The sequence below is a fragment of the Salmonella sp. SAL04157 genome (genome assembly GCF_046551635.1).
GTDB lineage: Bacteria > Pseudomonadota > Gammaproteobacteria > Enterobacterales > Enterobacteriaceae > Salmonella > Salmonella enterica.
Genome location: NZ_JBGDVS010000001.1, coordinates 1 through 56710, shown reverse-complemented (window position 1 = coordinate 56710; position 56710 = coordinate 1). Strand labels below are relative to the sequence as shown.

At 53.2% G+C, this 56710-nt stretch carries 57 protein-coding genes and 1 other RNA gene (1 of these 58 cut by a window edge); 43 read left to right on the top strand and 15 right to left on the bottom strand.

The features are described 5' to 3' along the window. From ACLJRE_RS00290 to ACLJRE_RS00280, 3 genes are all read right to left on the bottom strand, one after another. A protein-coding gene (locus tag ACLJRE_RS00290) for an integrase domain-containing protein (RefSeq protein ID WP_023209741.1) crosses the window boundary here: on the bottom strand, positions 1–273 show its 5' end (the start). Its footprint begins 915 nt before the window's first position; 273 of the gene's 1188 nt are visible here — the first part of the coding sequence; it begins with the start codon at positions 271–273; the stop codon falls past the left edge of the window. A 345-nt stretch (positions 274–618) separates the two neighbouring features. After that, positions 619–1644: a site-specific integrase gene (locus ACLJRE_RS00285; RefSeq protein WP_060634075.1), complete on the bottom strand. Its 1026-nt coding sequence runs from the start codon at positions 1642–1644 to the stop codon at positions 619–621. Between the two features lie 3 nt (positions 1645–1647). Continuing rightward, positions 1648–2280: a phage repressor protein CI gene (locus ACLJRE_RS00280; protein WP_023214647.1), complete on the bottom strand. Its 633-nt coding sequence runs from the start codon at positions 2278–2280 to the stop codon at positions 1648–1650. A gap of 119 nt (positions 2281–2399) precedes the next feature. Between ACLJRE_RS00280 and ACLJRE_RS00275 the strand changes: the two genes are divergently transcribed. From ACLJRE_RS00275 to ACLJRE_RS00210, 14 genes are all read left to right on the top strand, one after another. Further along, on the top strand, positions 2400–2642 hold the full coding sequence (locus ACLJRE_RS00275; protein WP_000102106.1) for a Rha family transcriptional regulator: 243 nt from the start codon (positions 2400–2402) through the stop codon (positions 2640–2642). 32 nt (positions 2643–2674) lie between these two features. After that, positions 2675–3184: a phage regulatory CII family protein gene (locus ACLJRE_RS00270; protein ID WP_061872887.1), complete on the top strand. Its 510-nt coding sequence runs from the start codon at positions 2675–2677 to the stop codon at positions 3182–3184. Positions 3185–3191: 7 nt separating this feature from the next. Further along, on the top strand, positions 3192–3392 hold the full coding sequence (locus tag ACLJRE_RS00265; protein WP_000956168.1) for a phage filamentation protein Fil family protein: 201 nt from the start codon (positions 3192–3194) through the stop codon (positions 3390–3392). After that, on the top strand, positions 3356–3697 hold the full coding sequence (locus tag ACLJRE_RS00260; protein WP_000963480.1) for a DUF5347 family protein: 342 nt from the start codon (positions 3356–3358) through the stop codon (positions 3695–3697). The genes ACLJRE_RS00265 and ACLJRE_RS00260 overlap by 37 nt, the downstream gene beginning before the upstream one ends. 67 nt (positions 3698–3764) lie before the next feature. After that, positions 3765–3998: a DUF2732 family protein gene (locus ACLJRE_RS00255; protein WP_001244238.1), complete on the top strand. Its 234-nt coding sequence runs from the start codon at positions 3765–3767 to the stop codon at positions 3996–3998. Beyond that, entirely contained in the window at positions 3998–4225 is a 228-nt protein-coding gene (locus ACLJRE_RS00250; protein WP_095508404.1) for a TraR/DksA family transcriptional regulator, read from the top strand. The genes ACLJRE_RS00255 and ACLJRE_RS00250 overlap by 1 nt, the downstream gene beginning before the upstream one ends. Further along, on the top strand, positions 4222–5067 hold the full coding sequence (locus ACLJRE_RS00245) for a DNA adenine methylase (protein WP_410957286.1): 846 nt from the start codon (positions 4222–4224) through the stop codon (positions 5065–5067). Before ACLJRE_RS00250 ends, ACLJRE_RS00245 begins: the two co-directional genes overlap by 4 nt. Beyond that, on the top strand, positions 5064–6074 hold the full coding sequence (locus ACLJRE_RS00240) for a phosphoadenosine phosphosulfate reductase family protein (protein WP_410957285.1): 1011 nt from the start codon (positions 5064–5066) through the stop codon (positions 6072–6074). Before ACLJRE_RS00245 ends, ACLJRE_RS00240 begins: the two co-directional genes overlap by 4 nt. Before the next feature lie 89 nt (positions 6075–6163). Then, positions 6164–8512 (top strand): replication endonuclease, encoded by a 2349-nt coding sequence (locus ACLJRE_RS00235; protein ID WP_410957309.1) that lies wholly within the window; start codon positions 6164–6166, stop codon positions 8510–8512. Positions 8513–8664: 152 nt separating this feature from the next. Beyond that, entirely contained in the window at positions 8665–8853 is a 189-nt protein-coding gene (locus ACLJRE_RS00230; protein WP_001154434.1) for a hypothetical protein, read from the top strand. 10 nt (positions 8854–8863) lie between these two features. Further along, positions 8864–9097, top strand: a complete 234-nt coding sequence (locus ACLJRE_RS00225; protein WP_001217566.1) for a DinI family protein — start codon at positions 8864–8866, stop codon at positions 9095–9097. 73 nt (positions 9098–9170) lie between these two features. Continuing rightward, positions 9171–9431: a hypothetical protein gene (locus ACLJRE_RS00220; protein ID WP_058657309.1), complete on the top strand. Its 261-nt coding sequence runs from the start codon at positions 9171–9173 to the stop codon at positions 9429–9431. A 48-nt stretch (positions 9432–9479) separates the two neighbouring features. Further along, positions 9480–10091: a hypothetical protein gene (locus ACLJRE_RS00215; RefSeq protein ID WP_058657308.1), complete on the top strand. Its 612-nt coding sequence runs from the start codon at positions 9480–9482 to the stop codon at positions 10089–10091. Between the two features lie 426 nt (positions 10092–10517). Then, positions 10518–12275, top strand: coding sequence for a retron Ec67 family RNA-directed DNA polymerase/endonuclease (locus ACLJRE_RS00210; RefSeq protein WP_058657307.1), 1758 nt, complete (start codon positions 10518–10520; stop codon positions 12273–12275). Positions 12276–12324: 49 nt separating this feature from the next. Here the strand turns inward: ACLJRE_RS00210 and ACLJRE_RS00205 are convergent, their stop codons facing one another. Together ACLJRE_RS00205 and ACLJRE_RS00200 are read right to left on the bottom strand one after the other, a co-directional pair. After that, positions 12325–13356, bottom strand: a complete 1032-nt coding sequence (locus tag ACLJRE_RS00205) for a phage portal protein (RefSeq protein ID WP_058657306.1) — start codon at positions 13354–13356, stop codon at positions 12325–12327. Further along, positions 13356–15122: a terminase ATPase subunit family protein gene (locus ACLJRE_RS00200; RefSeq protein WP_058657305.1), complete on the bottom strand. Its 1767-nt coding sequence runs from the start codon at positions 15120–15122 to the stop codon at positions 13356–13358. Before ACLJRE_RS00200 ends, ACLJRE_RS00205 begins: the two co-directional genes overlap by 1 nt. 142 nt (positions 15123–15264) lie before the next feature. On the opposite strand from ACLJRE_RS00200, the gene ACLJRE_RS00195 reads away from it, so the two are divergent. The 12 genes from ACLJRE_RS00195 to ACLJRE_RS00140 all read left to right on the top strand — a co-directional run bounded on the left by ACLJRE_RS00195 (position 15265) and on the right by ACLJRE_RS00140 (position 21072). Further along, entirely contained in the window at positions 15265–16098 is an 834-nt protein-coding gene (locus tag ACLJRE_RS00195; RefSeq protein ID WP_058657304.1) for a GPO family capsid scaffolding protein, read from the top strand. Between the two features lie 16 nt (positions 16099–16114). Then, positions 16115–17173: a phage major capsid protein, P2 family gene (locus ACLJRE_RS00190; protein WP_079983412.1), complete on the top strand. Its 1059-nt coding sequence runs from the start codon at positions 16115–16117 to the stop codon at positions 17171–17173. A 3-nt stretch (positions 17174–17176) separates the two neighbouring features. Next, positions 17177–17827 (top strand): terminase endonuclease subunit, encoded by a 651-nt coding sequence (locus ACLJRE_RS00185; RefSeq protein ID WP_058657302.1) that lies wholly within the window; start codon positions 17177–17179, stop codon positions 17825–17827. Positions 17828–17922: 95 nt separating this feature from the next. Further along, on the top strand, positions 17923–18387 hold the full coding sequence (locus ACLJRE_RS00180; protein ID WP_000673520.1) for a head completion/stabilization protein: 465 nt from the start codon (positions 17923–17925) through the stop codon (positions 18385–18387). Then, positions 18387–18590 carry a tail protein X gene (locus ACLJRE_RS00175; protein WP_000868175.1) on the top strand — a complete coding sequence of 68 codons (204 nt, stop codon included), beginning with the start codon at positions 18387–18389 and terminating at the stop codon, positions 18588–18590. Before ACLJRE_RS00180 ends, ACLJRE_RS00175 begins: the two co-directional genes overlap by 1 nt. Before the next feature lie 3 nt (positions 18591–18593). Then, positions 18594–18809, top strand: coding sequence for an HP1 family phage holin (locus tag ACLJRE_RS00170; RefSeq protein ID WP_000171568.1), 216 nt, complete (start codon positions 18594–18596; stop codon positions 18807–18809). Next, positions 18790–19302, top strand: a complete 513-nt coding sequence (locus ACLJRE_RS00165; RefSeq protein WP_170976059.1) for a lysozyme — start codon at positions 18790–18792, stop codon at positions 19300–19302. The genes ACLJRE_RS00170 and ACLJRE_RS00165 overlap by 20 nt, the downstream gene beginning before the upstream one ends. A gap of 1 nt (position 19303) precedes the next feature. Further along, positions 19304–19681: a DNZ54_00345 family protein gene (locus ACLJRE_RS00160; protein WP_000727849.1), complete on the top strand. Its 378-nt coding sequence runs from the start codon at positions 19304–19306 to the stop codon at positions 19679–19681. Then, positions 19678–20106 carry an Rz-like lysis system protein LysB gene (lysB, locus tag ACLJRE_RS00155; protein WP_001574811.1) on the top strand — a complete coding sequence of 143 codons (429 nt, stop codon included), beginning with the start codon at positions 19678–19680 and terminating at the stop codon, positions 20104–20106. Before ACLJRE_RS00160 ends, lysB begins: the two co-directional genes overlap by 4 nt. Next, positions 19991–20239 (top strand): Rz1-like lysis system protein LysC, encoded by a 249-nt coding sequence (gene lysC / locus ACLJRE_RS00150; RefSeq protein WP_214292207.1) that lies wholly within the window; start codon positions 19991–19993, stop codon positions 20237–20239. The genes lysB and lysC overlap by 116 nt, the downstream gene beginning before the upstream one ends. Then, on the top strand, positions 20202–20633 hold the full coding sequence (locus ACLJRE_RS00145) for a phage tail protein (RefSeq protein ID WP_001039937.1): 432 nt from the start codon (positions 20202–20204) through the stop codon (positions 20631–20633). The genes lysC and ACLJRE_RS00145 overlap by 38 nt, the downstream gene beginning before the upstream one ends. Further along, positions 20626–21072, top strand: a complete 447-nt coding sequence (locus tag ACLJRE_RS00140; RefSeq protein WP_000829151.1) for a phage virion morphogenesis protein — start codon at positions 20626–20628, stop codon at positions 21070–21072. Before ACLJRE_RS00145 ends, ACLJRE_RS00140 begins: the two co-directional genes overlap by 8 nt. Before the next feature lie 26 nt (positions 21073–21098). On the opposite strand, the gene ACLJRE_RS00135 is transcribed toward ACLJRE_RS00140, so the two are convergent. Then, a complete protein-coding gene (locus ACLJRE_RS00135) occupies positions 21099–21965 on the bottom strand; it encodes a hypothetical protein (RefSeq protein WP_000192047.1) in 867 nt (288 codons plus the stop codon). Between the two features lie 95 nt (positions 21966–22060). Here ACLJRE_RS00135 and ACLJRE_RS00130 point away from each other — a divergent pair, with 95 nt between their 5' ends. The 14 genes from ACLJRE_RS00130 (at position 22061) to ACLJRE_RS00065 (ending at position 33766) form a co-directional block, all read left to right on the top strand. Next, positions 22061–22639: a phage baseplate assembly protein V gene (locus tag ACLJRE_RS00130; protein ID WP_000993756.1), complete on the top strand. Its 579-nt coding sequence runs from the start codon at positions 22061–22063 to the stop codon at positions 22637–22639. Continuing rightward, positions 22636–22995 (top strand): GPW/gp25 family protein, encoded by a 360-nt coding sequence (locus ACLJRE_RS00125; protein WP_000177484.1) that lies wholly within the window; start codon positions 22636–22638, stop codon positions 22993–22995. Before ACLJRE_RS00130 ends, ACLJRE_RS00125 begins: the two co-directional genes overlap by 4 nt. Continuing rightward, positions 22982–23890: a baseplate assembly protein gene (locus tag ACLJRE_RS00120; protein WP_058657300.1), complete on the top strand. Its 909-nt coding sequence runs from the start codon at positions 22982–22984 to the stop codon at positions 23888–23890. Before ACLJRE_RS00125 ends, ACLJRE_RS00120 begins: the two co-directional genes overlap by 14 nt. Further along, entirely contained in the window at positions 23883–24488 is a 606-nt protein-coding gene (locus ACLJRE_RS00115; protein WP_001086804.1) for a phage tail protein I, read from the top strand. Before ACLJRE_RS00120 ends, ACLJRE_RS00115 begins: the two co-directional genes overlap by 8 nt. Continuing rightward, the gene (locus ACLJRE_RS00110; protein ID WP_023226824.1) at positions 24485–26251 is read left to right on the top strand and encodes a phage tail protein; all 1767 of its coding nucleotides are present in this window, start codon (positions 24485–24487) and stop codon (positions 26249–26251) included. Before ACLJRE_RS00115 ends, ACLJRE_RS00110 begins: the two co-directional genes overlap by 4 nt. Before the next feature lie 2 nt (positions 26252–26253). Next, the gene (locus ACLJRE_RS00105) at positions 26254–26781 is read left to right on the top strand and encodes a tail fiber assembly protein (RefSeq protein WP_000680167.1); all 528 of its coding nucleotides are present in this window, start codon (positions 26254–26256) and stop codon (positions 26779–26781) included. Positions 26782–26911: 130 nt separating this feature from the next. Continuing rightward, complete coding sequence (locus ACLJRE_RS00100) at positions 26912–28084, top strand: phage tail sheath protein (RefSeq protein WP_006781073.1); 1173 nt, start codon at positions 26912–26914, stop codon at positions 28082–28084. A 9-nt stretch (positions 28085–28093) separates the two neighbouring features. Beyond that, positions 28094–28609: a phage major tail tube protein gene (locus tag ACLJRE_RS00095; protein ID WP_001207653.1), complete on the top strand. Its 516-nt coding sequence runs from the start codon at positions 28094–28096 to the stop codon at positions 28607–28609. 54 nt (positions 28610–28663) lie between these two features. After that, a complete protein-coding gene (locus ACLJRE_RS00090; RefSeq protein WP_001280967.1) occupies positions 28664–28966 on the top strand; it encodes a phage tail assembly protein in 303 nt (100 codons plus the stop codon). Between the two features lie 14 nt (positions 28967–28980). Further along, a complete protein-coding gene (locus ACLJRE_RS00085) occupies positions 28981–29100 on the top strand; it encodes a GpE family phage tail protein (RefSeq protein WP_000763317.1) in 120 nt (39 codons plus the stop codon). Beyond that, positions 29093–31900 carry a phage tail tape measure protein gene (locus tag ACLJRE_RS00080; RefSeq protein ID WP_410957281.1) on the top strand — a complete coding sequence of 936 codons (2808 nt, stop codon included), beginning with the start codon at positions 29093–29095 and terminating at the stop codon, positions 31898–31900. The genes ACLJRE_RS00085 and ACLJRE_RS00080 overlap by 8 nt, the downstream gene beginning before the upstream one ends. After that, positions 31897–32382 (top strand): phage tail protein, encoded by a 486-nt coding sequence (locus tag ACLJRE_RS00075; protein WP_000980409.1) that lies wholly within the window; start codon positions 31897–31899, stop codon positions 32380–32382. Before ACLJRE_RS00080 ends, ACLJRE_RS00075 begins: the two co-directional genes overlap by 4 nt. Next, complete coding sequence (locus ACLJRE_RS00070; protein ID WP_006781078.1) at positions 32379–33479, top strand: phage late control D family protein; 1101 nt, start codon at positions 32379–32381, stop codon at positions 33477–33479. Before ACLJRE_RS00075 ends, ACLJRE_RS00070 begins: the two co-directional genes overlap by 4 nt. Before the next feature lie 68 nt (positions 33480–33547). After that, complete coding sequence (locus ACLJRE_RS00065) at positions 33548–33766, top strand: ogr/Delta-like zinc finger family protein (protein ID WP_000980498.1); 219 nt, start codon at positions 33548–33550, stop codon at positions 33764–33766. A gap of 117 nt (positions 33767–33883) precedes the next feature. On the opposite strand, the gene ssrA is transcribed toward ACLJRE_RS00065, so the two are convergent. From ssrA to smpB, 6 genes are all read right to left on the bottom strand, one after another. Then, positions 33884–34246, bottom strand: a transfer-messenger RNA (tmRNA) gene (gene ssrA, locus ACLJRE_RS00060). Between the two features lie 70 nt (positions 34247–34316). Continuing rightward, positions 34317–35480: an HlyD family type I secretion periplasmic adaptor subunit gene (locus tag ACLJRE_RS00055; protein ID WP_072101449.1), complete on the bottom strand. Its 1164-nt coding sequence runs from the start codon at positions 35478–35480 to the stop codon at positions 34317–34319. 7 nt (positions 35481–35487) lie between these two features. Further along, positions 35488–37668: a type I secretion system permease/ATPase gene (locus ACLJRE_RS00050; protein WP_000196150.1), complete on the bottom strand. Its 2181-nt coding sequence runs from the start codon at positions 37666–37668 to the stop codon at positions 35488–35490. Then, the gene (locus tag ACLJRE_RS00045; protein WP_000533869.1) at positions 37665–39074 is read right to left on the bottom strand and encodes a TolC family outer membrane protein; all 1410 of its coding nucleotides are present in this window, start codon (positions 39072–39074) and stop codon (positions 37665–37667) included. Before ACLJRE_RS00045 ends, ACLJRE_RS00050 begins: the two co-directional genes overlap by 4 nt. A 64-nt stretch (positions 39075–39138) precedes the next feature. Then, positions 39139–50613: a biofilm-associated protein BapA gene (gene bapA, locus ACLJRE_RS00040; RefSeq protein ID WP_410957279.1), complete on the bottom strand. Its 11475-nt coding sequence runs from the start codon at positions 50611–50613 to the stop codon at positions 39139–39141. 614 nt (positions 50614–51227) lie between these two features. After that, on the bottom strand, positions 51228–51710 hold the full coding sequence (gene smpB / locus ACLJRE_RS00035; RefSeq protein WP_001518569.1) for an SsrA-binding protein SmpB: 483 nt from the start codon (positions 51708–51710) through the stop codon (positions 51228–51230). 188 nt (positions 51711–51898) lie between these two features. Between smpB and ACLJRE_RS00030 the strand changes: the two genes are divergently transcribed. Both ACLJRE_RS00030 and ACLJRE_RS00025 read left to right on the top strand, forming a co-directional pair. Next, the gene (locus ACLJRE_RS00030; RefSeq protein ID WP_001543334.1) at positions 51899–52336 is read left to right on the top strand and encodes a type II toxin-antitoxin system RatA family toxin; all 438 of its coding nucleotides are present in this window, start codon (positions 51899–51901) and stop codon (positions 52334–52336) included. Next, a complete protein-coding gene (locus ACLJRE_RS00025; protein WP_001112990.1) occupies positions 52326–52616 on the top strand; it encodes an RnfH family protein in 291 nt (96 codons plus the stop codon). Before ACLJRE_RS00030 ends, ACLJRE_RS00025 begins: the two co-directional genes overlap by 11 nt. A gap of 160 nt (positions 52617–52776) precedes the next feature. On the opposite strand, the gene bamE is transcribed toward ACLJRE_RS00025, so the two are convergent. From bamE to nadK, 3 genes are all read right to left on the bottom strand, one after another. Further along, positions 52777–53115: an outer membrane protein assembly factor BamE gene (gene bamE, locus ACLJRE_RS00020; RefSeq protein WP_001203445.1), complete on the bottom strand. Its 339-nt coding sequence runs from the start codon at positions 53113–53115 to the stop codon at positions 52777–52779. A gap of 148 nt (positions 53116–53263) precedes the next feature. Further along, positions 53264–54925: a DNA repair protein RecN gene (gene recN / locus ACLJRE_RS00015; protein ID WP_000880965.1), complete on the bottom strand. Its 1662-nt coding sequence runs from the start codon at positions 54923–54925 to the stop codon at positions 53264–53266. Positions 54926–55010: 85 nt separating this feature from the next. Continuing rightward, the gene (gene nadK / locus ACLJRE_RS00010; RefSeq protein ID WP_001059155.1) at positions 55011–55889 is read right to left on the bottom strand and encodes an NAD(+) kinase; all 879 of its coding nucleotides are present in this window, start codon (positions 55887–55889) and stop codon (positions 55011–55013) included. A 122-nt stretch (positions 55890–56011) separates the two neighbouring features. On the opposite strand from nadK, the gene grpE reads away from it, so the two are divergent. Beyond that, complete coding sequence (grpE, locus tag ACLJRE_RS00005) at positions 56012–56602, top strand: nucleotide exchange factor GrpE (protein WP_001518875.1); 591 nt, start codon at positions 56012–56014, stop codon at positions 56600–56602. The last annotated feature ends 108 nt before the right edge of the window (positions 56603–56710 follow it).

Here is a 56710-nt window from a genome sequence, read left to right as displayed (position 1 = left end):
CTGCTGTTGTGGATCCATCCCCTGCGCGAGCGTAGCCAAATTTTGGTCGCGTATCTGACGAGCTGCTGCGAGTGTAAGGGCAGGATATGAGCCGAGACTCAAATTTGTGCGGCTGCTGCTTCCCGGTCGTTGATAACGGAAGCGCCAGAGTTTTTTACCGGAGGTTTTGACGAGCAAGAACAGTCCATCACCATCATGCAGGGTGAAGTCTTTTTCGCGGGGTTTTGCTTTGAGGATTTCGTTGTTAGTGAGGGGGCGTGTAATGCGCGCCATGTCGGGATCCCTTCCATAATTGGTACACGTTTAATGGCCCACAGTATAGCGTGTACCTAAACGTGTACCAATTTTCTCTAGATTTAGCCGGATGTTCTCGGACAACGACAGACACAAAAAAGCCCGCAGGGCTTGTGCTGTGCGGGCTTTCTGTACTTCACCGGACGTATCCGGATCATGATTTGGTGGAGCTGGCGGGAGTTGAACCCGCGTCCGAAATTCCTACATACCATTTTTAGTATAGTAAAAACAGTGTATTGCGTTTAAAAACAGCGTGTTAGTATTATTCAGTATTCGTCCGTTTTACGCGTTTTTAATGCCCTGCCGCCAAAATGCCGCCATAAATTAGCGCTTCCAATTGAGGTTGTGAAGCGGGTTTTTTGTCACTGCGTCTTCAAGGTGGTCAGGGGCAAAGTGAGCGTAAACCATCGTCATTTTTATATCGGCATGGCCCAGAATATCACGCAGTACCAGTATATTTCCGCCGTTCATCATAAAATGGCTGGCGAATGTGTGACGCAGTACGTGGGTGCACTGGCCTTCAGGCAGTTCGAGACCGGCTCTTTTTACTGCACGCTCAAAAGCTTTTCTGCACGGGGTGAATAACTTCCCTCTATTCTTGGGGAGTTCGTCATACAGCTCCTGAGATATTGGCACGGTACGGTTTTTCTTGCCCTTCGTCTTGGTATAAGTGATGCGGTATTTTGATAGCTGATGGCCCTGCAGGTTTTCGGCTTCACTCCATCGGGCGCCAGTTGCCAGGCATACTTTTGCAATCATCAGCAAACTGGGACTCTGCGAATCAGCACAGGCATCCAGTAGACGCTTAATTTCTTCAGGTGCCAGGAACGCCAGTTCGCCCTCTGCGATTTTGAATGTTGGCAGCCCAGCGAGCGGGTTGGGTGCTGGCCAGTGGCCCAGCTTTTTCAGTGTGCCAAAAACAGATGATAGGTTACGTTGTTCAAGGTTTACCGTACGGGGCTTAACTGGCGACATAAGCACGCCATCTTCATTTTTTACTTCACCTTTTAACCGTGCTTCCCGGTATTTCGTAAAATCGCCTGCGGTTAACTCTGAGGCAATGGGATCGCCCAAGCCATTACAAATAATGCTGAGTTTTGCCATCAGGCGTTTGGGGTCTGCCAGCGTCTGCCCATAAAGTGAATGCCACTGCTCAATCACTTCTGATAAATGCCGCCGATCTTCCTTCTCCCCCAGCCACGGTTTTTTGTTCACCTCATCCATGGTGTGGTTTTCGAATGCTATGGCCTCGCCTTTAGTCGCAAATTGCTTGCGTACACGCTTGCCATCCCGTCCGTTCGGGTAGCATTCACACAACCATTTTCCGTTAGGCTGTTTTCTGATGCTCATAAGTTAGAGGCTCTTGATTATTTTTAAAGCGCGGCCCACTACCTCAATGTCGTCTAGGCTGCACTCAAAGGATGATTCGTCTTGATGCACCACTAATCTGTTTCCTGGTAGACGTGTTAACTTAACGATACTTTTTATTCCGTCGATATCTACCAACCATATGCCATTAACTGGTGGTGTCTGGCTGCGGTCTACTAAATAAGAATCTCCAGCAGTATTAACTAACAATAGGTCACCTGAGTCTGAGGGAAGCAGGCTGGTATCAATGATTGCTTTTCCTGCCTCGACCAATAAACCACCGTTGAGAGTTGCCTTGTCAATTTCAGGGGAAACCAGTTCCGAAAGAGGTTTAACTTTGCCGGAGTTCACGAAATTGATATCTTTTTTATGGTCAATGTTTGAACCTGGCTCTCCCTGTCCGGTAGTGAGCCACAGTAACGAAACTCCCGTTTCTAAAGCACACTGAATCACCCATTCCGCCGGAAAACTATCTCTTAAGTATCTGTTTGCCATAGTGCTTTTGGATGCGCCCAGGTGATCACACAGTTGTTGTCTGGACTTAAAATCGTAGGCAGCCATTAACCTATGTATAGCCTCTCTTCCCCCGGTATTCTCGCCAGCTTTCACTTGTATCATTTTTTAATCCTATTGACGTATCAAAAATTGGATCGTAGTATCTCGATGTATCAATCATTGAATCAAATAAAACAAGATAAAACGACGTAAACCAAACCTTAACCGAGAGATATTGCACTATGAGCACTGATATTTCAATTCGTGTACCAAAAGAGATGGCAACGCCTGCTGAGTTCGCGGAGTGGGAAGGTATCTCCCGTGGCTCCGTGTATCAAAAAATTCACCATGGTCAGCTTGCTAAGTACATGGTGAAGAAAGAAAAAAATAAAGGACGTGTAAGCCTGCGGTACCTGATGTACAAAACCGACCAGGTTCGTGAGTCTCTTGGTCATTCCAACTTCCGCGTCATTGTTGGTCAGTAAGTTCGATTATGAGAACTTTCTAAGGGGCTTGCATGTTTGATTATAAGATTTCCAAACATCCACACTTTGACGAAGCCTGCCGGACTTTCGCGCTGTGTCACAATATGGCGAAGCTGGCAGAACGCGCAGGAATGAATGTCCAGACGCTGCGCAATAAGCTGAACCCGGAGCAACCGCATCAACTTACGCCGCCGGAGATCTGGCTGCTGACTGATATCACAGAAGACTCAACGCTGATTGACGGTTTTCTGGCTCAAATCCATTGCCTACCGTGCGTGCCATTGAATGAAGTGGCAAAAGAGAACCTGCCGCATTACGTCATGAGTGCAACTGCGGAGATTGGGCGTGTAGCTGCAGGCGCAGTATCCGGTGATGTGAAAACCAGTGCAGGCCGCCGTGATGTGATCAACAGCATCAACTCTGTCACGCGCCTGATGGCACTCACCGCAGTTTCATTACATGCGCGTTTGCAGGCGAATCCGGCGATGGCAAGCGCAGTAGATACCGTGACGGGCCTCGGCGCTTCGTTCGGCCTGATCTGAGGTGGTTATGCTGACTAAAGAACCATCTTTTGCATCACTGCTCGTTAAGCAAAGTCCTGCAATGCACTGCGGTCATGGCTGGATTATGGGGAAGGATGGAAAGCGCTGGCATCCGTGCCGCTCTCAGGATGCGTTGCTGGCTGAGCTGTCCACTAAAAAGCAGGGGAAACCATGGCTATTGAAGGCGATGCTGCGACTGTTCCGCTAAGCGCTGGCCTCCGCCTTAATGGGTTAAACCACATCGCGGAATTAAGGGCGAAAGTGTTTGGCTTAAATATTGATTCAGAACTGGAGCGCTTTATTAGCGATATGCGGGACCAACGGGATATTAACCATGAGCAGAATAAACGCGCACTAGCCGCAATATTCTTTATGGCAAAGATTCCGGCGGAACGTCATAGCGTCAATGTTAGTGAGCTGACGACTGACGAAAAGCGGGAGCTGATTAAAGCAATGAACCATTTCCGTACAGTGGTGAGTTTATTTCCAAATCGGCTAGCCATGCCGAATTAACCCACAACCGAAATTAAAGGCGTAAACCCGCCGGGCTTCTTATTGCCCAAATTCAGGAGAAACAACAATGCGAAATATTGAAACCCGTATCACCAAAACCGGACCAGATGATGCTGGCCTTAACCAGATGCTGACTGATGCACGGATGGAAGAGCGCCGGGCACGTGCTGCGGCAATGGCAGCCCGTCTTGATAGCCTGGCCTGCCATATCACGTCACGCCAGCTTAACCACGTTGAAGCGGCGGAGCTGCTGCGTATTGCGGCTGAAAACATTCAGAACGAAGCGCAGGAGATCCACTGATGGCTGATTCAATGGACCTTGTACAGCAGCGCGTTGAAGAAGAACGCCAGCGCCATATCCACACCGTCCGCAACAGAACGCCTGGCGTTTCACGTGTTCTTTGCATTGATTGCGATGCACCGATCCCGCCAGCACGACGCCGCGCCATTCCGGGCGTGCAGTGCTGTGTCACTTGTCAGGAAATCGCAGAGCTGAAAGGCAAACATTACATAGGGGGTGCTGTATGAGCACTATCCTGAAATGGGCGGGAAATAAAACCGCAATAATGCCTGAACTGATTAAACACCTTCCTGCGGGCCCGCGACTGGTTGAACCTTTCGCGGGTTCCTGTGCTGTGATGATGGCGACAGACTATCCTCATTATCTTGTCGCGGATATTAATCCAGACCTGATTAATCTCTATCAGGTGATTAAGAATGATGTTGAATACTTCATCAAAGAGGGCAGATATCTTTTTGAAGCCCGTAATGATCCAGAGGCATATTATAAGACGAGACAGGAGTTTAACTTGCGCCATGGTGGCGCAATTGAACGCGCATTGTATTTCTTATATTTAAATCGCCATGGCTATCGTGGTCTTTGCCGTTATAACCAGAAGGGTGAATATAACAATCCATACGGACATTATAAAAAGCCGTACTTCCCTGAAAATGAAATACGCACATTTGCCGAGAAGGCTAAACGTGCAACGTTTATTTGTGCCAGCTTTGAGGAAACGCTGTCGCTGCTGCAGGCTGGTGATGTTATTTATTGTGATCCGCCATACGATGGCACATTTAGCGGTTATCACACTGCCGGTTTTACAGAGGACGACCAGTATCATCTGGCGTCTATTCTTGAGCGCCGGTCATCAGAAGGTCATCCGGTTATCGTGTCCAACAGCGACACATCCCTGACACGCTCCCTTTATCGTAATTTTACCCGCCACCGTATCACCGCAAAGCGCAGCATGGGTGTGGCTGAGGGTGATGGTAAATCTGCAGCCGAAATCATCGCCACGAAGCCAGTGTGCTGGTTTGGTGTTGATTTTGCCAGAGGTCTAGACCGTGCCGTTGAGGTGCGCGTATGAACGCCATCGATCCGCGCTGCTTCGCTGCCAGCACCATCAATACCATCAGTATCTCAGGTGGCAAAGATAGTCTTGCACAGTGGCTAAGAGCCATTGAAAGCGATGTTCCGCATATCTCTGTCTTTGCTGATACGGGCCATGAACACCCGCAGACGATGGAATATCTGGATTATCTGGAATCAAAGCTGGGCAAGGTTATCCGCGTTAAAGCCGATTTCACGCGCCAGATAGAAGGGAAACGTAAATTTATTGCGGAAAAGTGGCCCGTTTCTCTGGTTCAGGAATGCGGTATGTCGCCGGATGAGGCTGCAGAGCGTATCCATCGGGCACTGGAAATCCTTAAACCAACCGGCATTCCGTTTCTTGATTTGTGCATGTGGAAAGGCCGTTTTCCTTCAACAAAAGTTCGTTTTTGTACTTTTGAGCTGAAACATGAGCCGGTGCGTACGCAGGTGATCGTCCCGGCTCTGGATGAATACGACGAGGTAATCAGCTGGCAGGGCGTCAGGGGACAGGAATCCCCAGATCGTGCTTTGCTGCCTGAGTGGGAGGAAGACGCAGATGATACACCGGGCCTTCATGTCTATCGTCCGATCCTCAACTGGCTGCATGAAGATGTGTTCGCTCTTGCCAGACGCCATGGCATTAAGCCTAACCCACTTTATCTGCAGGGCTGCAGCCGTGTCGGGTGTATGCCATGTATTCACGCCCGCAAGTCCGAGCTTGCAGAAATTTTCCAGCGCTGGCCTGAAGAAATCAGCCGTGTGGCTGAATGGGAGAGGATGGTTGCGGAATGTTCACGGCGTGGCAATTCAATATTCTTCCCGTCCACGCATGACCCGCGCCGTGCTGAAAAACGTATTGAAGTCATTACCGTTGATGCTTATGGCATTGAGTCTTATCGCGACTGGGCCTTAACCACTCGTGGCGGTGTGCAGTTTGATCTGCTGGCAGGCATGAATGATAAGGCGGTGTGTAGCAGTGTTTATGCGGGAGTCTGCGAGTGACGGAAATCACTACAGGCCGTCTTGCCGCCACATTTGTAACTGAAAATCCCGGTAGCGTTGAGAATGTTGCCGGGCCTTATTCGTGGAATTTGCCCAAACAAGCGGTTAACCCGTATCTGGACCCGGCGGACGTTGCGCCGGTGTCTGCACTTTCAAACCTGATCACTCTGTACGCTGCGGATAACGAGCAGGAGCAACTGCGCCGTGAGGCGTTGAGTGATGAGATTTGGGAACGCTATTTCTTTAATGAATCCCGTGATCCTGTCCAGCGTGAAATTGAGCAGGATCGGCTGATTAGCCATACCAAAATGGCCCGCGAACAGCAGCGCGTTAATCCAGATTTGGTGATTATTGCCGATGTAAGCGCCATGCCTGCCCATATCAGCAAGCCTCTGCTGGAGCGGATTAAATACTTCCATAGCCTGGGCAGGGCTAAAGCTTATTCCCGCTATCTGCGCGAAACAATCAGGCCTTGTCTTGAGCGGCTGGAGCGCGTGCGTGACAGCCAGGTGTCTGCGTCTTTCCGGTTCATGGCGAGCCAGGACGGGCTGGAGGGGCTACTGGTACTGCCTGAAATGAGTCAGGATCAGGTCAAACGTCTGTCCACGTTGGTTGCGGCACATATGAGCATGTGCCTTGATGCTGCCTGCGGTGATCTGTTTGTTGCTGAAGATGTTAAACCAGAAGAAATCCGCCAGGCATGGGAAAGGGTTGCTGCAGAAGCCATGCGCCTTGAGGTCATCCCTCCTGCCTTTGAGAAGTTACGCCGCAAAAAGCGCCGCCGCAAGTCGGTGCCTTATGAACTGATCCCACCGTCGCTGGCGCGCATGCTGTGCGCGGACTGGTGGTATCGCAAATTGTGGCAGATGCGCTGTGAGTGGCGGGAGGAGCAACTGCGTGCCGTCTGCCTGGTCAACAAGAAAGCGTCCCCGTATGTCAGCTATGAAGCCGTGATCCACAAACGCGAGCAGCGGCGTAAATCGCTGGAGTTCTTCCGCTCGCATGAGCTGGTCAACGAAGACGGTGACACGCTGGACATGGAAGATGTGGTGAACGCCAGCAACAGCAACCCGGCGCACCGCCGTAATGAAATGATGGCCTGTGTTAAAGGGCTGGAGCTGATCGCGGAAATGCGCGGAGACTGCGCGGTGTTTTATACCATCACCTGCCCGTCACGTTTCCACGCAACCCTCAATAATGGCAGACCTAATCCGAAATGGACCAGCGCCACTGTCCGGCAGAGCAGTGATTATCTGGTTGATACGTTCGCCGCTTTTCGCAAGGCCATGCACAAGGCCGGGCTGCGCTGGTACGGCGTCCGCGTTGCAGAGCCTCACCATGACGGCACCGTGCACTGGCATCTTCTGTGCTTTATGCGCAAAAAAGACCGTCGCTCCATCACCGCGCTGCTGCGTAAGTTTGCAATCCGTGAAGACCGCGAGGAGCTGGGCACCAATACCGGGCCGCGCTTCAAGTCTGAGCTAATCAACCCGCGCAAGGGCACGCCGACCAGCTACATCGCTAAATACATCAGTAAGAACATCGACGGGCGCGGGCTGGCTAAAGAAATCAGTAAAGAAACTGGCAGGTCACTGCGTGACAGCGCCGAGCATGTCAGCGCCTGGGCGTCACTGCACCGTGTCCAGCAATTTCGTTTCTTTGGTATTCCGGGACGTCAGGTATACCGTGAGCTGCGCTTGCTGGCTGGTCAGGCGGCGAGAGTGCAGGGCGAACGCAAAGCGGGTGCGCCGGTACTGGATAATCCGCGTCTGGATGCGGTACTGGCAGCTGCAGATGCGGGTTGCTTTGCCACCTACATCATGAAGCAGGGCGGTGTACTGGTCCCCCGCAAACATCATCTTGTCCGCACGGCTTATGAGCTTAACGACGAACCGAGCGCCTACGGCGATCACGGTATCCGTATCTATGGAATCTGGTCCCCGATTGTAGAGGGCAAGATTTGCACGCACGCGATGAAGTGGAAAAAGGTTCGTAAGGCCGTTGACGTTCAGGAGGCGGTAGCCGACCAAGGCGCTTGCGCCCCTTGGACTCGTGGCAATAACTGTCCCCTTGCTGAAAATTTGTACCAACAAGGGAAAGACAAATCAGCTGATGGAGATACCAGAACGGATATCACCCGCATGGATGACAAGGAGTTGCACGATTACCTGCACAGTATGAGCAAAAAAGAGCGCCGGGAACTGGCAGCAAGGTTACGCCTGGTGAAACCGAAACGGCGTAAAGACTACAAACAGCGAATTACAGGCCATCAGCGACTGCAGCTCGTGTATGAACTGAAGTCCAGGGGATTTGATGGCAGCGAGAAAGAGGTCGATTTACTGCTTCGCGGCGGCAGTATTCCGTCAGGAGCAGGCCTGCGTATCTTCTATCGGAACCAGCGTTTGCAGGAAGATGATAAGTGGCGAAACCTGTATTAATTACGCGGGTTAACAATTCGTGCTCTTAATAATACCAGGCATATCAGGCTGATGAGCGTAAAAAAACGTTTTACATCAGTAAGATTATTATATACTGTAAATATAAACAGTGGTTATGTATACAGTGTTGCTTTGGTGTCATAGGAGGAAAGATGCAGGACTATTTTTTGGAGTCTTTGAAGCTCCAGCGCATTGATTTTTTTCTTAAGCTTGTAGCGGCTAGTGAGTGTAGTGATGAAGAGAAGGGGCTGGCCCTGCAGTGGGTTTCTGAATTGACAGATGAACTCATGGCAAAAATCAGAACCCACGAATACAACCGCTCAATGGATGTCATCAGCTGAGGTGACTTTTATGCGCATTGAAATAATGATCGATAAAGAGCAGAAGATTAGCCAGTCTACCCTGGACGCTCTGGAGTCCGAGCTTTACCGCAACCTGCAACCCATCTATCCCAAGACCGCTATCCGCATCCGTAAAGGGTCGGCAAACGGCGTTGAGCTGAGTGGCTTAAAGCTTGATGAAGACAAAAAGCGGGTGATGGAAATTATGCAACAGGTTTGGGAAGACGACAGCTGGCTGCACTAAGGAACGTTCCTGATGTAAGAACTTGAATCTGACGTCAGCAAGGTTGAACAACGAGAGTAGCGAGGCGTTAGCCATGGGTAAAAAAGACAGTAATCACCAGATTATTTATCGGGGCCAGGTGCTGGAACGGTTTACCCTTGGCGACTGGGTCTTCTTTCAACGCCCAAAGGAGTGTGGCGGAGGTTTTTGGTTGGGCCGCATCTATGAAGACTGCTTCTGGCTTGAGCTGGAATTCCCCGTTTCGCTATATGACGGCCTGGGGTTTTTGATGGAAGTCACTAGGGTAGAGCAGAGAAGTGATGAGGTTGACGCGAATTATCCCCTGTTTGATTAAAAATGTATTAGCTTATAATGGAATACTATTTTTGCAGGTGGGGGCGCAATGGATTTAGTCTTTAAAGTTCTGGCTTCGTTGGGTGGGGTGTCTTTTGTTGCATCTGGCATATTTGTTTGGATCGGGAAAGTTTATTTAGAAAGATATAAGTCGCGGCTAAACAAAGATATTGCTGAATTTCAATCACAACTGAGTGCAACTAATGAAAGAATAAAGGCTAAGTTAGACAATTCTGTTTATGTAACGAAAGCGTATTTTGATAAGGAGTTATCAGCATATAGTCTCATTTGGAATTCGATGTTTGAAACCAGAGAAAGCGTGCTTAAGCTGAGGCCTGCGCTGGATCATGTTGACCCCAACGAACCATTTGAAGAGAGAAAATTTAGAAGGTTGAAAGTTTTTTTTGATGCATTTAACACTTTTGTTACAAGTGTTGAATCTAACAAACCGTTCATCTCACCAGAGGTTTATATAATCTTGGACCGTTTCCGGAAGGAATGCCTTTCAGAGTCAATATCGTTTCAGCATAGCGATCCAGAATTTGACGGGCAAAATTATTGGAAAGAGGCGGAGTTGAACCGTACAACCATCACCAAGCTTTTTGATGAGACGTGTGATGCAATTCGAGACAGGATGCACACATTAACTGTGGTTACGTAGGTTTCCAAAAAGTCTCGATGCCCGCTTTGGAGATTGTGCATGTCTATGCCGCATGAATCCGCATGATCGTTTGAGGATCGTTTTAGCTGAGGCCCGCCAGGAGTGGCGGGCTTTTGCTTATGTCATGCAGGCGCATGAAAACCACTACATAAAGCGGGCAGGCGTGGCGGGGATACGAGCGCGCGCAATGCTATGATCTGGCTCTTTCAAAACTGTTAACGGTTCTTCACATTCTTAAATGATCATGGTAGCTTAAGTATGCACATGTAGGCAGATTTGTTGGTTGTGGTATCGCAATCAGTGATCTAAATGTTAGATGGATTCGCCTTCTGACATCCTTGTAGCCATTCTTGGGCTGTCCTATGCTTTGCGTAAGAGTGCCTGCATGTGCCTACCCTAACTGATAATCAAGGCTGATTTTTAGATATGGCACCCCTATCAATTTTAGAACGTTTACAAAACGCTGCTAACAGGCAAGATTTGGCTAGTATCTTGAATCTTAAAACTGCTTTTCTTACGGATGTTATTTATCGTTTAAAAGCTGAAACGCAGTATACACAATTTACTATTCCTAAAAAAAACGGAGCGCCGAGAGTCATATCAGCACCTACCACTAAGCTCAAAGATATTCAACGTAGATTAGCTGATGTTTTATATTTATGTCGTGCAGAAATTTATAAAAGATATAATATATATCCAGTTTTATCTCATGGGTTTGAAAAAGAAAAGTCAATTATTACGAATGCTGAACGGCATAGAGGTAAAACGCTACTACTAAATATAGATCTTGAGGATTATTTTGATAGTTTTAATTTTGGACGTGTTAGAGGTTTTTTCTTATCAAACAGAGATTTTAGATTAAATAATACTGTTGCTACAACGATCGCACAAATTGCATGTTTTCAGAATGGACTTCCTCAAGGAAGCCCGTGCTCTCCAATTATAAGTAACTTAATCAGTGGAATTCTTGATATAAGATTATCAAAGTTAGCAAAGAAATACGGATGCAATTATTCACGGTATGCTGATGATCTTACATTTTCAACTAATAAAAAAACATTTCCAAAAGAGATTGCTGATGTTGGCGGAGAGTCTGTAACCCTAAGTCAAACTTTAATTAAAGAGATTATAAAGGCTGGCTTTAAAATAAATGATAAAAAGACAAGGGTTTGTTATAAAACATCACGACAAGATGTTACTGGATTGACTGTTAATAAAAAAGTGAATGTTGGCAAAGAATATGCAAAAGTAACGCGTGCCATGGCTCATTCTCTTTATAAAGATGGTTCTTTTGTTATTGTTACTGAATCAGGAAAGATTGAAAAAGGTACATGTGCTAAATTAGAAGGCCGTTTTGGATTCATTGACTCAATAGATAAATATAATAAATTAAAACTAAAGAACGCAAGACAGTTGGAAAAGTACCAAAGTGTAAATCATGGATTAAACTACACTGCAAAATTGAATTCGAGAGAAAAATCCTACAGTTATTTTCTATACTATAAAAATTTTCATGGAATGGAAATGCCAACAATACTCACTGAGGGTAAAACAGACCGTGTATATTTAAAGTGTGCTTTGAAGTCATTGGCGAATTCATATCCTTTATTGTTTAATTCTGCTGATGATAGCTCTAAAAATGAGTATCGTGTTAATTTTTTTAAAGCAACTGAAAAAACAAGCTATTTTCTTGACATTTCTGGCGGTGCTACAGACTTCAAAAGATTTATATTAAGATACCAAGAACAAAAAAAGAGGTTCGAGAAATTTAAACCAAAGCACCCTGTTATTATGCTTCTTGATAATGACTCAGGCCCTAAAGATTTATTAAATCACTTAAAGGATAAAGTAAAAAATTGTCCAAATGATGTTGATGCTATTCGTAAGGCAAGGTATACCCACATATTTGACAATCTCTATTTGTTATTAACACCATTGCTTCCTGGAGGGAAAGAGTCTTGTATGGAGGATTTATTTGATAGCACGGTACTATCAACGGTGCTTGATGGAAAGACATTTAATAAATCTAATGATACGGATACAAAAACAGAATATGGTAAGCATGTGTTTTCAACAAAAGTTATAAAGGCAAATTGTAAAGCAATTAGTTTTGAAAAGTTTAAAGTTATTTTTGATGGTATTGAGGAAATTATTGCAGATTATTCAAAGAGGTGTAAAGTATAACTGTAATTACAGGCAAAGAGTATGGTCTTTGCCTTGTATTGTGGGACGATTACATATCTAAGTTATATTCTGTAAATGCGATAATATCTGTACCTAACCAGACATTAATCTCCTTGATCCGTTTTTGCATTGATATTAATTCGTTTCTTACGAATACCTTACTAGCCTTCTCCACATCCCCAAACCCCCCGACATTATTAGGCATAATCCCCATCATTTGCGGCGGCACACGATGCGCAGCCATCATGTCATCCCGGCTCACGTTCTTGATGTTAAGAAATTCATCCTTCGCCGCGACTTCTGACAACGGGATAATCTGAAGACCATCCTTTTTGCCGTTAGGCGAGTACATAAACAGGTTGCGGAAGTTGCCTGGACCTTTGGCACTTTTCATCGCGTTGCGAAGGTTATTCACATCCTCCTGGTTCTGCGCGGCGTCGGTCATATACATGATGAAGCCAGCATGACTGCCGTTAATGTAATACTTGCGACGGAACAGCGTGGCGGACTCGTTGAGCAGGGCTGACGGAATGGCAGAAAGATAACCGGGCAGGCCGTAGATCTCCTGGTTGATGTCCGGTTCCATCAGATGAAAAATGCTGCCTTTCGTGAACTGATACGGCTGGGTTGTCATACCGTATTGCACAAACCAGTAGGTATCCAGGTCTAACCCGCGTCGGGTGTATTTTGCCAGCGCAGGCTCAAGGGCGATAACTTCACCGAATCGGTTCGTGCGTTTCTCCAGGTAGGCGTTACCAAATACCAGATAGTCCTGCACAAAACGCGAAAAAGCCTGCTGGCTGAGCAGCGGATGAGGGATATAGGTACTGGTGAGAATGTTGCACTTTACTGCAATCGGGGAACTGTGATGCACGGCGGCGCGGAAGGTGCGCGCCAGTCCGTCAAAGCTGACGGGCGGCTCATACCAACGGTCCATCTGTACGCATTCCACATAGTCCAGCAGTTCTCGGCGGTCCAGAACAGGAACGGGATCGCCGAAGCTGAATGCTTCGGCTGTAGTTTGACTTTTAAGCTGGATCTGTTTCGTCGCCGCAGCGCGATTCTTCTTACTCTTTCCCATCAAAAAATCTCCACAATATTGCTGGTATTGGCGGATTCGCCCTGCAGCGGTTCGTTAAACAGTGCATGCATTGTTGCCCAGGCCAGATCGGCGTGGCTGGCTTCTTCGCTGCGGCTGGCTTCATAGGTCGGGCGGTTGCCACTGGCGGTGGTGGCGCGACGGATTGCCATAAAGGACTGCGCTATGTCGGTGTGTCCGGCGTCAAACTCCAGACGGCGGTGGCTGATAATGTCGTAGGCCTTGAGTACCAAGGCGTTTTTAACGTTGGGGTTGTAGACAAACTCCCGGACGGCAGGAAAAAACGCTTTCACGTTCTCGTAAACCCCGTGACCAACGCCGGTTGAGTCGATACCGATATAGGTCACGTTGTACTGTTCGGTCAGTTTTTTGATGGCGTCAGCCTGGGCGCGGAAGTCCATCCCGCGCCACTGGTGACGCTCAAGAATGCGGAACTTACCACCTGGCACGGCTGGCGGCGCCACCACCACGCATCCGGCGCTGTCGCCGTTCTGCGTACCTTTCGCCGGGTCATAACCGATCCACACTTCGCGCCAGCCAAACGGGCGCAGAGCCAGTGCATGAAAGTCGGTCCAGACTTCCCAGCTGTCCACCATGCACGCCTGCAGCTCGCTGAGCGGAAACACGGATGCGAGATCGTCCACAAACTCGCACATCAGCAGGTTCTGGTATTCGTCCGGGCTGTACTCCATGCGCAACTGGTCAAGGTCGAACAGGTTACAGCCGCCGCGCACCGCATCTTCCACGGTGACTATCTGGCGGTATTGCCCGTCTGCGCACAGCAGGCCGGGGGCCAGATTGCTGTGGGACAGGTCGATGTCCACCTTATCGGCTTTGTTGCGCCCACGGTTGAACAGCGCGCCGGACCAGAACGGATAAGCACTGTGTGTCAGGCTGGATGGCGTGGAAAAATAGGTCTGTCGCCATTTCTTGTGAATAGCCATACCGGAAGCCACTTTGCGCAGCTCCTGGAATTTTGGTATCCAGAAATATTCATCCAGATACAGGTTGCCGTGATAACTCTGGGCCGTGCGGGCATTGGTGCCGAGGAAGTAAAGCGTGGCCCCGTTAGGAAGCACCATCGGATCGCCTTTCAGCTCCACTTCGACTTCTTTGGCGAAGTCGATGATGTACTGCTTAAAGACGTGGGCCTGTGCCTTACTGGCGGAAAGGAAAATCTGGTTACGCCCGGTAAGCAGGGCGTCAATCAGGGCTTCACGGGCAAAGTAAAAGGTCGCGCCGATCTGGCGTGACTTCAGCAGGTTGCGGATGCGGTTGGTTTTTCCGGCTTCCCACCAGTGGCGCTGGTAGTTGAACATGGAGGAATGGAAGATTTCTTCCAGCTTCTCAATCTGTTCATCGGTGAAAACATTCTTTTCCGGCTGACGGCGCGGGCTTTTGTTGCGGTTGGCGACGTTAGGGTTTAAGTCGGCTTCGTTGCCACCATTGTTAAACTTGCCGATCCGCGCGTGGCGCTCAGACTGGCGCGCCAGCAGGTCAATCTCTTTGAAATCTTTCCCTTCTTTGTGCTCCTTCATAATAAGCTGGCAGTAGCGTGCGGCGGTGGTGAGCTGCATCTGATCCAGCGGCCCATAGTCACCCCACTTGTCGCGTTTTTTCCAGCTGTGAACGGTTGCAACTTTCTCGCCCAGCATTTCAGCAATGCGGGCTACGCGGTATCCCTGAAAGTACAGCAGCATGGCCTGCCGACGGGGATCGAGATCTGCGGGTGTCAGTATGGTGTTCATGGCACAAACCTACAGCCTTGAATGAAGGCTTTCCCCGCCTGCGGTTTGTGTGGTTGTCGGTACAAATACCGCGCATTGTTTCACTGCCCCCATCACCGCAACCATAAGGCTCCAGTAAGTTTTTTCTAACGGAGCACGGCTCATGACAGTGAAAGCAAAGCGTTTTCGCATCGGGGTGGAAGGTGCCACCACCGACGGACGCGAAATCCAGCGTGAATGGCTGGAACAGATGGCAGCCAGCTACAATCCGGCGGTGTATACCGCGCTGATTAACCTTGAGCACATCAAGTCTTATCTGCCGGACAGCACCTTTAACCGCTACGGCAAGGTGACGGCGCTGTTTGCTGAAGAAATCACGGAAGGTCCGCTGGCGGGCAAGATGGCACTGTATGCCGACGTTGAGCCAACGGAGTCCCTGGTGGAGCTGGTGAAAAAAGGCCAGAAATTATTCACCTCTATGGAAGTCAGCCCGAAGTTTGCTGATACGGGCAAAGCCTACCTGGTCGGTCTGGCTGCCACTGATGATCCCGCCAGTCTGGGTACGGAAATGCTGACATTCAGCGCCAGTGCAGCCCATAACCCGCTGGCAAACCGCAAGCAGAATCCCGCCAATCTCTTTACCGCTGCAGAGGAAACGGTGATCGAACTGGAAGAAGTCCAGGACGACAAACCGTCCCTGTTTGCCCGCGTCACGGCGCTGTTTACCAAAAAAGAGCAGTCCGATGACGCCCGGTTCTCTGATGTGCATAAGGCCGTGGAGCTGGTCGCCACTGAGCAGCAGAACCTGAGCGCACGCACCGAAAAATCCCTGTCTGAGCAGGAAGAACGCCTGTCTGAGCTGGAGACTGCTCTGCAGGAGCAGCAAACCGCCTTTAACGAACTGGTGAATAAGCTGAGTCATGAAGACAGCCGCCAGGACTACCGCCAGCGTGCAACAGGCGGTAACGCCCCCGCTGACACTCTGACCAATTGCTGATGGAGCACAAAACCCGATGAAGAAGAATACCCGCTTTGCTTTTAACGCTTACCTGCAGCAGCTGGCGCGTCTGAACGGTGTGGCCGTTGAAGAACTGTCCAGCAAGTTCACTGTAGAGCCGTCTGTGCAGCAGACGCTGGAAGACCAGATCCAGCAGTCCGCCGCATTCCTGACGCTGATTAACGTCACGCCAGTGACTGAGCAGTCCGGCCAGCTGCTGGGGCTGGGTGTTGGCAGCACCATTGCCGGAACCACTGACACCACTGCGAAAGAGCGTGAACCTGTCGATCCGACGCTGATGGTCGATGTGGAATATAAATGCGAGCAGACCAACTTTGACACGGTGCTGACCTACGCGAAGCTGGACCTGTGGGCGAAGTTTCAGGATTTCCAGGTGCGTATCCGTGACGCCATCGTGAAACGTCAGGCACTGGACCGCATCATGATCGGCTTTAACGGCGTGAAGCGTGCGAAAACCTCCAACCGTAGTGAAAACCCGCTGCTGCAGGATGTGAATAAAGGCTGGCTGCAGAAAATCCGTGAGGATGCACCGGATCACGTCATGGGCAGCACCACCGCGGGCGGCGAAACCACACCGGGTGCGGTGAAAGTCGGGAAAGGTGGCGAATATGCCAACCTGGACGCTGTGGTGATGGATGCGGTCAATGAGCTTATCGACGTGGTCTACCAGGACGATGACGATCTGGTGGTGATTTGCGGTCGTGAACTGCTGTCTGACAAGTATTTCCCGCTGGTCAACAAAGAGCAGGAAAACAGTGAAAAATTGGCAGCCGATATGATTATCAGTCAGAAACGCATGGGCGGTCTGCAGGCCGTGCGTGCGCCGTTCTTCCCGCCGAATGCGCTGCTGATCACCCGTCTGGATAACTTGTCCATCTACTGGCAGGAAGACACCCGCCGCCGTTCAGTTATCGACAACCCGAAACGTGACCGGATTGAAAATTTTGAATCCGTTAACGAAGCCTACGTGGTTGAGGACTACCGCTGCGCCGCACTGGTGGAAAACATCCAGATTGGCGACTTCAGCGCCGCCGCAGCAGAAGCCGGAGCGTAAACCATGAGCCTGAGTCCCGCACGGCAGCATCGCCTGCGCGTTCAGGCTGAACAGGCCGCCCGCGAGGGCGGCAGCGTTCGCCACGCGTCGGGCTATGACCTGATGCTGCTGCAACTGGCGGAAGACCGCCGCCGTCTCAAGGGCGTTCAGTCCACGGTGAAAAAAGCGGATATAAAGGTGGAGCTGCTGCCGAAATATGCCGCCTGGGCGGAGGGCGTCCTGGCTGCCGGAGGCGCTCAACAGGATGACGTGCTGATGTACGTGATGCTGTGGCGCATTGATGCCGGAGATTATGCCGGGGCGCTGGAGATCGGGCGTCATGCCCTGCGTCATGGCTGGGTGATGCCGCTGGGTAACCGCAACGTGCAGACCGTGCTGGCAGAGGAAATGGCAGATGCAGCGCAGAGCGCAATGCTTGCCGCCACCGGCTTTGATGCCGATCTGTTGCTGCAGACGCTGGAGCTGACAGACGGTCTGGATATGCCGGACCAGTCACGGGCGCGTCTGCATAAAGCGATTGGCGCTGTCCTGAGTGAAAGCAATCCGGCTTCCGCCCTTAATCATCTCAACCATGCGTTACAGCTCGATCCCCGCTGTGGCGTGAAAAAAGACAAACAGCAGCTGGAGCGCAGACTGCGCAATGACAGCCGCTGACAGAACGTGCCCCCGCGCACGGGCGGCACGGGGTGGCGAAAGGCACTGCCACATCAAAACCCCGTCCACCGCCCTTTATTTCAGGAGAAAGCAGCATGAAGTTTGTTGCGCCAGAACAGGCACCGGAACAGGCGGAAATCATCAGAAATACGCCGTTCTGGCCTGATGTGGACCTGTCGGAGTTTCGCAGTGTCATGCGCACTGACGGCACGGTGACGCAGCCGCGTTTAAAGCAGGTTGCGCTGTCGGCAATTTCGGAGGTCAACGCAGAGCTGTATGAGTTTCGCAGACGCCAGCAGATGCTGGGGTATGCCTCGCTGGCAGAAGTCCCGGCGGAACAACTGGACGGCAAAAGCGAGCGCATTCAGCACTATTTCAACGCGGTTTACTGCTGGGCACGCGCCATGCTCAACGAACGTTACCAGGACTATGACGCCACGGCATCCGGTGCGAAGCGAGGCGAGGAACTGGCGGAAGCAAGCGGTGATTTATGGCGTGACGCCCGCTGGGCCATCAGCCGGGTGCAGGATGCGCCGCACTGCACAGTGGAGCTTATCTGATGAAAGTGCGTGCGCATCAGTATGACACGGTGGACGCACTTTGCTGGCGTCATTACGGGCGCACGCAGGGTGTCACGGAGCAGGTACTGAAGGCAAATCCGGGGCTTGCCGAATACGGCCCCTTTTTACCTCACGGGCTGCAGGTGGAGCTGCCGGACATTCCGACAACCACCACCGTGCAGACCGTCCAGCTATGGGACTGAATTATGACGCTTGAGCGAATCAGCGCCTTTATCACGTATTGCATCGCCGTCGTGCTGGCCTGGCTGGGCGATTTGTCCATCAAGGATGCCTCAACGCTGGGCGGCTTGATGATCGGTGTGCTGATGCTGGCTATCAACTGGTACTACAAACACAAAGCCTACCAGCTTCTGCGCGACGGGCAGATCTCGCGGGAGGACTATGAATCCATCAATCGTTAAACGCTGCCTTGTCGGGGCCGTGCTGGCTATTGCTGCCATGCTGCCGGGGTTTCAGCAGCTTCACACCTCCGTGGAGGGGCTGAAACTGATTGCCGATTACGAAGGCTGTCGTCTGCAGCCGTATCAGTGCAGCGCGGGTGTCTGGACCGACGGCATTGGTAATACATCGGGCGTCATTCCCGGCAAAACAATCACGGAACGACAGGCAGCAGAAGGGCTGATCTCCAACGTGCTGCGTGTGGAGCGGGCACTGGAAAGGTGTGTGAAGCAACAGCCACCACAGAAGGTGTATGACGCTACGGTGTCGTTTGCCTTCAACGTGGGGACGGGCAATGCCTGCAGCTCCACGCTGGTGAAATTGCTCAATCAGCGGCGCTGGGCGGATGCGTGCCGACAGTTGCCGCGCTGGGTTTATGTAAAAGGTGTGTTTAATCAGGGGCTGGATAACCGCCGTGCGCGGGAGATGGCCTGGTGCTTACAGGGAGCAAACTGAAATGAAAAAGAAATTAATCAGCGGACTGTTTCTGATGTTATGGATGGCGCTGTTAATCGCAGCAATGGTGTATCCGCAGGGGATTTTTCCGGTACTGGCAGCGTCCGGCGTTTGGGTAGCCTGTTTGCTGACATGGGCGGTAATTCCGGTAGCACTGGCTGCGTTAATTAAGAATGGCCCGCTCTGGCAGGAGTTAAGGGCATCTTTGCTGAAGACAATTACCCGAAAAGAAAACGTATTTATCAGTTGGGTGATGCGATTGCTGATTATCGTAAGTCTCGCCTGGACGGGGTGGGCCATTACCCTGGTCTTTTATCTGCTGACCGTTATTGCCTTCTGGATCACTCGTAACCAGATGGCGCAACAGGTAGCAGCATGAACCGGTTGCTGCTGGTTGTGCTGGCGTTATTACTGGCGTCGCTGGGCTGGCAGACGTGGCGGCTGGCTGATGCCAGCCAGACCATCAGCACGCAGGCAGACGAGCTGCGGAGCAAAAGTCAGGCACTGGCAAAGAGCAACAGCCAGCTTATCAGCCTGTCCATTCTGACTGAAACCAATAACCGGGAGCAGGCGCGGCTCTATGCCGAAGCAGAACAGACCAGCGCGCTGCTGAGACAACGACAACATCGGATTGAGGAACTGAAACGTGAGAACGAGGATTTACGCCGCTGGGCTGATACTCCTTTGCCTGCTGACATTATCCGGCTGCGGGAACGTCCGGCACTCACCGGAGGTGCAGCTTACCGTCAGTGGTTGTCCGCGAGTGACGCCGTGTCAGCTGGATCAGGCAGCGCCACACAATAACGGTGATCTGAACGCATTGCTGGATGAAACGGAGGCCGCCTGGGCGGTCTGTGCAGACAAAGTGGACATGATTATTGCGTGTCAGGAGCGAAACAGTGAACAAACCACAATCCCTGCGCCACGCCCTCAATAAAGCAGTGCCTTATGTCCGTAATAACCCGGACAAACTGCATCTGTTTGTGGATAACGGTTCGCTGGTTGCCACGGGGGCCAGCTCCATGTCATGGGAGTACCGTTACACCCTGAACGCGGTGATTGAGGATTTCAGCGGCGACCAGAATCTGCTGATGGCCCCGGTCTTGCTGTGGCTGCGGGATAACCAGCCCGATGCCATCAATAATCCGGCGTTACGGGAAAAGTTATTCACCTTTGAGGTGGATATTCTGCGCAACGATGTCTGTGATATCAGCCTTAACCTGCAACTGACGGAGCGTGTGCTGGTCAGCACTGACGGCAGTGTGTCGAGCGTTGAAGCTGTAGCAGAGCCCGATGAACCTGAAGAAATGTGGACGGTGAAACGTGGCTGAACTGCAGAAGGTGGACGACTGGCTGAGTGCTTTGCTGGCGAATCTGGAGCCAGCCACAAGAAGCCGCATGATGCGTCAGCTGGCGCAGGAACTGCGCCGGACACAGCAGCAGAACATCAGGATGCAGCGCAATCCAGATGGCAGCAGTTATGAACCGCGTAGGGTAACAGCACGCAGCAAAAAGGGGCGCATCAAACGTCAGATGTTTACAAAGCTGCGCACCACCAAATACCTTCAAACTACCGCCAGCGCCAATTCTGCCAGCGTGCAGTTTGAAGGTAAGGTGCAGCGCATTGCCCGCGTTCACCATTACGGCCTGCGTGATCGCGTCAGTCGTAAAGGGCCAGAGGTCCGTTACGCAGAGCGTCGCCTTCTTGGTGTAAATGATGATGTGGAAACTGTCATTCAGGATGCTTTGCTAAATTGGTTACAGAGATAAATAAAACCACATTTATAAAATTTAGTTTACTTTTTACTGATAAATGGATTCCTATCAATCCATGAGTCCCAGTTTATATAATTGTCATCAAATCCTATGAATTTCATTAGTACAAGTGGCACCAGTAAATTCAAATTTGATGAGTAATCTTGAATTTCAATTTTGCCATCTGAGTTTTTTTCATCAAGATAGGCAATGTATTTACCATTGTGGAACAGCGAGTGACGGAGTTTGCAGTAATGCATAATGTTTCTTTGAGCTAATGTATGTCCTGTTTTTTCGACATTAAAACCATATTCTTTTAAAACCTGAGTGATTATTTGTGGTGTTTTGGCAGGGGAGTAGTCATTTTTAATAAATCTGCAAAGTGCTTCTAGTGCCGAGAATAATAAATAATATCTGACGTCGATATAATTTATTGAGTCGCGGAAAGCTAGCATTGATTTAAAAAATGATGTTCTAAAGGCATCTTGTTTTAGCATGGCTTTACTATTTAGTTTTTCCATGGCTAAGCAAATAAAATTTTCTCGGCTGTTTGGTGCAAAATAATCTTCCATGATGATAATGCCCGCACCCTTATCTCTTTTTTTGTCAAGCTTTTTGGGTAGAGATGGTTTGAAATTGAAAGGGGTTTCATCATTTTCAAGTTCTCCTGAAATGATTACATTTTTTTGTTCAATGAAACTAAGAACTGCTTGTAAATCAAAAATAAGCTGCTGTTGAGCGGCGTAGTTATTCGAGTTTGGTTTGAAAAAACCAGTGAGGATGTACCTATCATTAGCCCAGCCATTTTTTTTTAACTCACTCCATGAACTGAAAATAGGAGTTAACTCACCACCGTCAAATGTGATTTTTTTAGTGAAATTAAATCCATAAATTGCGATTTGTGTCATCTTAAATACCTTAGAAATTGTTTCTCTTTTGTGTGGTTCTCCATACATACGCTCTGTATTACATCACTCTACCAGGTTGTGCAAGGATCGCTCTCATGAATGCACAACTGACTGAAATCATGCGCCTTATCACCAATCTGATCCGCACAGGTGTAGTTACCGAAGTGGACCGGGAGAACTGGCTTTGCCGGGTGAAAACGGGCGACCTTGAAACCAACTGGATTAACTGGCTGACACTGCGTGCGGGCAAATCGCGCACTTGGTGGAAACCGTCTGTGGGTGAGCAGGTTGTGCTGTTCAGCCTTGGCGGCAATCTGGAAACCGCGTTTGCCCTGCCTGCGGTCTACTCAAACCAGTTTCCGCCACCTTCAGACTCTGAGGACGGTAACGTGACGGAATACCCGGACGGCGGCTGGTTTGAATATGAACCCGCCACCGGGCGCTGGTTTGTCAGGGGCATCAAATCAATGGTCATTGAGACCGCTGACAATATCACCCTGAAAACCAGTGAGTTTGTGCTGGAGGCTGACCGCACGCGTATTAACAGCGAAGTGGTGATCAATGGTGGCGTTACCCAGGGCGGCGGTGCGATGAGTTCTAACGGGATCGTGGTTGATGCGCATCAGCATACTGGCGTCCTGAAAGGCGGCGATACAACCGGAGGCCCGGTATGACGCTGTATCTCGGCATGAGTCAGAGCAATGGAAAAGCGATTACGGATACCGACCATCTGCGCCAGTCGGTGCGGGATATTCTGCTGACGCCGCAGGGCAGCCGCATTGCCCGCCGGGAATACGGTTCCCTGCTGTCGACCCTGATTGACCGGCCGCAGAACCCGGCGCTGAGACTGCAGATCATGTCTGCGGTCTACGTGGCCCTGAGTCGCTGGGAGCCACGACTGACGCTGGATTCCATCACCATCAGCAGCAATTTTGATGGCTCCATGGTGGTTGAGCTTACCGGGCAGCGCAACAACGGCGCGCCGGTTTCCCTTTCCGTATCAACAGGAGCAGACAATGGCAGTCATTGACCTTTCCCAGTTGCCTGCGCCGCAGATAGTGGACGTGCCGGATTTTGAGACGCTGCTGGCTGAGCGCAAGGCCGCTTTTGTGCTCCTTTATCCGGCGGATGAACAGGACGCGGTGCGGCGCACACTGGCGCTGGAATCTGAACCCGTCACCAAGCTGCTGCAGGAAAGTACATACCGCGAAATCCTGCTGCGCCAGCGTATTAACGAGGCTGCGCAGGCGGTCATGGTGGCCTATTCGATAGGAAATGATCTTGAGCAGCTGGCAGCCAACTGCAACGTGAAACGTCTGACGGTAGTGCCTGCTGATAATGATGCAGTACCGCCGGTCGCCGCGGTGATGGAAGATGATGATGCGCTGCGCCAGCGCATCCCTGCAGCATTTGAGGGACTGTCCGTTGCTGGCCCGACGGGAGCCTATGAATTTCACGCCAGAAGTGCGGACGGACGTGTGGCAGATGCCAGCGCAACCAGTCCGGCCCCTGCAGAGGTGGTACTTACCGTACTGAGCCGGGAGGGTGACGGTACAGCAGTAAAAGACCTGCTGGATGTGGTTGAAAAAGCCCTGAACAGTGAGAGTGTACGCCCGGTGGCTGACCGTCTGACGGTTCGTAGTGCGGAGATCATACCGTACCGGGTGGAGGCTACCATTTTTCTTTATCCGGGGCCGGAAGCGGAGCCTGTTATGGTGGCGGCAAAAGCCAGCCTGCAGAAGTACATCGCCAGTCAGACGAGGCTGGGACGTGATATCCGCCGCAGCGCCATTTATGCCGCGCTGCACGTGGAGGGCGTCCAGCGTGTGGAGCTAACGTCCCCTCTGGAGGATGTGGTGCTGGATAAGACGCAGGCGGCATCCTGTACTGAATGGAGCGTTACCAACGGGGGCACGGATGAATAGTCTGTTGCCGCCGGGTTCGTCGCCGCTTGAGCGCCGACTGGCGCAGACCTGCAGCGGGATTTCCGATCTGCAGGTATCGCTGCGTGATTTGTGGAACCCGGCAACCTGCCCGATCAGATTCCTGCCTTATCTGGCCTGGGCGTTTTCTGTTGACCGCTGGGATGAGAGTTGGACAGAAAGCGTCAAGCGCCGCGTTGTGCAGGACGCTTTTTATATCCATCAGCACAAGGGGACAACCCGCGCCGTGCGGCGCGTGGTGGAGCCGTTCGGCTTCCTGATCCGCATCATTGAGTGGTGGCAGACCGGCGAAACGCCGGGAACGTTCCGTCTGGATATTGGCGTACAGGATCATGGTATCACCGAAGACACCTATCTGGAGCTTGAGCGCCTGATAAGCGATGCCAAACCATGCAGCCGTCATCTGGTTGGTATGTCCATCAACCTGCAGACAGGTGGCCCGTATTTTGTGGGGGCAGCCACCTACACCGGCGAAGAAATCACGATCTACCCGTATATCAACGAAACCATTATTTCCGGCGGCACCGCTTATGAGGGCGGGGCGGTCCATGTTATTGACACAATGAGAGTGAATCCATGAGCGCAAAATTTTATACCCTGCTGACGGAGATCGGCGCGGCGAAACTGGCAAGCGCCGCCGCGCTCGGTGTCCCGCTGAAAATTACCCATATGGCGGTGGGCGACGGTGGCGGTGTGCTGCCCACACCCAGCGCGCAACAGACCGCGTTAGTTGCTGAGAAGCGTCGAGCAGCGCTGAATATGCTGTATATCGACCCGCAGAACAGCAGCCAGATTATTGCTGAGCAAGTGATCCCGGAAACTGAGGGGGGATGGTGGATTCGTGAGGTCGGCCTGTTTGATGAAACCGGCGCACTGATCGCCGTGGGTAACTGCCCTGAGAGCTACAAGCCGCAGCTGACAGAAGGGAGCGGACGTACGCAGACCGTGCGCATGGTACTGATTACCAGCAGCACCGATAACATCACCCTGAAAATTGATCCTGCAGTAGTACTGGCAACCCGTAAATATGTAGATGATAAGGCGCTGGAGCTGAAGGTATATGTAGACGACCTGATGGCAAAGCATCTTGCTGCACCGGACCCGCATTCACAGTATGCACCCAAAGAAAGTCCGACGTTTACCGGGACACCCAAAGCGCCAACGCCAGCGGCAGGAAATAACAGCAGCCAGATTGCTAATACGGCATTTGTTCAGGCAGCGATAGCAGCACTGGTTGCGTCATCGCCAGCGGCGCTGGATACATTAAATGAACTGGCTGCTGCGCTGGGGAATGATCCAAACTTTGCGACAACAGTGATGAATGCGCTGGCAGGAAAACAACCTCTCGATACCACGCTGACGAATCTGAGTGGAAAAGACAATGCAGGGATTCTCCAATACCTTGGTTTAAAAGACGCACTTTTAAAAGGTGACGGGCGATTCCTTGCGGGAACGTTTGTCAGTGACGCAATTGACCGAACATCAATTGGTGCCAGAGCGGCTACAGGCTGTCAGTTTATGCGCGCACATCAGGCACCTGATGCGCCAGACCAGGTAAGTTTCTGGCAAATTATTACCCTTAGCGAGGTGGTAAGTCCGACCACTGTTGTGGATGTTCTTGCAGTCAGTGGCAATAACGTATTGTTTGGTCACGGAACAGGAGCGGGTATTACCTCATGGCGTCAAGTGGCGATGCTGGAGGGGGGCGCCTTTACGGGGGGTATTTCTGCTCCAAATATGCGTGGCGATACCCTGGTTACGGTTGGGGATGGCACTGGTGGGATGGCTAAAGGTGACGTTGATGGTGCAGGTTTTAATGGTAACAATCTGAACATTAAGTCATGGAATGGTATCGGATTTCAGAACTCAGAAGACCTGGCTATCCGGGCATATATCAGCACCCGACTCGGTGTTATCGCAGCTGCTGAAAATTTGCAGGCCGGAAATGCGATATTCAACAAAAACGGCGATGTTTACGGCGATATATGGGGCACAGGCAGCGGGCCTGGCTGGTTGAGTGCGTATATTGCAGGCAGACCGTTACGACAATACATCACCATGGTCGGTGTGTACCAGAACGACAAAACAAAGCCATTTATGCTTCATGATGATGGTTCTGGTGTATTCCTTGCTACAACTGACATGCTAAGTGGGTATGTTCAGTCAATTCGATTCGGTGCCGTTGAGCATGGAAACGTATATCGTTCGCCCGGATTTGCAGACCAGTTAGGTTACGTCATTACAGGTGTTGAGAATGGAGACTCGAACGAAACACCAGACAGGATCCAACGACGCTTGTTACAGCTTAAAGTGAATGGTCAGTGGTATACGGTGGGGGCATAAAAATGAAACATTTTAAAAATTTCACTAAAACAACGGAATTAACACCCGTTCAGCAGGAATTATCAGAGAACTGCAGCATCCAGTTTATCAATGATGAAGCAGGTATTGACTGGTATATATTACAAAAATTATTCCACTCCGATACACTGAAAATCCAGTATGACAAAACAGGACTGATTATTTCTGCAGATAAAGATGTGACAAAGCTATTTCCACTGAATTGCTCTGTTGTGGAATTTGCTGATACTGATATTCCTGATGATTTCCAGCCAGGTAATTTCACCTACAGCAACGGCACTATCGCCCCTGTTCAGACTGATTATGTTGCTTTAGCGACGGCAGATCGCGACAGGCGTATGGCTGCGGTCACGATAAAAATCAATCAGCTTATGGAAGCTCAGGACGATAGCGATATTACGGCGACAGAACTGCTGGAACTTTCAGCACTGCGTGAATATCGTACGAAACTAAGACGAATGGATTTAACTGCTGCGCCAAATATTAACTGGCCTGTGTATCCGAAAAAGTAACTCCGTCCCTGCGTTAGCGGGGTCTTTTTATCCCTTCCATTGTGCCATCTCCTGTACAACGTATATCGCGTGCGCCGCGTGCGTATCAACCAGAACATAAGGTATCCCTGTCAACCGGAGAGACTGCCTTATGGCTCAGGATTACCACCACGGGGTGCGCGTTGTTGAAATCAACGAGGGCACCCGACCTATTACCACGGTGAGCACTGCCATCGTGGGCATGGTCTGCACCGGCGATGATGCTGATGCGTCCGTGTTCCCCCTCAATAAGCCGGTCCTGCTGACTGATGTGCTCACCGCCAGCGGTAAAGCGGGGGAGTCCGGCACGCTGGCCCGCTCGCTGGACGCGATTGCAGATCAGGCAAAACCCGTGACTGTCGTTGTGCGTGTGGCGCAGGGCGAAACCGAAGCGGAAACCACCTCCAATATTATCGGCGGCGTAACTCCCGACGGTAAGAAAACGGGCATGAAAGCGCTACTGTCGGCGCAGTCGCAGCTCGGTGTTAAGCCGCGCATTCTTGGGGTGCCGGGACATGACACTCAGGCCGTTGCTACTGGACTGCTGGGCGTGGCGCAAAGCTTGCGCGGGTTTGCCTACCTTGCTGCTAATGGCTGCAAAACGGTGGAGGAAGCTATTGCCTATCGCGAGAATTTCAGTCAGCGCGAGGGAATGCTGATCTGGCCTGACTTCATCAACTTTGACACCGTGCTGAAAGCAGACGCCACGGCTTACGCCTCCGCCCGTGCGCTCGGCCTGCGTGCCAAAATCGACGAGCAGATTGGCTGGCATAAAACCCTGTCCAATGTGGGTGTGAACGGTGTCACCGGCATTTCCGCTGATGTGTTCTGGGATCTGCAGGACCCGGCAACCGATGCGGGACTGCTGAACAAAAATGACGTCACCACATTGATCCGCAAAGACGGCTTCCGCTTCTGGGGTTCCCGTTGTCTCAGTGACGATCCGCTGTTTGCCTTTGAGAACTACACCCGCACGGCGCAGGTGCTGGCTGACACTATGGCGGAGGCGCACATGTGGGCGGTGGATGGCGTGCTTAATCCGTCGCTGGCCCGCGACATTATTGAAGGACTACGCGCCAAGATGCGCAGTCTGGTCAACCAGGGATACCTGATTGGTGGTGACTGCTGGCTGGATGAGTCCGTTAACGATAAAGACACCCTTAAAGCCGGGAAACTGACCATTGATTATGACTACACTCCGGTGCCTCCGCTTGAAAACCTGATGCTGCGCCAGCGCATCACCGATCGTTACCTGGTCGATTTTGCCAGCCGTGTCGCTGCATAAGGGGGAATCATGGCTTTACCACGCAAGTTAAAACACCTGAACCTGTTCAACGACGGGAACAACTGGCAGGGGATCGTTGAGTCTCTGACCCTGCCGAAATTTACTCGCAAGTTTGAGAAGTATCGCGGCGGCGGTATGCCGGGCGCAGTGGATGTGGACATGGGGCTGGATGACGGCGCACTGGACACGGAATTTTCAATCGGCGGTACCGAGCTGCTGTTATTCAAGCAGATGGGCAAGGCAACCGTTGACGGCATCCAGCTGCGTTTCACAGGTTCCATTCAGCGTGACGATACCGGCGAAGTGCAGGCCGTTGAGCTGGTTGTGCGCGGGCGCCATAAAGAGGTGGATTCCGGCGAGTGGAAAACCGGCGAGAGCAGCAGCACCAAAGTCAGCAGTACCAACAGCTACGCGAAGCTGACCATTAATGGTGAGGTGCTCTATGAGGTCGATCTGGTCAACATGGTAGAAATCGTTGGCGGCGTGGACCTGATGGAAGAACACCGTAATGCCCTTGGCCTCTGATTAACCTTAACGGCGCGGGCAGCCGCGCCAGTATTTCATTAACAGGAAACGAACATGAGCGACAAGCTGACTGAAAAGACCGTAAAACTGGATACCCCCATCATGCGCGGTAAAACTGAAATTACCGAAATTGTGCTGCGCAAGCCTCAGTCCGGCGCACTGCGTGGCACCCGTCTGCAGGCCATTATGGATATGGACGTGGGCGCAATGATGACTGTGATCCCACGAATCTCCACCCCGACGCTGACCGCGCAGGAAATGGCAGAGCTGGACCCCGCCGATCTCACCGCGCTGTCGGTAGAGGTGGTGACTTTTTTGTTGAAGAAGTCGGTGCTTGCCGGTTTACCGACAGCCTGACGATTGATGATCTTGTGGCGGATATCGCCACCATCTTTCACTGGTCGCCATCCATCACTGACGTTATGCCGCTGACTGAGGTGTTGGCGTGGCGGTATAAGGCAATTCAGCGAAGCGGGGCCAGCGATGAGTGACAATAACCTGCGTCTGCAGGTGATTCTTAATGCGGTTGACAAGCTCACCCGCCCATTTCGATCCGCGCAGGCCAGCTCAAAAGAGCTGGCTGCAGCCATTCAGCAAAGCCGCGCCCGTTTAAAAGAATTAGATGCTCAGGCGGGCCGCATTGACGGTTTCCGCAAGGCCAGCGCGCAGCTAGCAGTCACCGGTAACAGCCTGAAAGCCGCACGCGAAGAAGCTGCGAAACTTGCCACGCAATTCTCTGCCACCAACCGCCCGACGGCGGCGCAGGCACGGCTGCTTGAGCAGGCAAAAAACCGCGTTACGGAGTTACAGAGCAAATATAACGGTCTACGTCAGTCGGTGCAGCGCCAGCGTCTTGCGCTCAATGAAGCCGGACTGGACACGAAAAAGCTCAGTAGTGCGCAGCGGGAGCTGCGGCAGAATGCCGACGAAACCCGGCAGGCCCTGGACCGGCAGCAGAAATCCCTTAAAAGCCTGGGCGAACAGCAGGCGCGAATGAACGCCGTCCGCGATCAGTATTCGCGCCGTCTTGAGGTGCGGGATCGCATCGCCGGGGCAGGGGCTACCACTACGGCTGCAGGGGTGGCAATGGGCGCACCTGTTGTGGCGGCAGTTAAGAGCTACGCCAGCATGGAAGATGCCATGAAAGGTGTGGCAAAGCAGGTAAACGGGCTGCGGGACGATAATGGCAACCGCACAAAACAGTTTTATGACATGCAGGATGCCATCAAGGCCGCCAGCGAACAGCTACCGATGGATAACGGCGCTATAGACTATGCCGCGCTGGTTGAAGGTGGTGCTCGCATGGGGGTGACCAATCAGGACGATCCTTACGAAGAGCAGAAACGTGACCTGCTGGCTTTTGCATCCACGGCGGCAAAAGCGGCAACGGCCTTTGAGCTGCCCGCAGATGAACTGGCAGAAGGACTGGGGAAAATCGCGCAGCTCTATAAAGTTCCGACGCGCAATATTGAACAACTGGGCGATGCGCTGAACTACTTGGACGATAACGCCATGTCAAAGGGTGGGGACATTATCAACGTCCTGCAGCGTATGGGGGGCGTGGCTGACCGCCTTGACTTCCGAAAGGCCGCGGCGCTGGGTTCAACATTCCTTTCTCTTGGGGCTGCCCCGGAAATCGCCGCCAGCGCCTCTAATGCCATGGTGCGTGAACTGTCCATTGCTACCATGCAAAGTAAACGATTTTTTGAAGGCATGAATCTGTTGCAACTCAATCCGGCGGAGATTGAAAAGCAGATGACCACCGATGCCATGGGCACAATTCAGCGGGTTCTGGAGAAGGTCAACAATCTGCCGCAGGATAAACGCTTGTCAGCCATGACAATGATTTTTGGCAAAGAGTTTGGCGATGATGCGGCAAAGCTGGCTAGCAACCTGCCGGAGCTGCAGCGCCAGCTGAAACTCACATCAGGTAGTGGTGCTAATGGCTCTATGCAGAAAGAATCCGACATTAACAAGGATTCATTGTCTGCGCAGTGGTTGCTGGTTAAGACGGGCGCGCAGAACGCTTTCAGCAGCCTGGGGGAAACGTTGCGCCAGCCGCTGATGGATATTATGGGCATGGTTAAGCGCGTGACCGGGGCGTTGCGTCGCTGGGTTGAACAGAATCCCGTGCTGGCTGGCACGCTGATGAAAGTGGCGGCAGCTACGACAGCCATTACTGTTGGGTTGGGGGCGCTGGCAGTGGCGGTGGCTGCGGTACTAGGGCCGCTGGCGGTTATCCGGTTTGGCCTGTCAATGCTGTCAGTTAAAGCGTTACCTTCTGCAGCCGCCGCTGCCACACGTACAGGTAGCGTGCTGCGTTTGTTGATCTCTGGTCCGCTGGCTTTGCTGCGCGTGGCATTATTTGCTGTTGGTAGCCTGCTGGGTGCGCTGCTCAGTCCTGTAGGGCTGGTTGTGGCTGCACTGGCAGGCGTGGCGCTGGTTATCTGGAAATACTGGCAGCCCATTAGTGCATTTCTGGGGGGCGTGGTGGAAGGGTTCAGAGCCGCTGCTGCGCCCATCAGCGCCGCCTTTGAGCCGCTCAGACCCGTGTTTCAGTGGATTGGTGACAGGGTGCAGGCCTTGTGGGGCTGGTTCAATGATTTACTTACCCCGGTTAAATCCACTTCCGAAGAACTGAACAGCGCAGCTGCAATGGGGCGTCGGTTTGGTGAGGCGCTGGCGGAAGGTCTGAATATGGTGATGCACCCACTTGAGTCACTTAAATCCGGTGTGTCATGGCTGCTGGAAAAGCTCGGTATTGTCAGTAAGGAGGCGGCAAAGGCGAAACTACCTGCGCAGGTTACGCAGCCGCAGTCCGCCACAGTGAACAGTGACGGCAAAGTGGTGCTGCCGCCAGGCGGGTTCCCGGCTTACGCGGGGATGTACGACACGGGCGGGATCATTCCACGCGGGCAGTTTGGCATTGTCGGAGAAAATGGCCCTGAAATTGTGAACGGACCGGCAAATGTTACCAGCAGGCGGCGTACTGCTGCACTGGCCTCTGTCGTTGCTGGCGTGATGGGGGTAGCTGCGACACCTGCAGAAGCGGCTCCGCTTCATCCGTTCAGTTTGCCTGCGAGGGCATACCAGCCCCCGCTTGCTAAGGCAGATAGCCCGCCGCCGGTTATTCGTTATGAGATAAATGCGCCCATTCATATTGTCGCTCAGCCTGGGCAGAACGCGCAGGATATTGCCCGTGAAGTGGCACGCCAGCTTGACGAACGGGAGCGCCGGGCCAGGGCAAAAGCACGCAGCAATTTCAGCGATCAGGGGGGGTATGAATCATGATGATGGTACTGGGTTTATATGTATTTATGCTGCGCACTGTCCCTTATCAGGAACTGCAGTATCAGCGCAGCTGGCGACACGCCGCCAACAGTCGGGTGAACCGCCGTCCGTCAACGCAGTTTCTTGGCCCGGATAACGATTCACTGACACTGTCCGGGGTTCTGCTGCCGGAAGTGACCGGCGGCAGACTGTCATTACTGGCGCTTGAACAAATGGCTGAACTGGGCAAGGCATGGCCTTTGATTGAAGGTAGTGGAACCATTTACGGCATGTTTGTTATTGAGAGTCTGAGCCAGACAAAGACGGAGTTTTTTGCCAGCGGAATGCCCAGGCGCATTGAGTTTACGATCACCCTCAAACGGGTTGATGAGTCGCTCTCTGACATGTTCGGGAGCCTGAGTGACCAGCTCAGCAACCTGCAGGACTCCGCAGCATCTGCTATTGGGGGGATTAAAAACACGGTTGGAGGATTGCTGCAGTGAACGTTAATTCTGATCTCCTGAATCTGAACAGCAAAAGCCCGGCTTTCAGTATCACCATCGAAGGCAAAGACGTGACGACGGTGATGGACGCGCGCCTGATGAGTCTGACACTGACGGATAACCGGGGCTTTGAAGCGGACCAGCTTGATCTGGAGCTGGACGACGCCGACGGGCTGATCGCCCTGCCGCGACGTGGGGCTGTGATTCAGCTGGCGCTGGGCTGGAAAGGGCAGCCGCTTTTCCCTAAAGGGGCTTTTACCGTAGATGAAATTGAACACAGCGGAGCCCCTGACCGGCTGACCATCAGGGCGCGTAGCGCAGATTTTCGTGAAACCCTCAATACACGGCGCGAAAAATCATGGCATCAGACAACGGTGGGGAAGGTGGTAAAGGAAATTGCCGCCCGGCATAACCTCAAAGTGGCGCTGGGTAAAGACCTGACGGATAAGGCGCTGGATCATATGGACCAGACCAACGAAAGCGATGCAAGTTTTCTGATGAAACTGGCGAGACAGTATGGGGCGATTGCTTCCGTTAAAGACGGGAACCTGCTGTTTATCCGGCAGGGACAGGGAAGAACGGCAAGCGGCAAGCCGCTGCCGGTTATCACCATCACGCGCAAAGCCGGTGACGGTCATCGGTTCACCCTTGCTGATCGTGGTGCCTATACCGGTGTTATTGCCAGCTGGTTGCATACGCGTGAACCCAGGAAAAAAGAAACAACCAGTGTTAAGCGTCGTCGAAAGAAAGCCACCACACCCAAAGAGCAGGAAGCAAAACAGGGTGATTATCTGGTGGGAACGGATGAAAACGTGTTGGTTCTTAATCGTACCTACGCCAACCGGAGCAATGCAGAGCGCGCAGCAAAAATGCAGTGGGAACGTCTGCAGCGCGGGGTTGCTTCATTTTCCCTGCAGCTCGCTGAGGGGCGGGCTGATCTCTATACGGAAATGCCGGTGAAGGTGACGGGATTTAAGCAGCCGATTGATGATGCAGAATGGACCATTACCACCCTGACGCATTCTGTCAGCCCGGATAATGGATTTACGACCAGCATGGAGCTTGAAGTAAAGATTGATAATCTTGAAATTGAATAATTGGTTCTCAATATTGAATTATGATGTATCATTATTGCGATTACGGCAAAAGTGGTGGGATAACAGCAATGATGAACTGTCCAGAGTGCGGTCATGCAGCACATACCAGAAGCAGCTTTCAGGTATCAGCTACGACAAAAGAACGTTACAACCAGTGCCAAAATATAAATTGTGGCTGTACGTTCGTTACTCATGAAACGTTTGTACGGCACATTATAAAACCGAATCTAATTTCTTCTGCGCCACCACATCCGGGAAAAGGTGGTCAAGGCCACATGAGTTTCTGAACAGAACCCGCTTTAATGGCGGGTTTTTTGTTGCCGCCAGTCCGACACGCTGTCGCCATTTTGCCGCCACCACCAAAGAAAAAGGGGCTACGTTTTCACGTAACCCCTTGTTTTATTTGGTGGAGCTGGCGGGAGTTGAACCCGCGTCCGAAATTCCTACATCCTCGGTACTACATGCTTAGTCTGTCTTTACATTCGCCTGGCACCTGCGGACGGACACGCCACTACCAGACTAGCCTGATTCGTTTTAACGCTTCAACCCCAGGCAGGGCATCCGCGCGATCTCTTTTGGGTTTGACCTCTCTTGATCCCCGTCCTAAGAGCGGAGGCTAGGGAGAGAGGGCTCTAAGCAGGTTATTAAGCTGCTAAAGCGTAGTTTTCGTCGTTTGCGACTATTTTTTTGCGGCTTTTTACGAGGCCAACCGCCCCTCGGCATGCACCTTGGGTTTCGCAAATCCCGTCGAATCCAGAATCAGCCCCAATGTGTAAGGTAAGTATAACAGACTTGTGACACGCGTGACCAGCCCCGTATCTTCTTATCTTCAACGATTTACCGCTCGCGCAGCGCTTCTTTCGCGCGATTAAACGGTTTGATTAAATAGTCGACAATGGTTTTTTCACCGGTTTTGATATCCACCGTGGCGATCATGCCTGGAACAATCGAAAAACGGCGTCCTGATTTATTTTGTAGATAGTCCTGGTGGGTGCGGATAAACACGCGATAGTAGAAAATTTCCGGTTTCACTTTATCCTGAATGGTGTCTGGTGAAATGGTCTCCACCACGCCGTCAAGCCCGCCGTAAATGGCGTAATCATAAGCGGTAATTTTAACCAATGCGCGTTGGCCGGGATGAATAAAGGCGATATCACGCGGCGAAAGGCGGGTTTCAATCAGCAGACGATCGTCTACCGGCACTATCTCCATCATCTCGCCGTTAGGCGGGATCACGCCGCCAATCGTCGTGACCTGGATATTTTTAACAATGCCGCGTACCGGCGAACGCACGGTAAGGCGGGTGACGGAATCCTCGCGTCCTTTTAAAATGGCGGAGAGCATATCGACCTCAGCGTTCGCTTTCGATAACGCTTCGCGTGCCTGCACATAATATTGTGAGCGCAGATCGGTAATTTTTAAGCCTAAATCGCTTTTTTGTCGTTGCAGGCGTAGCACTTCAACATGACTGGCCGCGCCGCTTTTCTCCAGCCGCTGGGTAATGGTCAGCTCTTTATTAACCGACGCCAGCGCATCCCGTAGCTCGGCTTCGGTATCGGCCAGCTGCGCGCGGCGGCTTTTATAGAGACGTGTCTCTGCGGCAATCAGATCCGGCCAGCCGTTCAGCTCAGCGGGGAAGGCGAGAGGTAAGTCGCTGACTTCCGCAGTTAACCGTGCGCTGGAGGCGAGTGAAGCGCGATATTTTGCCGCACTTTCACCCACATTGGACGCCAGACGCGTCGGATCAAGCCGGGCGACAATCTGATTAGCCTGAACTCTGTCGCCTTCCCGCACCGTCAACTGCGCCAGAATGCCGCCATCCAGCGACTGCAGAACCTGTTCGCGTGAACTGGGGATCACTTTCCCGTTGCCGGTGGAAACCTCATCCAGTCGGCCAAACCACGCCCAGATGCCGAGAATGAGAAATAACAGTGAGCAGATCAGAACAATACGACCCGCGCCGGAAAACGCCCGTTCACGCTGAATATCGAAATCGTCCATCGCGGCATCATGCTGACTGATTTTCATTTTTCCACTCCCGACGGTGACTTTGCATCCGATCCGCGTTAAGCGCCTGCGCTTTTGGCGCATCCATCACCAGTTGTCCTTCTTTCAGGACAATGACACGCTCAACCAGCTCCAGTATTGGTACCCGGTGCGTCGCGACGACCAGGGTACGGTTGCCAAGCCACTGATGTAACCGCTGAATAAACTCTCGCTCCGTATGCTCGTCCAGCGAGGCGCTGGGTTCGTCAAGTAGCACAATATTGGGGGAGCGCAGCAGCATTCTCGCCAGCAACAGGGACTGACGCTGCCCACCGGACAGGCCGTTACCACCCTCCATAATGGGATGATCCAACCCTTTTGCCAGCCGCCTGACGAAGACGGCGCCGCCGCTGACTTCGAGCGCGTCAAAAATCTGTTCATCGTTGGCGTGCGGCGCGCCGAGCGTCAGGTTCTCTCGTAGGGTGCCGAAGAAAAGCCGCGCGTTCTGGCTAAGAAAGCCGATGTTGCGGCGTAAATCCGCCATATCGATGTGCGACAAGCTGAGATTATCAAGCCGGGCATCTCCCTGAATCATCTCCAGGCCACCCGCCATCGCCTGTAAAAGTGTGGATTTACCCGCACCGTTACGCCCCAGTATCGCAATCCGCTCGCCTGGCATGATCTCCAGACGCACGAGGCGCAACGGTATGCGTTGATCGTCGTTATGGTAACGAAACTGAGCGTTTTCAAAGAGGTAATGCCCGTGGAGGATGTCGCGGTGTATCAGGCTATCGTCATGCTGTGTCTCGGTGGGCAGTTGCATAATGTTGTCGAGACCCATCTTCGCCGCTTTCACCTGCTGCCAGCGCGCCAGCACGCCGCACAGGTTAGCCATTGGCGCGATCATCCGCGAGCCGAGCATCGACGCGGCGACCACGGCGCCGGTAGTCATACTGCCTTCAATGACCATCGGCGCGCCGAACATAATCACTGCGGCATACACCAGACTTTGTACCGACATCCCCCAACTAATAAGCCCTTGCGTGAGTTTGCGGGTGCGTAGACCCGACTCGCCGGTAATACGGATATAGCTATTCCACTGCTGAAGAAAGCGGTTCTCCGCCTGCATCAGTTTAATATCTTCCAGCCCCTGAACGCTTTCGACCAAGACTGCATTGCGTAGCGTCGCTTCGTGGGCGGCCTGGTTGGCGAGGACAGCCAGTTTTTTTTGCAGTGCGACGCCCGGCAGGATCATCAGCAGAGCCGCCACGGGCGCTATCCATGCCAGCGGTGGGGCAATAATCGCCAGGACTACCATAAACAGGAAAAAGAAAGGCAGATCGACAATGGTCGCCAGCGTTGAAGAGGTAATCATCTCGCGGATCTGCTCCAGTTCGCGTAACTGCGAGATAAAACTGCCGGTGGAACGGGGGATAGCGCTGTTGCGCAGCCTTAACGCATGACCGAATACCCGATCGGAAATGCGCATATCGGCGCGTTTACCGAGCACGTCCATAATGTGCGTACGCGCTTCACGCAGCAGAAAACCGAACAGCACCGCTACCAGCACGCCGAAGGAGAGCACGTACAGGGTAGGATATGACTGAGCGGGGATCACCCGATCGTAAACCTGCATAGAGAACACAATCCCGGCCAGAGACAGCACGTTAATCAGAAAGGCGGCGACCATTACCGGTAGATAAGGGCGAATATCCTGCAGAACCAGCTCGCGCATCCAGTCGGGTTTAAAGCGGGAGATATAGCGGTCGACGCGGCTATCCTTGAGCGCCGATAGCGGGCGTAGCGCGGCAACATAGAGGATCTCCGGCAATAACTCGCTGAGCGTCAGGCGGTTACGCTGACCCTCTTCTTCAATCACAAAAACGTCTGCCGCATCTTCGCCATTAACATGCTCGATGACCAATAACTGCCCGTCCCGGAGCTCGACAACCAACGGCAATCGCCACTGACTAAATGCCGTTTTGTCTATGTCTGGTGCATGAAAGGATAAACCCGCCTGCCGCGCGAGCTGCGTTAAGGCGGTCGTTCTGCTTTTGCCCCTAAACCACGGGGCGTTGGCCTGAATTGAACCGGGAGAACAGGCAACGCGATAATGACCGGCGACATAGCTGATGGCCTGCGCCCATTGGCTTAGCGCGCGCTCACTGAGTACCTCTTCTACATCGGGGGCGGCGCGGGTCATGGCTGGATCTCCACGGATTGAATGCTGCGATGATTTAACGCGAACGCCTGACGAAGCGCGCCGGTGTTATACAGACAGTTCAGTTGCAACTGATGCAACTGGCTTTCCGTTTGCAGTTCGGCAAAACGCGCCTGGTAAACTTCCTGCTCCGCATTAAGCACGTCGAGTAGCGGGCGGGAACCGAGGTCAAGGTATTGCTGCTGATACAGTTCGCGCGTGCGTTCGCTAAGCTGCTGTTGCCGACGAAGGATTTGTAACGCGCTGGCAAGACTCATTGCCTGGCTGCGCGCCTCCATCAGTTTCTGGCGGACATCAAGCCGGGTGCGCTGAATGGTCGACTGAGCCGCGTCTACCGCATGACTGGCGGCGTTGCGTCGGGCAGTCAGCCCTCCGCCCTGATAAAGCGGCATCTCAACTTTCACCCAGGTGGAATACTGGGTTTTATCCAGCACTTCATGACTGGGATATTTATCATTAAGATAATGTTGAACGGAAGGTTCGAGCGAAATCGTCGGCGTCATTTGCGCGTTGGCATAGTCCAGATTCGCCCGCGCAACGTTGGCCTGCGCCCAGGCGGCCAGTACCGCAGGCACCAGTCGATCGTCGGGAGTTGCCGTCTCACAGCTGCGAGCAAGTTTCGCCGGGAAGTCATTATTGATGCCGTTAAGCGAATTCCAGCCCAGCCAGCTCATCAGTGAGGCTTTCGCACTGTCGAGATTGGCCTGATACTGCGCCAGTTGCGAGCGGGCGGATTCGATTCTGGCTTCGGTTTGCACTACGTCAGATAGCGACGTAGCGCCTTCATCGCTGCGCTGCCGGATAAGTTTACCGATGCTGTCCAGCGCGACGAGCTGTTCTTCCGCCGCTTCTACCATTTGCTGCCAGCTCTGCGTTTGTACAATGGCGTTGGCGGTTTCGTGCGCGACGGTATCAATACTGAGCAACACATTGGCCTGTTGCTGTGCTGCGCCTGCGGTTTCGGCGCGAACCTGGCTTGCCACTTTGCCGAAGTCATAAAGCATTTGCGATACCGACAGCACCAGCGAGGGACTATACCCGTGATCGGTGTAGGTATTGCTGTACCCATTGTTCACACCAGCGCTGACTTGCGGATAATATTTCGATTTGGCGACCTCTATTTGTTCATTCTGTGCGAGCAGTTTGCCGACGGCTTCGCGAATAGAAGGATGCCAGCTAACGGCGCGATTGACCGCGTCATTGAGCGTCAGGTTGCCCGGCGCGGCGGCGCTGAGCGGCAACTCAGCGGCGGAGCCATCCAACGAAGGAAGCATCTGGTCCGTTGCTAATCCTTCGGATGTAATCATTGGCGGCGCTTCTGCGCCCCGGGGCTGGTGATGAAACAAAGCAAATGCCAGTACGATGGCGACAGGCGCGACTCTTCCCATAGTTTATCCCTTTTAAATATCACCGCTTGTTGCCCCGAACGTCGTGGCGTTCGGGGCTTTTTTATCAACCGCCGGTTATCAGGTGGTTGTTCTGCAACAGCTCATTTAGCGTGAGCTGCACATTCTCCAGAGTGACAAGGTCAGTGGATTTAAACGCGCTGCCAGCGCCGTCGCGATCGACGGATATCACCGTATTGGCACCGCTGGTATGAACCTGAACAAAGTTACCCAGCGTCGCCGCCTGGTGATCCCAGCCGGTCAGCAGTTCGTGGATATCGATCTTGTCGCCCTGCGCGGTGGAGAAGTTTTGCCAGCGATCGGCGCCGTTGCCGCCGGTCGCGTCCGCGCCGTTTAACAGGTGGTAAATCAGCGTATCGCCATAGGCGGAGCCGATGAGAACATCGTTTTGGTTGGTACTGACGATTTGCGGCGCCATATCAATGGTCAATGTGGCGCTATCCGTATGACCCATCTTGTCATCCAGTTGATAGGTAAAGACCTCTTTACTGGTGATGGACGACATCGCGATGCCATTATTCAGCGTGTAGGTGTAAGCGCCATCGAGGTTAATTTGCAATGTGCCGTAATGTCCCTGAATCGTGGCGCTGGTGGTATTCGCCGCGGCGTCCAGCGTGGCGGCGCTGCCGTTATACCCGCTAATGCTCAGGCGGGTATTCACCGTATTAAGCTGATCCATCGCCCCCGCCGCATCGCTGCCATCAAAAATATTGCCGAGAACGGTATGCGTTCCGGACGTTTCAAAATTATCCAGATCGACGGTGGTGCCGATGACGCGTGGCGTGATCGTCGCCGCCCCGGCCAGGGTATTGGTGCCGGTAAAGTTAAGCGTGTACGTTCCGGCATCCAGCTCCAGGCCGCTCAGGTTGACGGTCACCGTCGCGCTGCCCAGCGTGATATTCGCCACCGGAACGGTTCCGTTGCGTATGACGGTCCCGTTCTCCTGAATGGCCCAGCTAATATTCAGATTGCCCAGCGTAATGAGCGTGGAGACATCAAAGACCAGTGACGCGCCTTTAAGTACGGTGCCCGTTGCAACGTCAAAGGTGCCGCTCCCGCTGCCCGATTTACCGAGTAGCCCCCAACTGGCGCTGCCGACGCTGGAGTCCAGCCAGGCAGCGGTATCCTGAAGCGTGGCGACGCTAAGGGTATCGCTGACATCATTAATCGCATCCAGCGCCCTGGCGGTTGGCGTGATATTGAGCGAGGCCGTATCGGTATCGCCGTTTGGCGCTTTGACCGTATAGATAAAGCTGTCCGGCGTTTTAATGCTGTCGGCACCGACGCCATTCTTCAGCGTGTAGGTATAGTTGCCTCTTGCGTCAATGATGAGCGAGCCATACAACCCGTTTACCTCCGTCGTGCCGGTCGCCGCAATCGCCACGCCGTTTACTTCAGTGAGGAGGGCGTCCGTAGGGGCGACATCATTGGTCAGTACGTTGCCGGTGGTGTTGGCGGTGATACTGTCAACGGCATAGGTGTGGTCCTGGGAAATCGCCAGCGTATAGCCAGTGAGGACGCTAATGCCGCTGGCGGTATTCAGCACGAACAAGTATTCGCCGCCAGGCAACGTCAGGGTCAGCGGCTGGGACTGTCCGGCTAACAGCAGGGTGTTAATCCAGCCCTTTTGCACCCGGAACTGCTCATATTGTTGAATGGCATCGTTGAAGCGATAAACGTACAGATCGAACGTGGAAACCAGTGAGACGCCGCCGACGGTTCCCTGTAACGTCATGGTTCGCGTAGCGCCTTCTTCAACGTTAAAGATGATCGGATTAGTCATATCATCAAGCAGATTCGCGTTCAGTACATTACCAAGTCCGACGCTTAATACCGTGACGCCGCTTTGTGTCGAGGGACCGTTGTTGACGTAGCTAACGTGAGTATCAAAGACCAGAGAGGCGTTATTGTCTGTCGCTATCACGCTGCCCGGTACAGGCGCGGGACCCAGATTGATAACCAGTTGCGCGGCGCTGCTACCGACGCCATTCTGGGTAATGGTGTAGGTGAAGCTCTCTTTATGTCCGTATCCCGCCGTGGGGTTAGTCAGCGTGTAGGTGTAACTGCCATCCTGATTAATGTGCAGCGTGCCGTATTGTCCCTGGATATCCACGCCGCCCGCGCCGACCGGCGTACTGACACCGTTGGCGTTGGTGATGGCGGTGACCGTGGTGCCCGTCGGCGCGGTATCATCAGCCATGACGTTGCCGGTACTGATGGTTGGCCCGCTAATAATACCTGCGCTGGTCTGGTGTACATCGACATCCAGGCTGGTATACGACCCGGTGGCGAGCAGACTGGTGTTATAAGTGAGTACCCGGTACTGGCCTTCGCCCAGGCCGCTCAGGTTCAGGGTAACGCCGCTCCCGGTCAGGGTAAGCAAATTCGCGAAGTCGCCAACGGCGGTGTTGACAATCGTCGTCCAGGCGCCGAGGCTGGTGTCGTAGCGCTGTACCACAATCTCCTGAGTACTGAGCAGCGAAAGCACGATTCCCGTTGCGGCGGCATCGATGGTGACGTCGCCCGTACCACCTTCAGCAATGGTGAACTCAACCTGAGCGGTATCGTTACCCAAAACCGAGGCGACATTGCCAAGCGCGCCAACCAGCAGCAGGCCGTAATCCGAATAATTTTGCGTGCTGGTGACGGCGGTCGAGGTCAGATCAAGGCTGGTGATGTTATCCCTTGCCGCCAGCGGCAGAACCGGCGCGGTAATGCCTAACGCGCCGGAGGCGTTACCCGCAGCGTCAGTGGCCGTCACGTTAATGAGTTGACCTTCAATTTGTTTTGTCGGCAAGGTGAGAGACCATGCGCCGTTGCTGCCGGCGGTGGTGGTGAGCGTCACGCCGCCCGCCAGCGTGACGGTTACGGTGCTGTTTGCCTCTGCCTGTCCGGAAAGTGAACCGCCATCGGCGCTGAGCGTACCTGACGGCGTACCGGGCGCCAGCGTATCGACAATCACCGTCGCGGCGGTGGAGACGCTGCCTGTACCGTTGGCGTTAGTCGCGGTGGCGGTGAAGGCGTGGCTGCCTTCGGTCAAATTGCCTGTCGGGGTAAAGCTCCAGTTTCCGCTGGCGTTCGCCGTGGTGGTGCCGAGCAGCGCCCCGTTGTTATAAATGCTCACCGTGGCGCCCGCCTGAGCGGTACCATTCAATGTGGGTTGTGCGTCATTAGTGACCTGACCGTTGGCGATAGCGCCGGTATAAATACCCACATTATCCACTACGTTGGTGATGATCGGTGCTTCCGGCACGCGCGTATCGGGCGCGGTAAATCCGGCGGCAATGCCAGTGTTGCCTGCTTTATCCTGGGCAAATGCCAGTAGCGGCTGACCATTGGTCTGCGCGGGCGTGAGTGTGGCGGTGAAGCTGCCTGTACCGTCGGCGGTGGCGGTTCCCAGTACCACACCAGTCTCAGAGGTAATTGTCACTGTACTGCCTGCTTCCGCGGTGCCCGTCACGCGATTACCGGTAGCATTGATGATCAGGTTGCCGGGCGCGCCGGGCGCAATGGTATCCACGATAATCGTTGTCGATGGCGAAGCGGCGCTAACGTTGCCAGCCGCATCGGCGGCGCTAACGCTATAGGCGTGACTTCCCTGGCCGAGCGCGGCGGTTGGCGTCCAGCTCCAGTTGCCGCTGGCATTGGCGTTCACGGTCGCAACCAGCGCGCCATTATCGAAGATGCTTACCGCGCTGTTGGCTTCCGCGGTACCGTTGAGCGTCGGCTGTGTGTCGTTGGTCGATTGTCCATTGCCAATGGCGCCGGTATTGTTCGGGACATCATCAACGATGCTGGTTATAAGCGGAACCGTTGGCGCAAGGGTATCGACCACGATAGTAAAACCGCTGGTGGCCGGGCTAACGTTGCCTGCCGGGTCGGTGGCGGTCACTGTTAATGTGCGCGTGCCGTCGTTTAACCCTGTCGTCGGCGTGAAGCTCCACGCGCCGCTCGCGTTAGCCGAGGTGACGCCAAGCAGAGTGTTGCCATCATAGATACTGATCACGCTGCCCGCTTCGGCAGTGCCGTTCAGCGTGGGGCGGTTATCATTGGTTATCTGACCATTAGCGAGATTTCCTGTGACCCCGCCCGCGACGTCATCCACTACGGACGTCAGGATCGGCGTTTGCGGCGCGGTGGTATCGACCGTCAGGGTGAAAGCCGTACTGTTCGGGCTGCTGTTTCCTGCGGCATCGGTGGCGACGGCGGTGATGACGTGCGTTCCGCTTGCCAGCGTTGAGGTGGAGACGCTCCACGCGCCGTCAGGCTGAGCCGTTGTCGTGCCAATGACCGTGCCATTTTCATAGAGCGTGATCGTGGCGCCGGCTTCTGCGGTGCCGCTGAAGGTTGGCGTAGGATCGTTGGTATTTTGGCCGTTCGCGATCGTGCCGAGGCCTGGCGCCTGATCGTCACTGACTGATGTGATTACCGGCGTCAGCGGCGGCGTGGTATCGACGACGAAATTAACGCTGTCTGAAACGGGACTGGCGTTGCCTGCGGCATCAACGGCAATGACGGTAATTACATGGTTGCCCGTCGCCAGAGAGGCATCGGGCGTGTAGCGCCAGCTACTGCTATTGTCGGCGGGAATTTCAGCCAGCAGCGTGCCGTTATCGTAGAGACGAATAGTTGTGTTGGCTTCACGGGTGCCGCTAATGACAGGGCGCGCCTCGTCTGTGATCTGCCCTGAACTCAGATTGCCGGTAATGGGGCCCGTACCGTCGTAGACCGTATCAATAACAGGCGCGGCGGGAGCCGTGGTATCAATAGTAAACGAGCGTATTTCGGACGCGGCGCTGGTATTGCCTGCCGCATCGGTTGCTGTCGCCGTCAGGTTCCAGACGCCCGCGCCCAGCGAGGTAGACGGTGTAAAGCTCCAGCTACCGTTGGCCTGAACTTGCGCTGTGCCGACCAGTGCGTTGCCATTATAAATCGAGATGGTTGCACCCGCCTCACCGGTACCCGAGAGCGTCGGTCGGGTTTCGTTCGTCGAGCCGCCGTTGGGGACGATGCCCGTTACCGGCGCCGTATTGTCTGCCACGCTGGCGATAACCGGCGCGGCGGGCGGTGTGGCGTCAATCGTCAGCACAAATCCGCTGGACACCGCGCTGCTATTACCCGCCGGATCGGTGGCGCTAAGGGTGAACGTGTGGCTACCGTTTGCAAGCGGCGTCTGCGGCGTGAAACTCCATGTGCCGTCGCTATTCACCGTCGTGGTACCGATGGACGCGGAATTACCGTCAAGATAGACATTAATCGTCGCGCCAGCCTCTCCGCGCCCGTTCAGGGTAGGCGTCGCATCGTTCGTTAGCTGCCCGCTTACCAGGTTGCCGGTAATACCGGGCTGGTCATCCACGACGGAGGTGAGAACCGGGATCGCCGGAGGCGTAATATCGACTATGATCGTCCACGGCGCGGAGACCGCGCTGGTATTGCCCGCCGGATCGGTAGCGCTAACCGTCAGATTATGACTTCCCTCTGACAAATTGCGGGGCACCGGGAAGGTCCAGCTACCGTTTTCGCCTACCTGAGCCGTGCCAAGCGGCGTACCGTTATCAAAAATGGTGATTGTCGCGCCAGGTTCGCCAGTTCCGTTCAGTATTGGCTGCCGATCGTCGGTGGATTGCCCCGGTACCACCGGAACGGTCGGTTGATTGTTATCGTCAATCACGGACGTGATAACCGGCACATCTGGCGCCTGCGCGTCAATGTTCAGCGTAAAGCCGTCCGAAGGCTGGCCGCTATTGCCGGCGGGATCGGTCGCCACGGCGGTAAAGATGTGTGCAATGTTCTCCAGCGGCGCATTCGGGGTGAAGCGCCAGTTGCCGCTTTGATCTACCGTGGCGGAACCGATTTCTACGCCGTTATCCAGAATGCGGATCGTGGCGCCTGCTTCTCCCGTTCCGTTGAGCGTCGGGCGTGAATCATTGGTGAGCGCGCCGTTATCCAGCGTACCGGTCATACCGGGGACGTCATCCGTTGCGCTGGTAATAACCGGTTGCGCCGGCGCGCTAAGATCGACAGTGATCCCGACCGGTGCGGACAGGCCGCCCTGGCCATTCGCATTGGTTGCCTGGACGGTGAAGTAATGTGTGCTTTCGCTTAATGGCGTCGCAATCTCAAAGATCCAGTTCCCGCTGGCGTCAACGGTGGCAAAGCCTGCCGAATCGCCATCAATGAAAATTTCAACGGTAGAGCCGATATCCGTAGTGCCGCGCAGCGTCGGCGTGGTGTCGTCCGTGGCGCCGCCCGCCGCAATATTCCCCTGTACGCTCCCGACATCATCTTCAATCGCCGTGATGGCCGGGACGGCGGGCAGACCGCTGTCGGAAGCGGGAAAATTCGTAGCCGGGCCGTTATTCCCCGCGCGATCGATAGCAATTGCCGTCAGCGTACCGCCATCGGTTTGCGCCGGACTGAGCGTAACGACGAATTCACCGGTGCCATTAGCGACAGCGCTGCCGACCAGGGTGCCATCGATATGATGAATTTCAACGGTAGCGTAAGGGTCGGCAAGTCCGGCCACGCGCGTGCCATCGTCGTCCACCGTCTGGATCGTTGGCGCGGGCGGGGCGGTGATATCCACGGTAATGGTGATCGGCTGGGTTTGCGCCGTGGTATTTCCAGCGTCGTCAGTCGCGCTGAAGGTTAGCGCATGGCTGGCTTCTGACAATTCGGGCGTATTGAATGTCCAGCCCCCGTCGGTGACGAGCGCCGTACCGATTGCCACGCCATTGTCGTAAATCGTGACGGTGCTGCCGTTTTCGCCGCTGCCGTTGATAGTCAGCGTCCGATCGTTAGTAAAGGCGCCATCGGTTAATGGCCCGGTCACTGGCGCAATATCGTCAAGGATCTCATTGACGACGGGCGGCTGCAACGGAACGGTGTCGACGGTGAAGGTAAAGCTGTTCGATACGCCGCTGCTGTTTCCGGCGGCGTCGGCGGCAATGGCGGTCAGGGTGTAGATGCCATCCGGCAACGCGCTGGTCACCGGCAGCGTCCAGGTGCCGGTCTCATCGACGGTGACTACGCCCACGACACTACTGCCGTTATAGAGCGTGATCACGCTGCCGATGTCGCCAGTGCCGTGAATGACCGGTGTATTGTCGTCAGTGGTTGCGCCGCTGACAATAGTATCCTGGACTTCGCCGACGTTATCTTCGGCAAAAGTGATAACTGGATTGGCGGGCGCAGTGGTGTCTAGCGTAAAAGTGACTGAGGCGGAAGGTGGACTGATATTGCCCGCTATATCGGTTTCCGTGACGGTAATGGTATAGGTTTCTGGCGTCAGTGCCGCAGGCGTAAAGCTCCAGCTTCCGTTATCGCCTACCGTTGTGCGACCAATTTCACTGCCATTATTGTAGAGAATTATCGTGCTGCCGATCTCTCCCGTGCCGCTGAAGGTCGGCGTGGTATCGTTCGTTGCGCCATTATTGCCGATGTTGCCGATAATCGGCGCGACGTTATCGCTGATTAGCGGCGCGTCAGGCTGCGCTGGAGGCTGGGTATCAAGGGTAACGGAGAAAACGCTGGAGGTGGGGCTACTATTGCCTGCGGCATCCGTGGCGGTGGCCGTCAGGATGTTTAACCCTTCGCTCAGATTACGGGTTAGCGGATAGGTCCAGCTACCCTGTGGATTGACCTGGACGGTAGCCAGTTCTACGTCGTTATTGTACAGGGTGATGATGGCGCCGGGTTCGCCGGTGCCGCTGAGGGTCGGCATACGCTGATTGGTAATACTGCCGTTTGCCAGTAGCACCTCGCCTTCTCCGCCTGTGATGGCGGCTGACACGATCTGCGGCGCATCCGGCGCCTGGGTATCGACGCGCAGGGTAAAGCTGAGGGATTCGGGACTTTCGTTCCCCGCCGGATCGTTGGCGCGAGCGGTCAGAAGGTGGTCGCCGTCGCCCAGCGCGGCAGGCGGCGTAAACTGCCAGCGCCCGTCCGTGCCGACCAGCGCCTGACCTATGGCATTGCCGTTATCGTAAAGGATGATTGTGTCGCCTGCGGTGCCGCTACCGCTCAACCGGGGCTGGGATTCCTGGGTAATCTGATTGGTATCAATCGTATTTCCGTCGCCGTCAGTTACGCCGATAACGCCGGGGGCGGCAGGGGCCTGGGTATCAATGGTAATCGTAAAATCGGTCGAAAAAGGCGTGGTGTTGCCGTTACTGTCGCTGGCCGTCACGGTAAAGGTGTAGGTGTCGTCCGCCAGTGGCGAGGCCGTGGTGTAGGCGTAGCTCCAGACGCCGGAATTACCGACGATAATATCCGCTATCCGTGCGCCATTCTGATACAGGTGTACTGTGGAACCCGGTTCACCTGTACCGTTAATCGTTGGCGTGCTGTCGTTAGTGAGCCCCAGATGCGCGACGCTACCGAGAATACCCGGCGCATCATCTGTAATGAAGGTGATTACCGGTTGCTGCGGCGATTGCGTATCGACCACCAGGTCGAATGACGCGGCCGGACTGGCATTGCCTTTAGCGTCGGTTGCGATTACGGTCAGTCGATGCGCGCCTTCACCTAAATTTTGCGACGGCGTAAACGTCCAGGTGCCGTTGGGCTGTAGCGTGGCGAGTCCCAGCGAAACACCGTTATCAAAAATTTCGACACGCGCGCCAGCCTCCGCCGTACCGCTAAGGGTGGGGCGGTTGTCATTGGTGGTTTGTCCGTTAACCAGCGGCCCGGTGAAGCTTTCAACATCGTCCAGCACCTGAGTGATAATGGGCTTATCCGGGGCGGTGATATCGGGCGCTTGCGCTGTGGTTGGCGGGCTAACGTTGTTGGCGCTGTCGGTGGCGGTGACGGTAACCTGTTCGCCGTTGGTCTGTGCGGGGACGAGGGGAAGGGTAAAATGACCTTCGCCATCTGCTTTGCCGCTGCCAAGCGGCGTGCCGTCCGGCGTGGCGATCGTAATGGCGCTACCCGGTTCGGCGGTGCCGCTAATACTGGTGCCATCCTCACTAATTACCACGTTTTTCGGCATTTCCGGCGCGGTACTGTCCGGCGCGATAACCGTCGCGGCGGCGCTTTCGTTTTTCGCAACATCGGTGGCGGTAGCGATAAGCGCCTGGCCGTTAGTCTGCGCCGTATTCAGCGGAACGATAAATTGTCCGTTGCCGTTAGCGACGGCGCTGCCAAGTACGGTGTTGCTACTGTCACGGATAGTGACCGTTGCCCCGGCTTCCGCCTGACCGCTTACGGACAGACCGTCGGTCGCCACGATAAGACCGTTCGGTGCCGCAGGCGCAGTTTTATCCGGCGCGTTCAGCGTTTCTACCGGACCGCTATTCGCGGCTTTATCGGTAACGCTAATGCTTAATGTTTCGCCGTTAATTTTCGCCGGGCTAATACCTATTGAGAAGGTGCCGTCGTCGCCTGCCGTTCCACTACCGAGCGTATTTCCCAGGATGTCTTTGATAACCACAGTACTGCCAGCTTCCGTAGTGCCGGTAAGTCTGTCGCCGACGTCGCTAACCGCCAGGCCTTCCAGCACCGGCGGCTGCGTGTCGATATCAATGGTAAAGGAGACGGACTGCCCGCTGGTGCCGCGATCGTTGGTCGCGGTAGCGGTAAAGACATGGTTGCCATCGGCAAGTGCCAGCGAGGGGGTAAAGCTCCATTTGCCGTCAGCGTCAGCGACAATGGGCGGAAAGGTCGGTACAGGAAAGCCATTATCGTTAATCGATATCGTACTGCCTGGTTCAGCAGTACCGCTGAGGGTTGGGCGGTTATCATCTGTGGCATCGCCATTTTTCAGCAGCCCGGTAACGGTGCCAGCGTCATCCGTCACGGTAAGGATAGTCGGCTGGGCAGGATACTGTGAGTCAGAAGCGGTAAACTCCGTGGCGGGGCCGATGTTACCAACGGCGTCCTGAATACGCGCTTCCAGACGCTCGCCGTGGGTCTGAGCCGGATTCAGCGTGATGCTGAAGTGGTTATTTTCTCCGGTAATCGTGGAGCCCAGGTAATTTCCCGCCGGGTCATAGATCGACACGGTACTACCAGCTTCAGCGGTGCCGCTAACGGTTGTGCCGTCTTTCGCGACATTATCAATGATAGCGGCGTCAGGCGGCGTGGTGTCCACAATGATAGTAGGCGTTGTCGTCACGCGGCTCACGTTTCCGGCTTTGTCGCTTTGTTCGACGGTAAAGGTATGTTCGCCATCGCTTAACGGTGTAGTCGGGGTAAAGGTCCAGCGTCCATTTTCGTCTACGGTAGCGCTGCCGATAACGGTTGAACCCTCTTTAATCGTGATGGTATTGCCTGCCTCTCCCTGCCCGGAAAATAGCGGTTTTGCCTCGTCAGTCCGGTCATTATTCTGTAGCGGCCCGGTGAGCAAACCGGTGTTATCGGCAATCACTTCAACGCGTGGGGCATCGGGGCTGAGTGTGTCGATAGTCAGTGTAAAGCGGGCTGATTCGCTACTTTCGCCTTTAACGTTAGTCGCAATGGCGGTGAAATGATTTTCCCCATCCGCTAGCGCGCTGGTAATGGCAAAATGCCAGTTTCCGCTGCTATCAACCGTTGTGGAGCCTATTTCCTGACCATTGGCGTAAATATGGATGACTGTGCCAGCGCTGCCGGTTCCCTCCAGCGTGGGGGTATTGTCGTTCGTAAACTGATTATTGCTCAGCGTGCCGGTGAGGGGAGCGGCATCATCGATAGCGGCGGTGATAGCTGGTGTATCGGGGAGAGGAATGTTGGGCGCATCAATGGTTGCGGATGGGCCGGTATTGCCGGCATCGTCAGTCGCGGTCACGGTAAGTTGTTCGCCGCTAAGCTGTGGCGCTGTCAGATCAATACTAAATTTACCGTCGCTATCCGCTTTGCCCTCGCCAACGACGTTGCCTGAAGGATCTTTGATGGTAATGGTACTGCCCGCTTCGGCCTCGCCGCTCACCGTTTTTCCGTCCGCTGAAATCAGCAACTTGCCGGGAGCGAGAGGCGGGGTAGTATCTACAGGATTACTGCTACCTGGAGTATTGCCGTTAGGGTTACTGCCGCCGGGATTGCTGTTATCAGGGGGATTACCGTCAGGATTGGTGTTATCGGGGGGCGGATTATCGCCATCCGAATGATGGTGGGAATCGCCGCCGCCGGAAGACGCGATAGCGGCAATGCCGCCAGCCGCCACCGCGCCAGCCAGTACCCACGGCCAAACGGCGCCGCCTGCTTCATGGGAAGTGCCGGAAGTGACCAGCAGCTCATTAATATCAGCGATTTGTTCAAAATGTAGCCCGGCTTGCGGATTTTCTACCCACCATAACGTGCCATCATTTTCCGCCAGTACCAGCTGGCTTGCGCCCAGATCGTTGGTAACGTAAAAGTTTTTAATCGTGATCGTTTCGCCGGAATGGAGCGTCACCACCAGATCCTGATTAATGCGCGTAAGTTGACTAATTTCTTCCCGGGCCACTGATAATTTAACAATTGACGGGGCGTTAAGAGTGACCGCTGAGGATTCCACAGTGGTGGAGACGCCAGTCAATTTCGAAACCACGGCGAGTAGACGCATAAATTAGCTCCTGATGGATTTGCTCTGTGTATTAATTAACGGGCACGACGTTCAGGGCAAAATGCGTAGACGAGCCTTCCCGTTCATCGTGAGAGATGAATTTCCGTAGCCATATTCTTTTTTATGAGCGTAGGTGAAGGTCTGGTTTTCTCGCCGAATAACCCTTTGTTTTTTGTGCCTGACTAGTGCTTTCGTATTAGATGATATAGTCAGAAAAAAATCTTTCTGCAAATTAAGATCTATTGATAAAGGTGTTAGTGCGTCTGAAATATAACGGAGTTTGTGTTAAGGAGAGGTGGGGTGGGCTAACAACGCATGATGATTTTTTATTTATCTTTATGTTTTATAATGAATTTTAATTTCTTCGTCTTTTTCTTTTTTAACATAAAAACAATACCTTTTGTGAAGGTATTCAGCATTATTAAATTTTATAAAAATCATTTGAAGTATTGTGTTATTAGGCTATAAAAATTTTTTAAACAAAGAATATATTCTTGTTGTGGTATTTATTGCTATTGATAAGCGTCAGGCACAGAGAATATATTTTCGAGGCATGAATGAGATATGAATATTGACCAGCTTCATACTGAGAAGCTGGTCACAAAAAATGTCTATTATCGGCCTGCATTTTTCATAATGCGTGCTTTATCCAGTTGCCACTCACGTTCTTTAAGATCGGAACGTTTATCATGTTGTTTTTTACCTTTCGCCACGCCGATCTTCACTTTGCACCAGGCATTTTTCCAGTACAGAGAAAGCGCGACGACAGTATAACCTTCACGATTAATACGGCCATACAGCGAATCAAGCTCACGCTGATTTAACAACAGTTTGCGGGTTCGGGTTGGGTCGCATACAACATGTGTCGAGGCGACCGCCATCGGCGTAAAGTTTGCGCCAAACAGCCAGGCCTCGCCATCTTTGAGGATAACGTAACTGTCGCCGATATTGGCTTTTCCTGCGCGCAGAGATTTTACTTCCCAGCCTTGCAGGGCGAGACCAGCCTCGAACTCTTCTTCGATAAAGTATTCGTGCCGGGCGCGCTTATTCAGCGCGATGGTGGCTGAGCCCGGTTTATGTGCTTTTTTCTTCGTCATAAGTGTCGTGAATTCATAGGTAATCTGATATCGAAAACACCCCATTACGTCCTGATGAGGTGCAAAAATCTATCTTAGCATGAGTTGGGCTATGCACGCACAATTAAGGCATGACGGTTGGGGACAGCATTTTTTTTACTCGCTGATAAGTGGTATTATTTACACGATTTATGTTGATGGGAATTGCTATGCCTCAGATTAGTCGGACTGCTTTAGTCCCCTACAGTGCGGAACAGATGTATCAGTTAGTGAATGACGTGCAATCGTATCCCCAGTTTTTGCCTGGGTGTGTTGGTAGTCGCGTCCTGGAGTCATCGCCAGCACAGATGACGGCGGCTGTTGACGTGTCGAAGGCGGGTATCAGCAAGACGTTTACGACGCGTAATCAGCTAACGCGTAACCAGAGCATTCTGATGCATCTGGTGGATGGCCCCTTTAAAAAGCTGATCGGCGGCTGGAAATTTACCCCGCTCAGCCCCGAGGCGTGCCGTATTGAGTTTCAGCTTGATTTTGAGTTTACCAATAAACTCATTGAGCTGGCGTTTGGTCGTGTATTCAAAGAGTTAGCGTCCAACATGGTGCAGGCGTTTACGGTTCGCGCCAAAGAGGTTTACCGTGCCGGATAAACTTGTGGTTGAAGTGGCTTATGCGCTGCCGGAAAAGCAGTATTTGCAGCGCGTAACGCTGGAGGAGGGCGCGACGGTCGAAGAGGCGATTCGCGCTTCCGGCTTGCTGGAATTGCGCACGGATATCGATCTGGCGAAAAATAAAGTGGGCATCTATAGTCGTCCGGTAAAACTCACCGATACGGTGCAGGATGGCGATCGGGTTGAAATTTACCGTCCCTTAATCGCCGATCCAAAAGCATTACGCCGCCAGCGCGCCGAAAAATCGGCTGGCAGATAATTAACCTTGCCGGATAACGGTGTGAAAGCCGTACCACACCTGAAGCACAGGTGTGCCTGTAAGCCAGATGAACGTAGCGCCATCAGGCAAATTCGTACCAAATGGTGGGGAGAGGTTTGCAGGCCTGATGAACGTAACCTCATCAGGCGGTATCACAAAATTACTTCGTCAACGCCGGTTTGTTATCAATATTGGTTAACACGCCGCTGCTGTTAAAGGTGAGCGTCAGAGTCTGCTGCGTCACGTTCTCATGTCCTGGCTGCTGGCGGAAGACATAAAACCAGGTGTTCGTACCAAAAGGATCGGTCATCATCGGCGTGCCTAAAGCATACGCAACCTGTTGTTGCGTCATACCAACACGCACTTTGGCGACATCCGTAGGTGTAAGATAGTTCCCCTGATTGATGTCAGGTCGGTAAACCACTCGCTCCAGAGTGGAACAGCCTGCGGTCAACATCAGGAGTACTGCTGCGGCAGCAGTCAGCGTTTTACAGCGCATAGTGATTGGGTTCCTTTTCGGGCCTGAGCAGTACGTGGCTCATATTAATATGCCGATGATAATAGACCTTTCATCACTTTAAAACCTTTTGCTGTCGGGTCTTACGGCGTTTTTGTTGTGAACTCAGACCTTCGGGAGGTAAAAAAGTTTACGCCGCCAGCAGTTCTTTTGCGTTTGCCAGCGTATTACGCGTAACTTCACTTCCTCCCAACAGGCGGGCCAGTTCCTGTAAACGCGCACGTTTATCCAACGGTTGCATATGGGTTTCGGTCATTGCCCCGTCTGTTTCTTTACTGACAAAGAAGTGCTGGTGACCGCACCCGGCTACCTGTGGCAGGTGAGTGACGCACATCACCTGAGTGGATTCGCCAAGCTGACGCAGGAGTTTACCGACCACGGCGGCGGTTGGGCCGCTGATGCCAACATCGACCTCGTCAAAAATCAGTGCCGGCGTTTCCATTTTGCGCGCGGTAATCACCTGAATAGCCAACGCAATGCGCGACAGTTCACCGCCAGACGCGACTTTAGCGATAGGCTGCAGCGGCTGACCTGGGTTTGTCGTCACTTTAAACTCCACGCGATCGGCGCCGTCGTTGCTCAGATGATGCTCATCAAATTTCACGTCGATAGTAAACAGACCGTGCGGCATTGAAAGTAAATGCATACTTTCAGTGATCAACTGCCCCAGCTCCTGGGCGTAAAACTGACGCTGTTGATGCAGCGCTTGCGCCGTTTCCAGCGCTTGTTGGTGATGCTTATTAACCGCCAGCGTCAGCGTTTCCAGCGAATCGGCCTGATCGTCGAGCTGCTGCTGTTCTTCGAGCAGTGACTGATAAAGCTGCGGCAGCGCTTCCGGGCTGACGTGATGTTTTCGCGCCAGCGAAATTTGTTTAGCGATGCGCTGTTCAAGCTCAAACAGGCGATTGGGGTCTAAATCCAGACGCTCGCAATAGTGGCGTAATTCATCGCTGGCTTCGGTGAGTTGAATAGTGGCTTCTTCCAGCATATCCAGGATGCCGGAAAGCTTGCTGTCCATACCCACCAGCTCGCTAACCAGTTGTTTTGCGCTATATAACTGGCTTTGCAGGTTAACGTCTTCGCCGTCCGCGAGTAGCGCCAGAGCGTTCTGGCTGGTCGTAAGCAACTGTCCGCTGTTGGCCAGCCGTTTGTACTCTTCGTCAATTTGCTCGAATTCGCCGGCCTGCGGGTTAAAGTCGTTCAACTCTTTTAACTGATATTGCAGCAGTTCCGCGCGCGCGGCGCGTTCCTGGCTTTGTTGCTGGTGATGGGCGAGATCGCGGCAGCTTTGATGCCATAATTGGTAGCGGGCAGCCATCTGCTGCGCTAAAGCGGCTTCGTTGGCATAGCTATCCAGCAGCGATTTTTGCTGTTCGGGTTTGGTAAGCTGCTGGTGCGCATGTTGACCATGAATTTGAATCAGCAACTGACCTAGCTCGCGCAATTGAGACAGGGGCACAGCGGTGCCGTTAATAAAGCCCCGTGAGCGACCATCGCTGCTGATAACGCGGCGAAGTAAGCATTCGCGCCCTTCTTCAAGCTGGTTTTCTTCCAGCCAGCGCAATGCCGCAGGCGTGTCTTTCAGTGCAAAGCGGGCACACAAATCGGCGCGGGTTGCTCCGGTACGGACCATATCGGCCTCAGCGCGACCGCCCAGACACAGACCCAGGGCATCAATCGCAATAGATTTACCCGCGCCGGTTTCACCAGTAATGACGGTCATTCCGCTCTGAAAATCGATCTCAAGCTCACGAACGATAGCAAAATTGCTGATGGTCAGTTGTGCCAACATAGCTGTTTTCCTGTATGAAAAACCATGACTGTAATTAAATACAGTATAAACTGGTTTTTTATACAGTAAAGAGGCTAACGTAAAATTAGAATAATTTTTTTGACCAACCGAGTTTTGTGCTTAATGTATTGAAATAGCTATAGTCTTTGGGATGTATCAGGTTGAGGTGGTAGTCGCAGCGGCGAATCAGCACATCTTCTCCTTCCTGAATAGGCAGCGCTATCTGGCTGTCGCAGCTAATTTCCAGATCGCTACGGCGATGCGAAAAACGCAGACGAATCGTGCTACTGCTGTTAATGACTAACGGGCGCGCCGACAAGGTATGCGGGAACATCGGCACCAGGGTGATGGCATCCAGTGAAGGGGTCAGAATAGGGCCGCCTGCGGAGAGCGAATAGGCGGTGGAGCCGGTCGGCGTAGAAATGATCAGACCATCAGACCGCTGTGAAAAAGCGAAGGTTTCATCAATATAAACCTCGAATTCGATCATATGCGCCACTTTTCCCGGATGCAGCACCACTTCATTAATGGCTGTGCTGATACGCTTCTGGCGATCCTGTTGGCAGACCTGCGCTTCCAGCAGAAAACGTTTTTCGGAGATATAGCGCCCTTCCAGCACATCAGATAATTGTTGCAGGGCGTTGTCCGGATCGAGATCGGTCAGGAAGCCAAGATTACCGCGGTTAATGCCAATCACATTGATGTCATAACGCGCCAGCGTACGCGCTGCGCCAAGCATATTACCGTCGCCGCCCACGACTACCGCCAGATCCGCCTGTTGACCAATTTCCGCCAGCGTACCGGTTGGTACATTTTTTAGCTGTAATTCGTGGGCGATTTGTTGCTCCACAATGACCTCATAACCCTGATCGCATAGCCAACGGTAGAGCATTTCATGTGTCGTGAGTGCGGTGGGATGACGCGGATGCCCCACAATGCCGATACACTTGAAATGATTATTCATTTTTCTGAGGTCCTTGTAGCGAAGATTGATGACAATGTGAGTACTTCCCTTGAAACCCTGAATCTGATCCCCATAATAAGCGAAGTTAGCGAGATGAATGCGAAAAAAACGCGGAGAAATTCATGAGTAGTAAAGAACAGAAAACGCCTGAGGGGCAAGCCCCGGAAGAAATTATCATGGATCAGCACGAAGAGGTTGAGGCAGTTGAACCAAACGATTCTGCTGAGCAGGTGGATCCGCGCGATGAAAAAATTGCGAATCTGGAAGTTCAGCTTGCAGAAGCCCAGACTCGCGAACGCGACACCGTGTTGCGTATCAAAGCGGAAATGGAAAACCTGCGCCGTCGTACTGAACAGGATATCGAAAAAGCGCATAAATTCGCTCTCGAGAAGTTCGTCAACGAATTGCTGCCGGTAATCGATAGCCTGGATCGCGCGCTGGAAGTCGCAGACAAAGCCAATCCGGATATGGCGGCAATGGTCGAAGGGATTGAGCTGACGCTGAAGTCTATGCTGGATGTGGTGCGTAAGTTCGGCGTGGAAGTGATTGCTGAGACCAACGTGCCGCTGGACCCGAACGTGCATCAGGCGATTGCGATGGTGGAGTCGGAAGAGGTTCCGGCAGGCAATGTGCTGGGCATTATGCAGAAAGGCTATACGCTGAACGGTCGTACCATTCGCGCGGCGATGGTGACGGTAGCGAAGGCGAAGTAAAAGTCTGATGGCCGATGTAAAGTCGGCCATTTTTTTGTCTATGGAAAACCCCCAGCTAGGCTGGGGGTTCCGGAAAGCTTTCAGCTTTAAGTCAGTTATTAAAACCCC

What these genes read in the sequence shown, in the direction of transcription:
- ACLJRE_RS00285 (WP_060634075.1), bottom strand. Translation starts at nt 1,644, where the DNA reads ATGAGCATCAGAAAACAGCCTAACGGAAAATGGTTGTGTGAATGCTAC.
- ACLJRE_RS00280 (WP_023214647.1), bottom strand. Translation starts at nt 2,280, where the DNA reads ATGATACAAGTGAAAGCTGGCGAGAATACCGGGGGAAGAGAGGCTATA.
- ACLJRE_RS00275 (WP_000102106.1), top strand. Translation starts at nt 2,400, where the DNA reads ATGAGCACTGATATTTCAATTCGTGTACCAAAAGAGATGGCAACGCCT.
- ACLJRE_RS00270 (WP_061872887.1), top strand. Translation starts at nt 2,675, where the DNA reads ATGTTTGATTATAAGATTTCCAAACATCCACACTTTGACGAAGCCTGC.
- ACLJRE_RS00265 (WP_000956168.1), top strand. Translation starts at nt 3,192, where the DNA reads ATGCTGACTAAAGAACCATCTTTTGCATCACTGCTCGTTAAGCAAAGT.
- ACLJRE_RS00260 (WP_000963480.1), top strand. Translation starts at nt 3,356, where the DNA reads ATGGCTATTGAAGGCGATGCTGCGACTGTTCCGCTAAGCGCTGGCCTC.
- ACLJRE_RS00255 (WP_001244238.1), top strand. Translation starts at nt 3,765, where the DNA reads ATGCGAAATATTGAAACCCGTATCACCAAAACCGGACCAGATGATGCT.
- ACLJRE_RS00250 (WP_095508404.1), top strand. Translation starts at nt 3,998, where the DNA reads ATGGCTGATTCAATGGACCTTGTACAGCAGCGCGTTGAAGAAGAACGC.
- ACLJRE_RS00245 (WP_410957286.1), top strand. Translation starts at nt 4,222, where the DNA reads ATGAGCACTATCCTGAAATGGGCGGGAAATAAAACCGCAATAATGCCT.
- ACLJRE_RS00240 (WP_410957285.1), top strand. Translation starts at nt 5,064, where the DNA reads ATGAACGCCATCGATCCGCGCTGCTTCGCTGCCAGCACCATCAATACC.
- ACLJRE_RS00230 (WP_001154434.1), top strand. Translation starts at nt 8,665, where the DNA reads ATGCAGGACTATTTTTTGGAGTCTTTGAAGCTCCAGCGCATTGATTTT.
- ACLJRE_RS00225 (WP_001217566.1), top strand. Translation starts at nt 8,864, where the DNA reads ATGCGCATTGAAATAATGATCGATAAAGAGCAGAAGATTAGCCAGTCT.
- ACLJRE_RS00220 (WP_058657309.1), top strand. Translation starts at nt 9,171, where the DNA reads ATGGGTAAAAAAGACAGTAATCACCAGATTATTTATCGGGGCCAGGTG.
- ACLJRE_RS00215 (WP_058657308.1), top strand. Translation starts at nt 9,480, where the DNA reads ATGGATTTAGTCTTTAAAGTTCTGGCTTCGTTGGGTGGGGTGTCTTTT.
- ACLJRE_RS00210 (WP_058657307.1), top strand. Translation starts at nt 10,518, where the DNA reads ATGGCACCCCTATCAATTTTAGAACGTTTACAAAACGCTGCTAACAGG.
- ACLJRE_RS00205 (WP_058657306.1), bottom strand. Translation starts at nt 13,356, where the DNA reads ATGGGAAAGAGTAAGAAGAATCGCGCTGCGGCGACGAAACAGATCCAG.
- ACLJRE_RS00200 (WP_058657305.1), bottom strand. Translation starts at nt 15,122, where the DNA reads ATGAACACCATACTGACACCCGCAGATCTCGATCCCCGTCGGCAGGCC.
- ACLJRE_RS00195 (WP_058657304.1), top strand. Translation starts at nt 15,265, where the DNA reads ATGACAGTGAAAGCAAAGCGTTTTCGCATCGGGGTGGAAGGTGCCACC.
- ACLJRE_RS00190 (WP_079983412.1), top strand. Translation starts at nt 16,115, where the DNA reads ATGAAGAAGAATACCCGCTTTGCTTTTAACGCTTACCTGCAGCAGCTG.
- ACLJRE_RS00185 (WP_058657302.1), top strand. Translation starts at nt 17,177, where the DNA reads ATGAGCCTGAGTCCCGCACGGCAGCATCGCCTGCGCGTTCAGGCTGAA.
- ACLJRE_RS00180 (WP_000673520.1), top strand. Translation starts at nt 17,923, where the DNA reads ATGAAGTTTGTTGCGCCAGAACAGGCACCGGAACAGGCGGAAATCATC.
- ACLJRE_RS00175 (WP_000868175.1), top strand. Translation starts at nt 18,387, where the DNA reads ATGAAAGTGCGTGCGCATCAGTATGACACGGTGGACGCACTTTGCTGG.
- ACLJRE_RS00170 (WP_000171568.1), top strand. Translation starts at nt 18,594, where the DNA reads ATGACGCTTGAGCGAATCAGCGCCTTTATCACGTATTGCATCGCCGTC.
- ACLJRE_RS00165 (WP_170976059.1), top strand. Translation starts at nt 18,790, where the DNA reads ATGAATCCATCAATCGTTAAACGCTGCCTTGTCGGGGCCGTGCTGGCT.
- ACLJRE_RS00160 (WP_000727849.1), top strand. Translation starts at nt 19,304, where the DNA reads ATGAAAAAGAAATTAATCAGCGGACTGTTTCTGATGTTATGGATGGCG.
- lysB (WP_001574811.1), top strand. Translation starts at nt 19,678, where the DNA reads ATGAACCGGTTGCTGCTGGTTGTGCTGGCGTTATTACTGGCGTCGCTG.
- ACLJRE_RS00135 (WP_000192047.1), bottom strand. Translation starts at nt 21,965, where the DNA reads ATGACACAAATCGCAATTTATGGATTTAATTTCACTAAAAAAATCACA.
- ACLJRE_RS00130 (WP_000993756.1), top strand. Translation starts at nt 22,061, where the DNA reads ATGAATGCACAACTGACTGAAATCATGCGCCTTATCACCAATCTGATC.
- ACLJRE_RS00125 (WP_000177484.1), top strand. Translation starts at nt 22,636, where the DNA reads ATGACGCTGTATCTCGGCATGAGTCAGAGCAATGGAAAAGCGATTACG.
- ACLJRE_RS00120 (WP_058657300.1), top strand. Translation starts at nt 22,982, where the DNA reads ATGGCAGTCATTGACCTTTCCCAGTTGCCTGCGCCGCAGATAGTGGAC.
- ACLJRE_RS00115 (WP_001086804.1), top strand. Translation starts at nt 23,883, where the DNA reads ATGAATAGTCTGTTGCCGCCGGGTTCGTCGCCGCTTGAGCGCCGACTG.
- ACLJRE_RS00110 (WP_023226824.1), top strand. Translation starts at nt 24,485, where the DNA reads ATGAGCGCAAAATTTTATACCCTGCTGACGGAGATCGGCGCGGCGAAA.
- ACLJRE_RS00105 (WP_000680167.1), top strand. Translation starts at nt 26,254, where the DNA reads ATGAAACATTTTAAAAATTTCACTAAAACAACGGAATTAACACCCGTT.
- ACLJRE_RS00100 (WP_006781073.1), top strand. Translation starts at nt 26,912, where the DNA reads ATGGCTCAGGATTACCACCACGGGGTGCGCGTTGTTGAAATCAACGAG.
- ACLJRE_RS00095 (WP_001207653.1), top strand. Translation starts at nt 28,094, where the DNA reads ATGGCTTTACCACGCAAGTTAAAACACCTGAACCTGTTCAACGACGGG.
- ACLJRE_RS00090 (WP_001280967.1), top strand. Translation starts at nt 28,664, where the DNA reads ATGAGCGACAAGCTGACTGAAAAGACCGTAAAACTGGATACCCCCATC.
- ACLJRE_RS00080 (WP_410957281.1), top strand. Translation starts at nt 29,093, where the DNA reads ATGAGTGACAATAACCTGCGTCTGCAGGTGATTCTTAATGCGGTTGAC.
- ACLJRE_RS00075 (WP_000980409.1), top strand. Translation starts at nt 31,897, where the DNA reads ATGATGATGGTACTGGGTTTATATGTATTTATGCTGCGCACTGTCCCT.
- ACLJRE_RS00065 (WP_000980498.1), top strand. Translation starts at nt 33,548, where the DNA reads ATGATGAACTGTCCAGAGTGCGGTCATGCAGCACATACCAGAAGCAGC.
- ACLJRE_RS00055 (WP_072101449.1), bottom strand. Translation starts at nt 35,480, where the DNA reads ATGGACGATTTCGATATTCAGCGTGAACGGGCGTTTTCCGGCGCGGGT.
- ACLJRE_RS00050 (WP_000196150.1), bottom strand. Translation starts at nt 37,668, where the DNA reads ATGACCCGCGCCGCCCCCGATGTAGAAGAGGTACTCAGTGAGCGCGCG.
- ACLJRE_RS00045 (WP_000533869.1), bottom strand. Translation starts at nt 39,074, where the DNA reads ATGGGAAGAGTCGCGCCTGTCGCCATCGTACTGGCATTTGCTTTGTTT.
- bapA (WP_410957279.1), bottom strand. Translation starts at nt 50,613, where the DNA reads ATGCGTCTACTCGCCGTGGTTTCGAAATTGACTGGCGTCTCCACCACT.
- smpB (WP_001518569.1), bottom strand. Translation starts at nt 51,710, where the DNA reads ATGACGAAGAAAAAAGCACATAAACCGGGCTCAGCCACCATCGCGCTG.
- ACLJRE_RS00030 (WP_001543334.1), top strand. Translation starts at nt 51,899, where the DNA reads ATGCCTCAGATTAGTCGGACTGCTTTAGTCCCCTACAGTGCGGAACAG.
- bamE (WP_001203445.1), bottom strand. Translation starts at nt 53,115, where the DNA reads ATGCGCTGTAAAACGCTGACTGCTGCCGCAGCAGTACTCCTGATGTTG.
- recN (WP_000880965.1), bottom strand. Translation starts at nt 54,925, where the DNA reads ATGTTGGCACAACTGACCATCAGCAATTTTGCTATCGTTCGTGAGCTT.
- nadK (WP_001059155.1), bottom strand. Translation starts at nt 55,889, where the DNA reads ATGAATAATCATTTCAAGTGTATCGGCATTGTGGGGCATCCGCGTCAT.
- grpE (WP_001518875.1), top strand. Translation starts at nt 56,012, where the DNA reads ATGAGTAGTAAAGAACAGAAAACGCCTGAGGGGCAAGCCCCGGAAGAA.